Source organism: Acetatifactor muris, from assembly GCF_024623325.1.
Classification (GTDB): Bacteria; Bacillota; Clostridia; order Lachnospirales; family Lachnospiraceae; genus Acetatifactor; species Acetatifactor muris.
This window is the reverse complement of the sequence record NZ_JANJZD010000018.1, coordinates 57,672-115,342: the sequence shown is the minus strand read 5'-3', so window position 1 is coordinate 115,342 and position 57,671 is coordinate 57,672. Positions and strand designations below refer to the sequence as shown.

47 protein-coding genes (2 of these 47 cut by a window edge) are annotated in these 57,671 nt (G+C 48.2%); 41 read left to right on the top strand and 6 right to left on the bottom strand.

Annotated features, from left to right (window positions below):
- From NSB25_RS17215 to NSB25_RS17160, 12 genes are all read left to right on the top strand, one after another.
- Positions 1-1,185, top strand: the 3' end of a protein-coding gene (locus NSB25_RS17215) for a M56 family metallopeptidase (RefSeq protein WP_172455176.1). 1,233 nt of this gene lie to the left of the window's left edge; the window shows 1,185 of its 2,418 coding nt (coding positions 1,234-2,418); the start codon falls outside the window, past its left edge; its stop codon occupies positions 1,183-1,185.
- Between the two features lie 197 nt (positions 1,186-1,382).
- A complete protein-coding gene (locus NSB25_RS17210) occupies positions 1,383-2,225 on the top strand; it encodes an HAD family hydrolase (protein WP_103240725.1) in 843 nt (280 codons plus the stop codon).
- A 144-nt stretch (positions 2,226-2,369) separates the two neighbouring features.
- Positions 2,370-3,785, top strand: coding sequence for a TrpB-like pyridoxal phosphate-dependent enzyme (locus NSB25_RS17205; protein WP_242982502.1), 1,416 nt, complete (start codon positions 2,370-2,372; stop codon positions 3,783-3,785).
- Between the two features lie 117 nt (positions 3,786-3,902).
- A complete protein-coding gene (locus NSB25_RS17200; protein WP_103240724.1) occupies positions 3,903-4,769 on the top strand; it encodes a DegV family protein in 867 nt (288 codons plus the stop codon).
- 104 nt (positions 4,770-4,873) lie between these two features.
- A complete protein-coding gene (locus tag NSB25_RS17195) occupies positions 4,874-5,254 on the top strand; it encodes a helix-turn-helix domain-containing protein (RefSeq protein WP_242982501.1) in 381 nt (126 codons plus the stop codon).
- A 2-nt stretch (positions 5,255-5,256) separates the two neighbouring features.
- Positions 5,257-5,904: a PIN domain-containing protein gene (locus NSB25_RS17190; protein ID WP_103240723.1), complete on the top strand. Its 648-nt coding sequence runs from the start codon at positions 5,257-5,259 to the stop codon at positions 5,902-5,904.
- Between the two features lie 304 nt (positions 5,905-6,208).
- Positions 6,209-6,886 (top strand): aspartate/glutamate racemase family protein, encoded by a 678-nt coding sequence (locus tag NSB25_RS17185; RefSeq protein ID WP_103240722.1) that lies wholly within the window; start codon positions 6,209-6,211, stop codon positions 6,884-6,886.
- Positions 6,887-6,954: 68 nt separating this feature from the next.
- Positions 6,955-8,952, top strand: a complete 1,998-nt coding sequence (locus tag NSB25_RS17180) for a glycoside hydrolase family 127 protein (RefSeq protein WP_103240721.1) — start codon at positions 6,955-6,957, stop codon at positions 8,950-8,952.
- A 147-nt stretch (positions 8,953-9,099) separates the two neighbouring features.
- Positions 9,100-10,620, top strand: coding sequence for a four-carbon acid sugar kinase family protein (locus NSB25_RS17175; protein ID WP_103240720.1), 1,521 nt, complete (start codon positions 9,100-9,102; stop codon positions 10,618-10,620).
- Between the two features lie 49 nt (positions 10,621-10,669).
- A complete protein-coding gene (locus NSB25_RS17170) occupies positions 10,670-11,479 on the top strand; it encodes a beta-keto acid cleavage family enzyme (RefSeq protein ID WP_103240755.1) in 810 nt (269 codons plus the stop codon).
- A gap of 57 nt (positions 11,480-11,536) precedes the next feature.
- On the top strand, positions 11,537-12,970 hold the full coding sequence (locus NSB25_RS17165; protein ID WP_103240719.1) for a sialate O-acetylesterase: 1,434 nt from the start codon (positions 11,537-11,539) through the stop codon (positions 12,968-12,970).
- Positions 12,971-12,993: 23 nt separating this feature from the next.
- Positions 12,994-14,421: an alpha-L-fucosidase gene (locus tag NSB25_RS17160; protein WP_103240718.1), complete on the top strand. Its 1,428-nt coding sequence runs from the start codon at positions 12,994-12,996 to the stop codon at positions 14,419-14,421.
- A gap of 172 nt (positions 14,422-14,593) precedes the next feature.
- Here NSB25_RS17160 and NSB25_RS17155 read toward each other — a convergent pair whose 3' ends face one another.
- From NSB25_RS17155 to NSB25_RS17140, 4 genes are read right to left on the bottom strand one after another with little or no spacing between them, the layout of a single operon-like run.
- Positions 14,594-16,264, bottom strand: coding sequence for a type 2 periplasmic-binding domain-containing protein (locus tag NSB25_RS17155; protein ID WP_146040098.1), 1,671 nt, complete (start codon positions 16,262-16,264; stop codon positions 14,594-14,596).
- Positions 16,245-16,583, bottom strand: coding sequence for a helix-turn-helix transcriptional regulator (locus tag NSB25_RS17150; protein WP_172455175.1), 339 nt, complete (start codon positions 16,581-16,583; stop codon positions 16,245-16,247). Before NSB25_RS17150 ends, NSB25_RS17155 begins: the two co-directional genes overlap by 20 nt.
- A 23-nt stretch (positions 16,584-16,606) precedes the next feature.
- Positions 16,607-17,041, bottom strand: coding sequence for a response regulator (locus NSB25_RS17145; RefSeq protein ID WP_103240715.1), 435 nt, complete (start codon positions 17,039-17,041; stop codon positions 16,607-16,609).
- Between the two features lie 2 nt (positions 17,042-17,043).
- The gene (locus NSB25_RS17140; RefSeq protein ID WP_172455174.1) at positions 17,044-18,870 is read right to left on the bottom strand and encodes a sensor histidine kinase; all 1,827 of its coding nucleotides are present in this window, start codon (positions 18,868-18,870) and stop codon (positions 17,044-17,046) included.
- Positions 18,871-19,122: 252 nt separating this feature from the next.
- On the opposite strand from NSB25_RS17140, the gene NSB25_RS17135 reads away from it, so the two are divergent.
- The 25 genes from NSB25_RS17135 to feoB all read left to right on the top strand — a co-directional run bounded on the left by NSB25_RS17135 (position 19,123) and on the right by feoB (position 51,417).
- Positions 19,123-20,073, top strand: a complete 951-nt coding sequence (locus tag NSB25_RS17135) for an ABC transporter permease (protein WP_103240713.1) — start codon at positions 19,123-19,125, stop codon at positions 20,071-20,073.
- Between the two features lie 13 nt (positions 20,074-20,086).
- Positions 20,087-20,992 (top strand): carbohydrate ABC transporter permease, encoded by a 906-nt coding sequence (locus NSB25_RS17130; RefSeq protein ID WP_103240712.1) that lies wholly within the window; start codon positions 20,087-20,089, stop codon positions 20,990-20,992.
- Positions 20,993-21,070: 78 nt separating this feature from the next.
- Positions 21,071-22,879 carry a type 2 periplasmic-binding domain-containing protein gene (locus tag NSB25_RS17125; protein WP_103240711.1) on the top strand — a complete coding sequence of 603 codons (1,809 nt, stop codon included), beginning with the start codon at positions 21,071-21,073 and terminating at the stop codon, positions 22,877-22,879.
- Positions 22,880-23,061: 182 nt separating this feature from the next.
- A complete protein-coding gene (locus tag NSB25_RS17120; protein WP_103240710.1) occupies positions 23,062-25,683 on the top strand; it encodes a family 78 glycoside hydrolase catalytic domain in 2,622 nt (873 codons plus the stop codon).
- Position 25,684: 1 nt separating this feature from the next.
- The gene (locus NSB25_RS17115) at positions 25,685-26,746 is read left to right on the top strand and encodes a glycoside hydrolase family protein (RefSeq protein ID WP_103240709.1); all 1,062 of its coding nucleotides are present in this window, start codon (positions 25,685-25,687) and stop codon (positions 26,744-26,746) included.
- Between the two features lie 98 nt (positions 26,747-26,844).
- The gene (locus NSB25_RS17110) at positions 26,845-29,646 is read left to right on the top strand and encodes a hypothetical protein (RefSeq protein ID WP_146040097.1); all 2,802 of its coding nucleotides are present in this window, start codon (positions 26,845-26,847) and stop codon (positions 29,644-29,646) included.
- A 114-nt stretch (positions 29,647-29,760) separates the two neighbouring features.
- The gene (locus tag NSB25_RS17105; RefSeq protein ID WP_103240707.1) at positions 29,761-31,848 is read left to right on the top strand and encodes a beta-galactosidase; all 2,088 of its coding nucleotides are present in this window, start codon (positions 29,761-29,763) and stop codon (positions 31,846-31,848) included.
- Positions 31,835-32,500: an SGNH/GDSL hydrolase family protein gene (locus NSB25_RS17100; protein ID WP_103240706.1), complete on the top strand. Its 666-nt coding sequence runs from the start codon at positions 31,835-31,837 to the stop codon at positions 32,498-32,500. Before NSB25_RS17105 ends, NSB25_RS17100 begins: the two co-directional genes overlap by 14 nt.
- Positions 32,501-32,596: 96 nt before the next feature.
- Positions 32,597-34,798: an SF1B family DNA helicase RecD2 gene (gene recD2, locus NSB25_RS17095; protein ID WP_103240705.1), complete on the top strand. Its 2,202-nt coding sequence runs from the start codon at positions 32,597-32,599 to the stop codon at positions 34,796-34,798.
- Positions 34,799-34,858: 60 nt separating this feature from the next.
- Positions 34,859-35,497: an endonuclease III domain-containing protein gene (locus NSB25_RS17090; RefSeq protein WP_103240704.1), complete on the top strand. Its 639-nt coding sequence runs from the start codon at positions 34,859-34,861 to the stop codon at positions 35,495-35,497.
- Positions 35,498-35,572: 75 nt separating this feature from the next.
- Positions 35,573-36,709 (top strand): glycosyl hydrolase family 18 protein, encoded by a 1,137-nt coding sequence (locus tag NSB25_RS17085; RefSeq protein WP_103240703.1) that lies wholly within the window; start codon positions 35,573-35,575, stop codon positions 36,707-36,709.
- 86 nt (positions 36,710-36,795) lie between these two features.
- A complete protein-coding gene (locus NSB25_RS17080; RefSeq protein WP_103240702.1) occupies positions 36,796-38,352 on the top strand; it encodes a hypothetical protein in 1,557 nt (518 codons plus the stop codon).
- Positions 38,353-38,385: 33 nt separating this feature from the next.
- Complete coding sequence (locus NSB25_RS17075; RefSeq protein WP_103240701.1) at positions 38,386-39,690, top strand: pyrimidine-nucleoside phosphorylase; 1,305 nt, start codon at positions 38,386-38,388, stop codon at positions 39,688-39,690.
- A gap of 51 nt (positions 39,691-39,741) precedes the next feature.
- On the top strand, positions 39,742-40,050 hold the full coding sequence (locus NSB25_RS17070; RefSeq protein WP_103240700.1) for a YabP/YqfC family sporulation protein: 309 nt from the start codon (positions 39,742-39,744) through the stop codon (positions 40,048-40,050).
- A 17-nt stretch (positions 40,051-40,067) separates the two neighbouring features.
- Complete coding sequence (locus tag NSB25_RS17065; RefSeq protein ID WP_103240699.1) at positions 40,068-41,285, top strand: sporulation protein YqfD; 1,218 nt, start codon at positions 40,068-40,070, stop codon at positions 41,283-41,285.
- Positions 41,278-42,285 (top strand): PhoH family protein, encoded by a 1,008-nt coding sequence (locus NSB25_RS17060; RefSeq protein ID WP_103240698.1) that lies wholly within the window; start codon positions 41,278-41,280, stop codon positions 42,283-42,285. The genes NSB25_RS17065 and NSB25_RS17060 overlap by 8 nt, the downstream gene beginning before the upstream one ends.
- Positions 42,286-42,287: 2 nt before the next feature.
- Complete coding sequence (ybeY, locus tag NSB25_RS17055) at positions 42,288-42,788, top strand: rRNA maturation RNase YbeY (protein WP_103240697.1); 501 nt, start codon at positions 42,288-42,290, stop codon at positions 42,786-42,788.
- Positions 42,789-42,809: 21 nt separating this feature from the next.
- Positions 42,810-44,414: an MATE family efflux transporter gene (locus NSB25_RS17050; protein ID WP_103240696.1), complete on the top strand. Its 1,605-nt coding sequence runs from the start codon at positions 42,810-42,812 to the stop codon at positions 44,412-44,414.
- Positions 44,415-44,521: 107 nt separating this feature from the next.
- Positions 44,522-45,250 carry a hypothetical protein gene (locus tag NSB25_RS17045; RefSeq protein ID WP_103240695.1) on the top strand — a complete coding sequence of 243 codons (729 nt, stop codon included), beginning with the start codon at positions 44,522-44,524 and terminating at the stop codon, positions 45,248-45,250.
- Between the two features lie 24 nt (positions 45,251-45,274).
- Positions 45,275-46,564 (top strand): aminoacetone oxidase family FAD-binding enzyme, encoded by a 1,290-nt coding sequence (locus tag NSB25_RS17040; RefSeq protein WP_103240694.1) that lies wholly within the window; start codon positions 45,275-45,277, stop codon positions 46,562-46,564.
- Positions 46,543-48,210, top strand: coding sequence for an NAD(P)/FAD-dependent oxidoreductase (locus tag NSB25_RS17035; RefSeq protein ID WP_103240693.1), 1,668 nt, complete (start codon positions 46,543-46,545; stop codon positions 48,208-48,210). The genes NSB25_RS17040 and NSB25_RS17035 overlap by 22 nt, the downstream gene beginning before the upstream one ends.
- A 57-nt stretch (positions 48,211-48,267) precedes the next feature.
- The gene (locus tag NSB25_RS17030; protein WP_103240692.1) at positions 48,268-48,495 is read left to right on the top strand and encodes a DUF896 domain-containing protein; all 228 of its coding nucleotides are present in this window, start codon (positions 48,268-48,270) and stop codon (positions 48,493-48,495) included.
- Positions 48,470-49,054, top strand: coding sequence for a 5-formyltetrahydrofolate cyclo-ligase (locus NSB25_RS17025; RefSeq protein ID WP_172455173.1), 585 nt, complete (start codon positions 48,470-48,472; stop codon positions 49,052-49,054). Before NSB25_RS17030 ends, NSB25_RS17025 begins: the two co-directional genes overlap by 26 nt.
- A gap of 87 nt (positions 49,055-49,141) precedes the next feature.
- On the top strand, positions 49,142-49,399 hold the full coding sequence (locus tag NSB25_RS17020) for a FeoA family protein (protein WP_103240690.1): 258 nt from the start codon (positions 49,142-49,144) through the stop codon (positions 49,397-49,399).
- Positions 49,396-51,417 carry a ferrous iron transport protein B gene (gene feoB, locus NSB25_RS17015; RefSeq protein WP_103240689.1) on the top strand — a complete coding sequence of 674 codons (2,022 nt, stop codon included), beginning with the start codon at positions 49,396-49,398 and terminating at the stop codon, positions 51,415-51,417. Before NSB25_RS17020 ends, feoB begins: the two co-directional genes overlap by 4 nt.
- Here the strand turns inward: feoB and NSB25_RS17010 are convergent.
- A complete protein-coding gene (locus tag NSB25_RS17010; RefSeq protein WP_146040096.1) occupies positions 51,407-52,216 on the bottom strand; it encodes a PBECR4 domain-containing protein in 810 nt (269 codons plus the stop codon). The two genes, feoB and NSB25_RS17010, sit on opposite strands and share 11 nt — an antisense overlap.
- Positions 52,217-52,445: 229 nt before the next feature.
- Here NSB25_RS17010 and NSB25_RS17005 point away from each other — a divergent pair, with 229 nt between their 5' ends.
- Both NSB25_RS17005 and NSB25_RS17000 read left to right on the top strand, forming a co-directional pair.
- Positions 52,446-53,159: a LytR/AlgR family response regulator transcription factor gene (locus tag NSB25_RS17005; RefSeq protein ID WP_103240687.1), complete on the top strand. Its 714-nt coding sequence runs from the start codon at positions 52,446-52,448 to the stop codon at positions 53,157-53,159.
- Between the two features lie 74 nt (positions 53,160-53,233).
- Positions 53,234-53,950 carry a sensor histidine kinase gene (locus NSB25_RS17000; RefSeq protein ID WP_257479284.1) on the top strand — a complete coding sequence of 239 codons (717 nt, stop codon included), beginning with the start codon at positions 53,234-53,236 and terminating at the stop codon, positions 53,948-53,950.
- A 302-nt stretch (positions 53,951-54,252) separates the two neighbouring features.
- Here the strand turns inward: NSB25_RS17000 and NSB25_RS16995 are convergent, their stop codons facing one another.
- Positions 54,253-55,494 (bottom strand): IS110 family RNA-guided transposase, encoded by a 1,242-nt coding sequence (locus NSB25_RS16995; protein WP_242982499.1) that lies wholly within the window; start codon positions 55,492-55,494, stop codon positions 54,253-54,255.
- A 294-nt stretch (positions 55,495-55,788) separates the two neighbouring features.
- Between NSB25_RS16995 and NSB25_RS16990 the strand changes: the two genes are divergently transcribed.
- Together NSB25_RS16990 and NSB25_RS16985 are read left to right on the top strand one after the other, a co-directional pair.
- Positions 55,789-57,636, top strand: coding sequence for an ABC transporter ATP-binding protein (locus tag NSB25_RS16990; RefSeq protein ID WP_172455172.1), 1,848 nt, complete (start codon positions 55,789-55,791; stop codon positions 57,634-57,636).
- A protein-coding gene (locus NSB25_RS16985; protein WP_242982498.1) for an ABC transporter ATP-binding protein crosses the window boundary here: on the top strand, positions 57,626-57,671 show its start. The gene runs 1,838 nt beyond the window's last position; 46 of the gene's 1,884 nt are visible here — the first part of the coding sequence; it begins with the start codon at positions 57,626-57,628; the stop codon falls past the right edge of the window. Before NSB25_RS16990 ends, NSB25_RS16985 begins: the two co-directional genes overlap by 11 nt.

Below are 57,671 nucleotides of genomic sequence, written 5' to 3'. Positions count from 1 at the left end.
ATTGTTTATGTAAATGTGGAAAATGTTACGGTCCGCATTGCAGATGTAAGTGAACCGGAAACCTTTCAGATGGAAGCGGAAATTCTGGAAGTTAACGACGGATATTTCCTTGTGGAACCTGTGGAAGGAAGCCCGGAGCTGAACAGTGCAGATAAAATTGTGGTTCCCATGAAAAATATGGATCCGGCACTGGAGCCGCAGGTCGGAGACATCATTGAAATCTCCTATAATGGAGAAATCCAGGAAACTTACCCGGGACAGCTGAGCGATGTGTATGGTATCAGAGGTATTGCGAAGAACGTCATCATGAAGGAGGATCCTTCTATAGAGGAAAGTTCTTCCACGGAAGAAAGTCTTTCCGTGGAATCCGAAGATTTGCTGACAGAAGCAATTTACAACGCCATCCTTGACCACAATAAGCCTGCCGGACCGGATGATCTGTATCACTGCGCAAGCTTTATCCTGCTGGACCAGGAGATGCTCAGCATCGACAGCGAACCGCCTACACCCATGGAGGTCACTGTTTACGGATTTGCATTGTATCAGGCCTATGAGTACTCCGGTGCTGCATTCCGGGAAGCTTTGGGGAGCCATATCCCTGTGGCCATCACATTTGAAATCAGGGATGGCGAGTATGTCCTCAGAGAATACTGGGAGCCCAGGGATGGCAGCTATTACGTGAAGGACATTCAGGATACATTTCCCGATACGATTGCAGAGAATGCGATAGACACACAAAAGTACATCCTTGCACAGAAACAGGACTGCTATATACAGGCTGTGGAGCACGGCAGTGTGGACACAGATTCTGTCATGGAGCAGTTGTTTGGTGCCATTGAGTCCTCGCCGGCACAGGCATCCGCTCCCGGCGACTATATCAGGGAACACTCTGTGGAGTATCGGGAGCTGAGCTATTATGGTCTGTATACCCTGCGTTATTGCTTTGAGCAATTTCTGCAGGGTGGACAGACAGGCCTGCATGGGCATATTATGGCATCAGCCTGCCGGGATATTATCCTTGCTTGGGGCGAAGCGGATTCCTTCGACCGGGAGCCAGTCACAGGGCAGGATTGGTTCGATGCTTACAAAAGTAACGCTGAATTATTGAAAGCACAGTACAGCGATGAGGATATGGCAAAATATTATTCGGGAGCCTGGCTGCTTCTGCAGATGACTGAAGGATAAATAGCAGCGGATCATAACGCCGCCCCGGGAATCATTTTTCACAATTGTAATCTGTGGCGTGAGTGTGTATAATAGCCTTGGATTATAAGGCTTGCGAAGCGGTTCCACAAGCTTATGCCATGAAACCGGAAGGTGGTACGTAAACACCACAAAACACAGAAAGGGAATGAATAGAATATACAGAATCAGGAGAGATTATGCGAACATTATATGTGACTGACCTGGACGGTACCTTATTAAACACAAAGGACAGAATCAATCCGGAAAGCCTTCGAATGATAAATGAGCTGACTGGCAGAGGAATGCTTTTTACCTATGCCACAGCCAGGTCTCTTGCGTCGGCGTCCGTGGTGGCGGAAGGTTTAAGGCTGACACTGCCCGTAATCGTATATAACGGTGCTTTTATCATGGAACCCTGCACGGGGGAAATCCTGTCCTCCCTGTTTTTCTCGGAGGAGGAAGCCGCATTCGCACGGGAAAATATAGAGAAGGCACAGGCCACCCCGCTGGTATATTCCTTTCTGGAAAATGTGGAAAAGGTATCGTGGAATACCAGACGGGAGAACGGGGGAATAGAGAGGTATCTTTCGCTGCGGAAGGGGGACAGAAGGCTTCGGCCGCTGGACGGTCCCGAAGGATTGTATGATGGGAAAATATTTTATTATACCTGTATCGGAGAAAAAGAGGAATTGATGCCGTTGTATGAAACCATGTCAAGAGACGGCAGATTTCGCTGTACTGTTCAGCAGGAATTATATCGTCCGGAGTACTTTTGTGAGATTATGCCCTGTGGCGCAACAAAAGCGGAAGCGATTAAAAAGCTTAAAAAAATGTGTAATTGTGATAAAGTGGTTTCCTTTGGCGATGCCATTAACGATCTTCCCATGTTTGAGCTTTCCGATGAGTGCTATGCGGTTGAAAATGCGGTGCCGGAGCTTAAGGAGGCGGCCACTGCCGTGCTGGACAGCAATGAAAGGGACGGTGTCGCAAAATGGCTGTGGGAGAATTGTCATCTGAGAAGCGGAGGAAACGAATTCTGATCCGGGTTATGGTGTCTGGGCCATAAAATTGATTGCAGGATTCTGCATTTTATGCTAATATATCATTTGAAATGCATTTTTATACAAATATATGTGAAATTATTACTTTTGTATATGGGAAATAAGGAAGCGATTTGCAATATAATGTTTGCAGATACAGGAAAGGGTATGGTCACTGACATGAAAAAAATTCCTTACAAAATCTATCTGGAAGAAAATGAGATACCGACGCACTGGTATAATCTTCGCGCCGAAATGAAGAATAAACCGGCGCCTCTGCTGAATCCTGAGACACTGCAGCCCATGACTGCAGAGGAACTGAAAGCTGTGTTCTGCGATGAGCTGGTGACGCAGGAACTTGACGATACCAATGCGTATATTCCGATTCCGCAGGAAATTCAGGATTTCTATAAAATGTATCGTCCGTCCCCTCTGGTGAGAGCTTATTGCCTGGAAGAAAAGCTGCAGACGCCGGCCAAAATCTATTATAAATTTGAGGGCAATAATACCAGCGGAAGCCACAAGCTGAATTCTGCCATTGCCCAGGCATATTATGCGAAAAAGCAGGGACTGAAAGGCGTTACCACGGAGACCGGAGCCGGTCAGTGGGGAACGGCTCTTTCCATGGCCTGTGCTTATTTTGGTCTGGACTGTCTGGTTTATATGGTAAAGGTATCCTATGAGCAGAAGCCTTTCCGCAGAGAGGTCATGAGGACATACGGCGCTACAGTGACCCCTTCTCCCAGTGAGACCACGGAAATCGGCAGAAAGATACTCGCCGAGCACCCGGGTACTTCCGGAAGTCTGGGGTGTGCCATTTCGGAGGCCGTGGAGGCGGAGATGGGCAGAGAGGGATACCGCTATGTTCTGGGCAGTGTGCTGAATCAGGTCCTGCTGCATCAGACTGTGATCGGTCTTGAGGCAAAGGCGGCCCTTGATAAATATGAGATTGTTCCTGATATTATCATCGGATGTGCGGGCGGCGGCTCCAATCTGGGAGGACTGATTTCTCCTTTTGCCGGAGAAATGATCCGCGGTGAAAGGAACTACAGAATCATAGGGGTGGAACCGGCCTCCTGCCCCAGCTTTACCAGAGGAGTGTTTGCCTATGATTTCTGCGATACGGGAAAAGTATGTCCGCTGGCGAAAATGTATACTCTTGGAAGCGGGTTTATTCCTTCTGCCAATCATGCCGGCGGTCTCAGGTATCACGGCATGAGTCCGGTTCTGTCCCAGTTGTATCATGACGGAATTATGGAGGCGGTGAGTGTGGAACAGACATCTGTGTTTGACGCGGCAACTCAATTTGCCAGAGTGGAAGGGATTCTTCCCGCACCCGAGAGCAGCCATGCCATCCGGGTGGCCATTGACGAGGCTCTGAAATGTAAGGAGACCGGGGAAGAGAAGACGATAGTATTCGGCCTTACGGGTACAGGTTATTTTGATATGGTGGCCTATGAGAAATATAATAACGGTGAAATGCGGGATTATGTGCCTGCAGATGCGGATTTGAAGCCGGGTCTGGATGGAATTCCGCGATTCCCCGGGAATGAATTCTGAGGAAGCCGGGGATTGACCTGCAGGTGAAGAGAGGCGGATCGTTTCCGGAACGTTCGAAGAACCGGGAGGCCTGACAGGCAGGATGCAGACAGTTTATGGAAAGAGGTGGGCAGGAATATGGGTGAATATGTAATTTGCATGGATGCTTCAGGGGACATTCTCAGAGAAGTGGCCGCGGAAAGCGGGATTGCGTTTGTGCCGATGGAATATTCTCTGGGAGAAGAAATGCGTACTTCTCACGGCTGTGAGGAGGAAGCGGTTCTGAAACTGTTTTATGATGGACAGCGGAAGGGGGATTTGACGAAGACGTCTCAGATTTCTCCTTTTATGTATGAAGATTATTTCAGGAAATTTCTGGAGGACGGAAAATCTGTGCTGTATTTCTGCCTGTCAGGCGGCTTATCGGCTACCTGTGAAAGCGCCATGCTGGCGGCGAAGAATCTGAAGGAAGTATATCCGGATCTGGATATATTACCTGTGGATACACTGGCGGCTACTGGCGGAATCGGAATTCTGGTGGAAAATGCCATTGAAAACAGGAAAAACGGGATGGGGCTTTGGGAGAATTATGATGCCGTAAAGCAGCTGATTCCCCGGCTGCGTCATTTCTTTATGGTGCAGGACCTCATGTATCTGAAAAGGGGAGGGCGGGTAGGGGCCGCTACGGCCCTTGTAGGTTCGGCGCTGAATATCAGACCCATGCTGAAGATTGACGAGAAGGGAAAGCTGGTGACAGTAGACAAGAAGCGCGGTAATAAAGCGGCCATGCTGTCTCTGTTTGCATATTTTCAGGAAAATTACAATCCGGAACTGTGCAGAGTAATCTATATCTGCGATGCGGACACACCGGAGCTTGCGGAGAATCTGGCGGAAAAAGTCAGGGCTGCTGCTCCTGATGCGGTAATAAGGCGGACAATGCTTTCGCCTATTATCGGTGCACATACAGGGCCGGGGATGCTGTCCATGATATTGATTGGAAAGTAAGCAGCAGCTCGTTCAGCTGTCTGAACTGCTGTGAAAGTATTTGCATGGGACTAAACGGCCAATGACGAAAGAGGAAGCATCTGCTATAATATGATGAAAGGATTGTGAAGCTTCAGACAGGAATTCGGGAAAACCATGAGAAAGGAAACAGGTGTATGCTGTCAGAATACAGGTATCAGAGCATTGACCCGCTGGAAACGGGCTGGCGGCTGGCGCAGCTGATCAGGCAGAAGGGATATTCTGTCAAGGATATTCAGAAGCTGTTGCAGTTGTCCTGTCCACAGCCTGTATACCGATGGATAAAGGGGCAGATATTGCCTTCAGTGAATCATTTATATAATCTGGCGGGAATACTGGATGTACCGATGGGAGAGCTTCTGGTTCCGGCATCGGAGACGGCCTGTATTATTGCATTTGAACGGGAATGTTCACGTCGGAAGAGACTGTATGCGTATTACCTGCATTGGCGGAAGAAAGCGGCATAGACATGTTTCATTTTATGATTGATCTGGAGAACACAAGGAGCAGAGGGCTGCAGGGGGCAGAATACCTGTCTGCTGAAGATTGTGTGACTATATTTTACAGTCAGTCCTGTCTGAAAGTGGAGTGTGGAAAGCTGCAGCAGATTATGGATGCGGGAAGCATTCTGGATATCTGCCGTCTGAAGAATACCGGGAAAAATGCCCTGGATTTTTATATTACTTCCAAAACGGGAGCGTTATTTGGGAGTGGATACCAGGGAACAGTAGCCATAGTGAGCAACGATAAAGGATACCACGCAGTACGCGATTATTGGAAGAATTGTGTCACACCTGCGCAGAAGGTGGTGGTTCAGGCCGATATTGAACAGTGCATCCTGGTATCTGACGAGGCCAGTGAGCGGCGTAAGCTGATTTGTGAGAAATTGCGGGAAGTTAACCTGGAAACTCAATACAAGTGCTATGAGGAGCAGTTGCGGATTCGACATGAACTGGAGGCCTGTTTTGCAGATACAGCCTATAAGGAACTGCTTGGTCAGATTGTCAATATTGTGAAGGGCAGGAAGGGAAACCGCCTGCTGTATCTGGACACAATCAAGCAGTTTGGAAGGAAAAGAGGGCTGGAGATATACACAAGACTTCGACAGGTGGTATAAGTGAAACGATGCAAAAAGGGATGTCCGCTCATGTGGCTGGAGAAAGAGCTGAAATGTGACGAAAGCGATAGACAAATCTGGAATATCTAACAAATTTGCATAAATCTCTGTGTATTTCATATGTTTTTTCCCGGGTTCAGAAATTATAATGAAGACAGGGAAAAGCGAGATTCGAAAGACGGTGTCGGTACTAATGATTAGTTCCCGACGCCGTCTTTTGATATACAGGAAAACTTCAATGGGATCCTGACAGAAGAAATGCGACTGTCTTAAAAAGACCTGGTATGGAAGGAGATACAAAATTATGAAAGCAGCACTTGTGTACACCAGCACCACGCCGGAACTGATCGAGCTTGTAAATCGCGAGGTGAGAAAAAATATCGGGGAGGAAGCGGAGATTCTGAGCCTGCAGAATCCCGGAATTCTGCAGGCCGTCAGGGATGCGGGATATGTGACGCCCAAGGCGGCAGCGGATCTGATTGCCATGTATATGGACGCCGTGTCGCAGGGGGCGGACGCCATATTGAATATCTGTTCCTCTGTGGGGGAGGTGGCGGACTGCATGCAGACTGCCGCGGCATATATCGGGGTGCCCATCGTGAGAATCGACGAGGAAATGTGTCGGGAGGCGGTGCGCCTGGGGAGCCGGATTGCGGTGCTGGCCACTCTGCCCACCACGCTGGCGCCCACGAAGAATACGGTGTTGCGCGTGGCAAGGGAAATGGGACGGCATGTGAAGACGGTGGACGGACTTATCAACGGCGCTTTTGGCCTGGATCAGGAACAGTTCAGGAAGCTCCTGCTGGATAAAGCGGCACAGGTGAGGGAAGCGGCGGATGTGATTCTTCTCGCCCAGGGCTCCATGGCCTATGTGGAGGAGGATATCAGCCGGAAGCTGGGAATTCCCACCCTCTCCAGCCCCAGGTTCGGTGCCATTGAGCTGAGGAAGGCGCTGGAGCGCAGAGGACTCCGGGGACGCTGAGACAGCGCGGCCATGTGACGACAATTTGATACAAAGAAGGAATGGGAAAAAGACAATGGAGGCGGACAATGGTAACGGATACGAGAAAATCAGGCAACGCGAAGCTGTGGGGTCTTCCCTTTGCGGATGTGGAATGGACAGGAGGCTTTTATAAGGAGCGCTTCGACACCTGTGCGGATTTCACGGTACCCCATCTGCAGAGGATGTTTGAGAGCAAAGATATCAGCCATGTGCTGGAAAATTTTAAGATAGCGGCAGGAGAAGCCGAGGGTGAATTCGACGGTACGGTTTTCGGCGACGGAGATTTTTACAAATGGATGGAGGCTGCGGTTTACACCGCCGTGCGCAGGGAGGACAAAGCGCTTCTGGACCGTCTGGAGGAATATATCGCCCTGATTGGGAGAGCGCAGCAGGCAGACGGTTACATCTCTACCAAACAGATCATCGGGGAGAGGAGCGGAAAGGCCGTACGCCTGGGAGATATCAATGATTTTGAGGTATATAATTTCGGACATCTGTTTACCTCGGCCTGTCTGTATTACAGACTCACAGGCCGGAACAGCTTTCTGCGAATTGCCGGGGGAGCCGCGGACTATCTGAAGAATCTGTACGGGGATGCGGAGAAAAACGGGGAAGTGCAGACCGCCGTATGTCCCTCCCACTATATGGGACTGGCGGAGATGTACCGCACCACGGGCGAGAGAAAATATCTGGATCTTCTGAAGAAGGCCATAGCGCTCAGGGATTCCGTGAAGGAGGGCATGGATGATAACCAGGACAGCATTCCTCTCAGGAAGCATGAAAAGATCATTGGCCATGCGGTGAGGGCAAATTATCTCTACGCCGGCGTGGCGGATCTGTGTCTGGAGGAGGCGGACCCGGAGCTCACGGAGGTGCTTCATAAGGTATGGAAGAGTCTGGTGACGCAGAAACTCTATATTACGGGGGGCTGCGGCGCACTGTATAACGGTGCTTCTCCCTATGGATATTTCTTCAAGCACCAGCTGGTGCATCAGGCCTACGGATACGAATATCAGCTTCCCAATGTGACGGCCTATAACGAAACCTGCGCCTCTGTGGGCGGTGTGTACTGGGCCTGGAGAATGCTCTGTCTGGAGAAAAAGGCGGAGTATGCGGATGTGCTGGAACGCATGGTGCTCAATGTGAATATGGCAGGCATCAGTATGGACGGAAAGAAGTTTTTTTACGAAAATATGCTGCGGAGAGCTCATGAGCTGCCTTATGAGCTGATATGGGGACAGGAGAGGGCAGAGTATATCCTGAGTTATTGCTGTCCTCCCAATCTGGCCAGACTTCTCTCTCAGCTGAGCGAGTATTCCTATGCCGTGGATGAATGCGGAATTTATACCGTATTATACGGAAGAAACAGAGCGAAAGCCGCATTTTCCGGGAAATCTGTGACCATTGTACAGGAGACGGATTATCCGTACGATGGAAAGATCCGTTTTACCTTTGAGACACAAAGCGTGGAAGGCGGGGCGGAATTTGACCTTCATCTGAGAATTCCGGCCTGGGTGAGAAAGGGGAAGATTACGATAAAGAAATGGGGGGAAGCTGCGGCGACCGATGCACAGAATCTGAGCCGGGCTCAGGCGGGAACCTGGCAGACCGTCCGCATCCGGCAGCCGGAGGAGACGGAAGTGCTGCTGGACTTCTGCATGGAAGCCAGGCTGACCTGTGCCCACGCCATGGTGGAGGAGGACGTGAATCAGGTGGCCGTGGAGCGTGGCCCCCTTGTGTACTGCGTAGAAGGGATGGATGCGGATATCGAAACCCTGGACGAGCTGCTGATTCCATCGGACATCCGTCTGGAGCCGGAGGAATTTGGCATCGGTGGCAGGACGGTACTTTCCATGAAGGGCGATTTCCTGAAGCGCAGGAGTCTGCCCGGAGAGGAGGAGCCCGGGGAAGCGCTGTACAGGGATTATGTAAACAGCGGATATGACAAAATACCGGTGAGACTCATTCCCTATTTTGCCTGGGATAACAGAGGGCTGGACGAGATGCGGATCTGGATTCCCGTAACGGATGTGCAGAGCGTGTGATACTGCTGGCGCGCCGTCCGGACAGTCGGATAGGGAGATGAAAAGTCAGAAAAATCGCTCGGGCGGCATAACGGAAAACGGGAAGATGCCGGCGGAAAAGAATCGGAAAAATGAGAGGCACGAAAACGGTGCAGAAATGAGGAGCGTGTGGAACAATTCAAAAAGCTTCCGCTTTCGGCGCTGGAGGAATATCCGGCGTCGGACGCGGCAGCCGTACATAAAAAATATCTGGAGGAATATCGGGATTTCCGGTCAAAGATTGTGGTGCTGGATGACGATCCCACGGGAGTGCAGACGGTCCACGGAGTCCATGTCTATACCGATTGGAGTCTGGAAAGCCTGAGACAGGGACTGGAGGAGGAGAACAGCATGTTCTTCATTCTGACCAATTCCAGAAGCTTTACCGCCGGGAAGACAGAGGAAGAACATAAAAATCTGGCCCGCCGACTTGTAAAGGCGGCCGGGGAGACGGGAAAGGAGTTCCTGCTGGTTTCCAGAGGGGATTCCACCCTGCGGGGGCATTATCCCCTGGAGCTGGAGACACTGAAGAATGTGCTGGAGGAAGAGACCGGAAAAGAAATCCATGGACAGATTCTCTGCCCCTTTTTTCGAGAGGGCGGAAGATTTACCATAGAGGGAGTGCATTATGTGAGAGAAGGAGACAGCCTGGTTCCCGCCGGCCAGACAGAATTTGCCGGGGATAAGACTTTTGGCTATTCTTCCTCCCATCTGGCCGCCTATGCGGAGGAAAAAAGCGGGGGAAAATACCGGCAGGAGGATACTATTCTGATTTCCCTTGCCCTGCTGCGCACCGGAGCATATGACAGAATCACCCAACTGCTCATGGAGACGCAGGGGTTCCGGCCGGTGGTGGTGGATGCCATTGTGGAGAGCGATGTGGAGGTGTTCGCTACCTGCCTTTTGAGGGCCATGAAGGCCGGAAAGCGCTTCCTGATCCGCTGTGCCGCCGCGGTGCCAAAAGTGCTGGGAAACGTGAGTACGATTCCGCTGCTGACAGCGAAAGATCTGTGGAGGGATGAGGTTTCTCATGCCGGAAATGGACAGGTGGAGGATGGGCTGAGTAACTGTGGGCAGGAAACGGAGCATAATGCCCATTACGGCGGCATTGTACTGGTGGGGTCTCATGTGAAGAAAACCACCATGCAGCTGGAAGCTCTGAAAAGGGCGGGAGAGGAAGGAGGAATCCGAACAGGGCTGGAATTTCTGGAATTTCGAGTGAAAGCCTGCTTTGAGAAAGGCGGCCTGGAAGCAGAGACCAAACGTATGATTGTAAAAGCCGAAAAAGTCATGTCCCAGGGGAAAACTGCAGTGGTGTATACCAGCCGGACACTGCTTGCGCCGGAGGGAATGTCCAGGGAAGCGCTTCTGCGCCTGTCGGTCAATATTTCCGATGCGGTGACGGCTGTAATCGAGGGGCTTCATCGGAAACCAAGATTTCTGATTGCGAAAGGAGGAATTACATCCAGCGATGTGGGGACAAAGGCTCTGAAAGTGAAAAAAGCATTGGTATCAGGGCAGGTACAGCCTGGCATTCCGGTGTGGAGAACCGGGCCGGAGAGCCGTTTTCCGGGACTTTCTTATATTATCTTTCCCGGGAATGTGGGGGATGAGGATACTCTGAGAAAAATAGTTGAGATGCTGGCGTAGCAAAAAGGCGGCAGACAGAATCAGGATAAGGAAGAGAGGCAGGCTTAAGATGAGAAAAGTGATTATATCCCTGGCACCGGTGGAAGCCGGGAAACCTGTGAATAAGGAAGCTCTGGTGGAAGATGTGGTAAAATCGGCTGAAGCAGGCGCCGCCATGTGCCATTTGCATTGCAGGCGTCCGGACGGCACGCTGACGCCGGATACTGCTGAGCTGGTGGATACTTTTGAGAGAATTGCCGAAAGGACTGATCTGGTAATTCAGGCTTCCACCGGGGGTGTGTCGGATATGAATATTGAGCAGCGTTGCAGACCTCTGGACTATTGGAGGGTGGAGAGCGCTTCCTTAAACGGGGGTACTACCAACCTGGGGGAAGCGGTCTATATCAACAGCTTTGAGGATATCCGCTACTGTGCCGGAGCCGTGTATGAAAGGGGGATTATTCCGGAGATTGAGGTTTTTGATATCGGTATGATTTATAATATCCGGATGACGAAAGAACAGGTGCCCTACAGGAATCCCGTGCTTTATAATCTGGTATTTGGACATAAAGGGGGGATGCAGCCCAATATGGAATGTCTCACTGCTTTTCGTGCTGCAGTGCCTCCCGATGCGATTTGGGGAGTCACCCATTATGGGAGGGATAACTGGGAATTTCTTGCCGCGGCCATTGCCATGGGGGCCGCGGTGGTCCGCATAGGCTTTGAGGACAGCAGGTATCTGGCACCGAAAAAGGAAGCTGCCTATAATTATCAGGAAGTGGAAAAGCTGGTATCCTTGATCCGCGCCATGGATCTGGAGGAGGCGACGCCGGAGGAAGCAAGGAAGATCATGCGTACGCTTCCCAGGAAGAAGGGATAATTCGAAATTCATAAATGACGCAGATTGAAATTATAAGAAAAAAGAAAGGCAGAAATTATGCATGGAGTAAATTTGATATCAGCTCCGGAAGACTGGGAGATTCTACAGCAGGAAAAGGGAAGTGCACAGGTGAAGCTGAAAGGGACTTATCAGGTACATCCGGCTGCCATCAATGTGGGGGTGGCCCAGGCAGTCCCGATGGTGAGAGTAATGCGGGAGAGCGATAATATGACCGTAATTCCCTGGACCATGGCTGATGTAATTGATGCTGGAGAGAACTTTACGGGCAGCTTTGAGACTGTGCTCAGGATTCCGGAAGGAGGGCTCTACAGGATAGAGACCAGCCTTGAGACCAGGAGTACCGTTCCCAATCTTACCTGGCTTTACCGTGGGGACTGTGTGCTGCATCTGGGAGTGGGAGATCTCTTTATAATAGCGGGACAATCCAATTCCGCCGGATACGGCAGGGATTTCTGTGAAGATCCTTCCCATATATGTGTACATTTATTCAGGAACAGAGGCAAATGGGATCTTGCCAGTCATCCCATGAATGAGAGTACATTCGGCGGAGCCCTGCCCAATGAGGAAATGGGAATTCCAGGGGTATCGCCGTATCTGACCTTCGGCAGGACCTATTACGAACTCACAGGAAGACCCGTGGGGCTGGTCCAGACTTCCATGGGAGGCTCTCCCATAAGCCGCTGGATGCCGGAGACAGGTGACTTGTATCAGAATATGTTGAACCGTATATATATGACAGGGGGAAAATATGCCGGAGTTCTCTGGTACCAGGGGTGTTCCGATACAGAGCCGGAGCAGGCGGCACAGTATCTGAAGCATTTCAGAGATTATGCGGAAGCGCTCCGTCGGGATCTGGGCTATGAGATTCCCATATTTACCATGCAATTGAATCGTCAGATTAACGGAATCAATGACGTGTGCTGGGGAATGGTTCGGGATGCTCAGCGGCGGGCGGCTTTGGAGATTCCGAATGTTCATGTGCTGTCTACCACGAATTTAGGGTTGTGTGACGGTATTCACAACAATGCGCCTTCCAGTGTGGCTCTTGGGAAAAAGCTGGCGAAGCAGTGTGTCCATGTACTGGCGGGAGGGGAGGAATATGAGGCTCCTTCTTTGAGTACGGTACAGAGAGTTATGGAGGAAGAGAAGAAGGCAATGAAACTGACCGGTATCTGGCTGAAGCTTTGCTTTGACCATGTGAAAAACTGCCTGCAGATTGCCTCCGGTCTGGGGAAGGACAGTGGATTCACCCTGGAGGACAGCGAAGGAGAAGTGGAGATTTTAAGCATAAGAGCTAACAGAGAGGATCGGAATTATGTTTATCTGGAGCTGGCAAGGGAAGCGGGCAGGGAAACGTTCCTGTCATTTGCATGGCAGGCAGATCCGGTGAAAATACCTGTAATCGATGAAGTGACATTTCTCCCGCCGCTGTCCTTTTACAGGTACCCGATTTTGAGGAAAGAACAATAGAAGAAGGAAAAAGGAGAGAAGATATGGGTCAGATAAATTGGGACGAACTGAAAAAAGAAGTACCGGAATGGTTTCGGGATGCGAAGTTTGGGCTGTTTTTTCACTGGGGGCCTTACAGTGTGCCTGCTTATCAGAATGAATGGTATTCCAGGAATATGTACTGTGGCGGTCTGGAACAGAATAAATATCATGTGGAAACCTATGGAGAACTGCACGATTTTGGATACAAAGATTTCTATCCTATGATGAAGGGAGAGAAGTTTGATCCCGGGGAATGGGCAAGGCTGGCAAAGCGTGCCGGAGCCAGGTATGCAGGGCCTGTGACGGAGCACTGTGACAATTTCTCCATGTGGGACAGCAGTGTGAATCCCATAAACAGCGTAAATTACGGGCCGAAGCGGGATGTAGTGGGAGAATGCATGGAAGCATTTCGAAAAGAGGGAATCCGTACCCTTGCCACTTTCCATCATCAGTGGCTCTGGGGCTGGTTTATGTCCACGGATAATGAGGCCGATGTGTATAATCCGGCCAATGAGGTGTATTACGGGCCTGCGCTGCCCCTGGAGACAAACCGCTATATTCCATACCGGTATCCCGATGAGGCCTTCTGCAGAACCTGGCGGGATAAGGTGTATGAGGTAATTGATAAATATGAGCCGGATGCGATTTATTTTGACAGCCGCACCTGCATTATCAGGGAAGACTATCGCTATGCCATGGCGGATTATTATTACCGGGTGAGAGGGATGAAAGAGGGAATTATTACCTATAAGCAGGAGGATTTTCCCGGAGATATCGGCGTGTATGATATTGAATGCGGAAAATTCTCCCGTCCAAGATCTTTTCCATGGCAGTCTGACGATCGCCTGGAGGACAATATTACCTGGTGTATGGTTCAGAATCCGAAGTATAAATCTGCCGGGAGAATCATTCATCAGCTCTGTGATATTGTGTCCAAAAACGGTAATCTGCTGCTGAATGTGGGGCCATATGCGGACGGCAGCTTCCATCCGGATGCGGTGGCGATACTGGAGAAAGTGGGAGACTGGCTTTCTTTAAACGGCGAGGCAGTTTATGCCACCAGGCCTTATACGATAGCAGCGGAAGGTCCCACTATTGTGGAGGATGAGAACTATGATAAAACAAAGATTGAGGAACAGATTAAGAAGGGTGGAGCGGCGGATGTACACAGTGAGACTCTGACAGCTGAAGATTTCCGCTTTACCACCCATGGAGATACAATATACGCTATCGCAATGGGCTGGCCGGAGAAAGGAGAATTCCAGATTCGTACTCTGAGAGAGGGCGGTCCCTGCCAGAGAGAGATTAAAGGCGTATCTATGCTGGGGAGCAGTAGGCCGCTTGAATTCAAACGCAACAGTGATTCGCTGAAAGTGAAAGCACCTGCGAACAGGCCTTGCACATATGCGTATGTGTTAAAAATTGTTTAAAGATTAAAGTCCGGACAAGGAGTTTCCACAGTTTGAAATTCTGGAAATGCAGCATGGCTAACCGTTACGGTCAATGACGGTCCTCCAAACGCGTCGCCGTTGACCGCTATGGTCAGTCGCAAATTGTTATACATTCAAGTCAAAGAATCTGCTTTGATTCAAAGAAGTGCTTTCACTCCAGATACTCACGGTACAGCTGGTTTTGTCGGTTAATATATTCTTCCAGACCGTTTCCCCTCATTTCCTCCAGAACATCTTCCCACATGGCCACGGCATCCTGATCGCCAATGACACAGTCAACGAAAGCCTCGAAAGCGCGGTTTGTACTGAAGAGATCTGTGGCTTCCTTTGGAAAGTTCAGGAAGGCATAGGGACGTTCCAGCTGTGTGGTATTATCCCGGAACCAGATGGCTGATTTGTTGCTCAGCGTCATACAATGTTCCCCATACAGCAGAGAGTTCATCTCATTCAGTTCCAGGGAATTCCAGTCGCAGATATCCCATGTGGCCAGATTGACGAATAAACTGCTGGAAGGATATTTTTCCGCCAGGGCGGTGGAAAGGCTTACAGGATTTCCCTCCGCCGAGGTAAGATCCAGAAGACAGTGATATTCTCCTGATTCCAATCGGATATAGTCCTCACCCTCAATTCCGTAATGGCAGAAAGCCTGTCCTTCCTCTGACATGAGAAATTCAAAAAGGGCCAGGATCCTTTCCAGCTTTGCATCATCTACGGAGGAGGAAATGTAGGTCTCCGACCAGAAGAGATTGCTGGAATTGCTGTATCTCACCCCGTCAGGTGCGGGAAAGACAGGCAGTATATCCACACATTCCTCAAATGGTCTGTCGTTTAAAATATCCCACTCTTCCTTGAGATCCATCAAGCTCATGGGGAAGGACTTATACTCCATTGCCCCCAGTCTTCCGGACGCGAAATCATTCAGGATGGTTGTTGGAGATTTACTGTAAAATGCAGGATCCAGTCCACCGGTTTCGTAGAGGTAACGATAGGCAGATACCACATCCTTAAAAGCATCCGTGGTCCAGGAAGGAACGAAACGTCCGTCCTCCTCCACCCAGGAATAAACATTGCATTCCGGAGCAATTCCAAGAATGACCCATTTTCCCAGGGCATTTCGATTGTTGACATTATAACCGATAGTATCATCCAAACCGTTACCGTCCGGATCATTATTGGCAAAAGCGGCTGTCAGCTCTGCAAACTCTTCAAAATTCTGCGGATCGTCATATCCCAGATTGTTCATCCAGTCTCTCCGTACCAATACGGCAGCATCCATGGCTCCCAGAATCGGATCCATATAGGAAATTCGGGGGATGGCATAGTACCGGCCGTCGGTATACCGGATACTGGGTGCGGCCTCCAGCATTCCGCTCAGGATGGGATAGGCGGACATATCTTCAGGCAGAGAGCGAATGGATCCGGAGCTAACCAAATCAGAATAGGTGGCGGAATCATTATTGTCTGTGGAGGACAGCGTGATCGTTGCAAACATGTCCGGCAGACTGTTGGTGAAGCTCAGAAACTGATATCTTTCCTTGTAATTGGTCCAGGTCACAGACATGGGATGTAGTGTGATGTTAAAGAGTTCTTCAATGTATTGGGTCATTCCATCCGGCTGAGTTGTCTTCGTCATGGCATCAATATCCCAATAGCCCACGCTGATATCCATATGCTCCTCAAAGGAGAGAGCCTGCAGGGAAGAAGGCAGGACAGAGCGGTCCGGCATGGTATCTGCTTCTTCGGAAGAACAGCCGCAGACAGAGAGGCACATGGCAAAGCAAAGAAAAAAAGAGCATATTCTGTTATGACGGTTTCGATTCATGATAAGCCTCCCTGTCGCTGTTATTTTTCTTCCGATAGGCGGTAGGGGTACAGCCCATGGTTTTCTTGAATACCTTTGCAAAATAAAAATAATCACTGTATCCTACCTGGGCTGCGATGGCAAAAACGGTCTGGTCTGTGTGGGACAGAAGCCACAGCGCATGATCAATACGCAGTCCGGTGAGAAAACTGATAAAGGTAATTCCCATCTCATGTTTGAAAAGCTGACTGGCATAATTGGCATTGATGGAACAATGTTTTGCCAGATCACTGATGGAGATATCTTCCTGATAGTGCCGTTCCGTATAATCAATGATCATTTGGACAGATTTGTGGGAGGAAGTCATATGCTTGCATATGTAGGAATCCGGGGGGGTAATTCCGGAGCAGAGAGAATGGATGTCTGCTCCTGCAATATATTATAGGCCTTCTGCATGGAGTCAATGAGCTCGCTTCGCGAGAAAGGCTTGAGACAGTATCCCACAGCATTATGCAGCATGGCTTTCTGGGCATAGGCGAACTCCGCGTAACTGCTGATGACGATAAACAGGGTTCTCAGACTTTCTGCGTTGGCTGCCTGCAGAATGTCCAGGCCGCTCATGCCGGGCAGACGTACATCCACAAAGGCCAGCGCAGGCTGATGTGTGCGGATGTATTCAAGGCCGGACAGACCGTCATAGAACTCTTCTGTAATCTCAAAAAATTCCTGGTTTTTAATCGTCGCAATCAGACTTTTTACCACCCATTTCTCATCGTCAATTACGATTGCCTGAAACATAATCAGATTTCTTCCTTTCTGGTGCGATAAGGCACTCTGATCTGGATATTGGTGCCCACCCCTTCTTCAGAATCAATTATCAAAGTATAATCCGAACCGTAATACAGTACCATTCGGCTGTTCACGTTCAATATACCGATGCCATTGTGACCGGAAAGCTTTTCTACATCCTCAAAATTCATCTCACCGTATTTCAGGTTTTGCCCGGGAGGATGGGAGACCGCAATCCGCAATTTACTCAACTGTTCTTCCGACATACCCACTCCGGTATCGAAGATCCAGATGGCGAGGTAGCCATGCTGTGGGTTCCTTCCGGCGCCAATGCGCAGAGAACCGGGCTGTAGACTTTTCTCCAGACCATGAACGATGGCATTCTCCACCAGCGGCTGAATAATCATCTTTGGTATGAGACAATTCAGTGAATCATCCCAGAAATCATAACGGAACGTAAATTTTCCGCCGAAGCGTTCCTTTTGAATCATCAGGTAGGCACGAACGATGTCCATTTCTTCCTGCAATGTCACCATATCGCTTCCCTTGATGCTGTAACGGAATATTTGCGACAAAGCGTTGGTTACGGAGATAATTTTATCATTCATCCCTTCAGCAGCCATTCCGCATATCATGGTCAGGGTATTGTAGAGGAAATGCGGATTGACCTGACTGCGAAGCAGTGCAATTTCGGTCATACGGTTATTTTTTTCCAATTCATACATTCTCAGATATGTATCAAAAATGGTGTGATTCAGCGTATCCGTCTGCTGGAGCATTTCATTGAAAGCAGCGCAGATATCATTGATTTCCGTAATTTCAATTGGCCCCTGACGGATGCTTATGCCATCCTTATAGCTGCGCCTGTCTCCGGTAGAAAGTGTTTTCATAAATCCGGTGATCTGCCGCAGAGAACGAATCAGGGGACGATAGAGCATAAACAGCAGCAGTAATATTAATGTTGTCAGAGCTCCTGCGCTCACCAGAAGCCGGATAAAAATCTGCAGCATCTGTCTTCTGGTCTGACTTTTGTCTATAAGGACGTACAGAGTATGATCGATACCGGGGATGTTGTAGCTTTTTGCCGCATAGGTTACAGAATTTTCAATATGATTGACTCTAAAGATGTTTTCCTCTTTTTGGGTATCGATCAGAGCTTCATATAATTCAGGATTTCCATATATAAACCTGTCCTCTTCGTCCAGAAAGATGATTTCCGGATCATAACTTCTGTCCGTGCTGTCATAGGCAGTATTAAACAAACTGTCCACATCGATGGCCAGAAACAGAATTCCCAGATACCGGCTCACCCCTGTGCCAAGTGAATAGATGGGCATAGCCAGAATATGGCAGACAGTGCTGTTAATCGTGGTAATTCCTGCACAGCGGTACGAAAAGCGGGATTCCGACAGAGAACGCATGAATGCCTCATAGTTGTCTGACGAGCCGTTCAGGGCGGCAAAACGGTTGTCTGAACTATAGACAGCGATATCCGTGATATTGGAGTTCAACAGGGCTGCACTGTTTAACTGACTTTCCAGCTGCAGATAACTTTCATAGGTTTTCAGAGAGTCCGGTGCCATGAGATAATTCTGAACCTGTTGGTTATAAGCTATACTGTAACAGATCTGTTCATAATTTTCATAAGCTTCCATAGTGTTTTTTGCCAGCTGGGAGGAATATGATTCCAGGCTGCCGTTCCAGAAAGTATCCTGAAGTCTTGAGAAATCATAGGAGCTGTACAGGATAAGGGTAACCGTGCAGAGGAAAAACAAAATCAGAATAAGGACGAACTGCTTTGACAGAGGCAGCTGTATTCTGTTTCTCTTTTCATTCATGAAATCTTCCTCCCGTTTTGGTTTCATCCTTTTCCATTATAATACATTATACGCTGATACAAATATGTAAAAAAATCAGAATATGTAAGAAAAACACATAATATATGAACAAAGCATGGAAAATATGTAAAATTTGCATAACGCCTCATGATTTTATCCATTCAAATCATGCGAAATTCACATTAGAATAAAAAAAGGTCAAAGACATTTGTCTGTGTCTTTTATAAAATTAAGTCTAAAGGGAGGAAGAATATGGCAAGGACATCAAAAAAAGCTGTTGCGGTGATCCCGAAGAAAAGCTTCTGGACGCGGGCTTATCGGCAGAAGGGACTGCTTTTAATGGCGTTGATACCGGTAATCTTTATTTTTGTTTTTCAGTACATACCTATCTATGGAATCCTGATCGCTTTTAAAAACTATAAGGGTTCCAAAGGGGTCTGGGGAAGTGCCTGGCTTCAGCCATTCTATCAGAATTTTGTGACATTTTTTAAGAATGTGGAGTGTGGTCAGATTATCTGGAATACGCTGAAGATTGGTACATTGACTTTGCTATTTACATTTCCTCTGCCAATTATCTACGCGCTTCTTATCAATGAGATGCGGGGAAAGACCTATAAGAAGGTGGTGCAGACTATTTCTTATATTCCTCACTTTATTTCGGTGGTGGTGGTCTGTTCCATGCTTCATGGCTTCTGCTCTCTGAATGGTTTCTTTAATGATATTCGGGCATTTTTCAGTCTGGAAAGGGTGAACCTGAACGCCGGAGGTACAAATTTCCTGATTATGTATATCCTGTCTGCTGTCTGGCAGGGGGTAGGCTGGGGCTCTATTCTGTATTTATCGGCATTAACCAATGTGGATACATCTCTTTATGACGTGGCGAATATAGACGGTGCCAATCGCTGGCAGAAAATGAAAAACATTGCGATTCCCGCCATTATGCCGACAATTACAATTCTGCTGATCATGAATACGGGCAATGTGCTGAGCAGCGACTATACTAAAATTCTGCTGATGCAGAACGCCACCAACAGGGACGCTACGGAAACCATTGCCACCTTTGTGTATCAGGTAGGTATCCAGGAAGGGCGATTCTCTTACTCGACGGCGATTAATCTTTTCCAGTCGGTGATCTGTTTCATTCTGGTTTACGGTGCCAATGCCATTACGCGCAGGCTGAGCCCGGAAAACAGTATGTGGTAAAGGAGGCAAATTCATGGCCAGAAAAAAAGAATTGGAAGTTAAAAGTAATATTTATATAGGAAGCAGAACTTTCGATGTGATATTGATTATTGTGATGGGGCTTTTGTCCATAATCTTTATTTATCCGTTTTTAAACGTACTTGCAATATCCTTTTCCAGCAACAGCGCCATTGTCACAGGGCAGGTGACCTTTTTCCCGAAGGATTTTATTCTGGACGGCTATAAGATGTTATTTAAAGATGAGAATATTTTCCAGTCCTACTTTAATACCATCATTATTGCAGCAGGGAGTGTGGTGTTCTCTCTGACGCTGACGTCTCTGATGGCTTATGTCATGATGGTGCCCGATTTTGTGCTGAGAAAGCCTCTTTCCATTTACCTGCTGATCACCATGTTCTTCAGCGGGGGGACGATTCCCAGTTATCTGCTGATTCGCAATCTTGGGCTTTACAATACCATATGGGCGCTGATCCTGCCCGGAGCTGTATCAGCCTATAATGTGTTCGTTTACAGGGCATTTTTCAAGGGGATTTCTCTGGAGCTGCGAGAGGCGGCCAAGATTGACGGCGCCGGCGAATTCTGTATTCTGGTGAAGATTTATGTGCCTCTGTCCAAGGCTTTATATGCCACCTTTGGTATGATGTGTGCAGTGGGTGTATGGAACAGTTATTTCAGCGCTTTGCTTTATATACAGGACAAGGATCGACAGCCCATCCAGATGGTACTGCGCAGGATTGTGTTTGCCAACGGTATCGGTGCCATGCAGAATGCCAATGATATGATCAGCAGCGGTAAACTGAATCAGCTGAATGTGCAGTATGCCTGTATTATCATGACCATGGGGCCCATTCTGCTGGCCTACCCCTTCGTGCAGAAGTACTTTGTAAAAGGAATGCAGGTGGGTGCGGTCAAGGGATAATTTGATTCCCGTAATACTCTAAAGGTATAAGGAAGCAGAAATGCTTCTTTATATAGAAAACAAGATTGGAGGAAAATTATGAAGAAAAAAAGTGCAACAAAAGCAACGGCACTTACACTGGCAGCAGTGATGTCCATGGGACTTCTGGCAGGCTGCGGCAATGACGTGGCAGATGAGTCCGGAGCCAGTGAACAGGGTTCATCCACCCAACAGTCATCAGAACCGTCTCAGGAGGGAGACCAGGGCGGAGAGGACAACACACCCGGCGTGGATAAGAATGATCCGGCGGCTACCGCTGCCAGCAATGGGATCAATCTTCCCGAGCTGGATACCCTGTCCATAACGGTAAGGACGGCAAACTTTGGAACGGATTCTACGGGAACCAGGTTCCAGCAGCTTTGGCAGGAGAAAATGGAAGCCTACCTGGGCTGTAAGCTGGACATTACCTGGGATATCAAGCCTTCGTTGAAGGATATGCAGGATAATGAGCAGCAATTGCTGGGAGCGCAGGATTTCTGCGATGTGAATACCACAACCGTTGGCACTTCTCTGGCGGAGTATGGTGAAGAAGGCGTTGTTCTGAACATTGCGGACTACATGAATTATATGGTATATTATCCCGATTATATGGCGGGAAGCCCCGGGGGAGAGGATTTGGCAAAGAACCAGGACGGTTCCATGTATTATTTCATTGACGGTTTTTATAATCCCAATAATATCACCGGAGCGCAGAGCTTTGCATCGGTGGCATACCGTTTTGATGTCCTGAAGGACAATAACTGGAAGCCTGCCACCAATCTCGAGGAATTCAGCCAGCTCTGTGCCGATATCAAGGCGAAAATTGATGACGGTTCTCTTGATGCGGACTATGTTATCATGGATGGAGCGAATGATTTTATCCGTGGATTTGCCGGTATCTTCCATACCTGGGAGAGTGAGTATTACAATGGCAGCGAGTGGGTGTATGGCCCTGTTGAGGATAATTTCCGTGAGATGCTTCGTTACCTGAACGGATTATGGGATGCGGGCTATATCGATCCCGAGTATGCTACCACCGACTGGAATATGCATCTTGAGAAGGCTACCACCGGCAAGGCTGTTATCTGTACTTCTCTCTGGTCAGGGAGTGTGGCGTCCTTTAACACGGCTCTGAAGGAGATAGAGGGAAACACTATAGAGTGGGGACTTGCATATCTGCCTGACGGTCCTGACGGAACCGCCTGGAAGTGGGGTTCCAGACTTCCTGGAAAGTCTCTGAATGTAAGTAACCTCAGAATGGGGATCTTTATTGATGCTGAGACCGAGCATCCGGAGCACATTGTAGCCATGATAGATTACCAGTATTCCGATCAGATGGTAGAATTGATGAACTGGGGTATTGAAGGCGAGACCTATAATGTGGTTGACGGCGTGAAGACCTATGTGGACGATATTATGAATGATGAATCTCCCGCTAAAAAATCCGCCGAGTATGGACTGATGGCATCCAGCTTATGTCGCAGCGGTATTCCCTTTATTCCGTTGGACAATGAGGCCATGACGGCTGTGACTTCTCTGCCTGAACCCTGGTGGAGTGAGGAAAAAGGATACTATGAGGGAAAGTACTGGACCGAGACCGGTGTGATCGGAGGACTTGAATCAGTGTCTCCTGCCAGTCAGCCTCCTGTGGTTTATCTGACTCCTGATCAGCAGTCCATGAGAAAGCAGCTCAATCAGGGTGGTACCTGCTACAACGAGGTGCTTACCTGGGCAGCTGACTTCATCGAAGGCAGGAAAGATATTGACAACGATGCAGACTGGGATGCATATATTAACGCTGTAAAAAGCAAAACAGAGCAGGATTTCGACAGCATCCTTACAATGCTGAACGAGAACACAGTGAAATAATCTGATTCCGGGTGTATGTAAGTATAAGAAAACGGTGTGGTTGAAAGACTACACCGTTTTTTGAGAGATGTATCGGCAGGATATGTAATCACTTTTTGCTTATTAATTCAGATTTTTGCTGATATCAGAAAAGTACGTAAGCTGTGTGTAAATTTTACATTTCCAGCGGAAAGGTGGCAACAATGAAAATATCTCTTCAGACAACCGATTATCAGAAGTATCCGCTGAATATAGGACATGAAAGGCCGGTATTTGGATGGAACGTGGAGGGAGAAGAACGGGAAATTCGTCAGGAAAGCTATCGGATATCTGTATGGCGGGGCGAATGCGGATTGGGAGAAATGGTGTGGGACAGCGGTCGAACAGAGTCTTCGCGGATGACAGGTATATGTTATGGAGGAAAAGCCCTTGTGTCTGACTGTCGCTATGGATGGCGGGTGGAAATAAGCTGCCGCCATGGAGCAGGAGAAAGCTTGACGTTGACGGAGGAAAGCTGGTTTGAAACAGGGTATTTTGACAGAGAAGAATGGAAAGGCAGCTTTATTGGGGAGACTTCAGACCATATTTATCATCTCTATCGAAAGACTTTTGCCCTGGATGGTGAAATAAGGCGTGCCAAACTCTACATCTGCGGCCTGGGACATTTTGAATGCTGGCTGAACGGCAAACGTGTGTCAGATCATGTGTTGGAACCTGGCTGGAGTGATTACAACAAGACCTGCTTTTATACCGCTTATGATGTAACGGATCTTGCGGAAGAGAGCGGAAATTGTCTGCTTGTAAAGCTGGGGGACGGTATGTTCAATGTACCCGGGGGCAGATATGTCTATTATGAGAGAAGTTATGGAAAATGTAAGCTTCTGGTACAGCTTGTACTGGAATACAGTGACGGAAGAAAACAACTGATTGTAACAGATTCTTCCTGGAAGATGGCACCGGGTCCCATAAAGTTCTGCTGTATCTATGGAGGCGAAGATTATGATGCAAGGCTCTGGAAGAAGGAGTATCTGTATGCGGACTACAGAGAAGAAGCTGTCTGGGAACCGGCAGTCTGTGTGGCGCCGCCTGAAGGAAAGCTTTCTGCCATGCCCATGGAGCCCATGAAGGTGATGGAAACTTACAGGCCTGTCAGTATAAAAGAAACCCGTCCGGGCGTATGGCTTTATGATTTTGGTACGAATTTCTCCGGGTGGGTCAGAATCAGAGTACAGGCAGAAAAAAATATGGCTGGCAGTAAAATTGTAATGAAGACAGGGGAAATCATCAATGAGGACGGTACCTTGAATCAGCGGGTGACAGGAGAGGGATACGCCTGGAACTACATTCTGGATGAGAATCGGGAACAGGAGTTTGCACCTGATTTTACTTATACCGGCTTTCGGTACCTGGAGATGACAGGAGCGATTCCGGAAGAGGAAAGGAAATTTCTTTCAGAACAAAATACAGAGACGGGGGAAGAGAATTCTCTTCCTGTCATAACGGAGATGGTGGGAGAATTTATCTATCCTGATGTGGAACAGACAGGAGACTTTAAATGCTCCAATCAGCTGTTCCAGGATATCCACGAAATTGTACTGCAGGCCATAAAGAGCAATACCAAGAGCTATTTTACGGATTGTCCCCACAGAGAGAAACTGGGATGGCTGGAGCAGACGCATCTGATCGGCCCCTCCATTATGTACAATCTGGATGTACATAATCTCTATGTAAAAACAGAGGGGGATATGGCGGATTCCCAGTGGGAAAACGGTCTGGTGCCGAATATCTGTCCGGAGTACGTGACAGGATTTGAGAAGTGGCATCGGGGATTTCTGGATTCTCCGGAATGGGGGAGTGCCTGTATCCTAAGTCCCTGGTATGTCTACCGACGATACGGAGACTCCGGGATCCTGGAAAAGTATTATGATGTGATGAAAAAGTATATAAACTATCTGGGAGGGAAAACTCACCACGAAATTCTGCATCATGGTCTGGGAGACTGGCTGGATATCGGCCCCTGTACACCGCATTCCCAGAATACGCCTGTTCCGGTGGTGGCAACCTGCATTTATTATTATGACCTGGATATCATGAAACATATAGCGGAACTTCTGAATAAGGCACAGGATGCGGCGGAATTTGCAGAACGCATGGAGTGTGTGAAGAAGGAGTATAATCTGCAGTTTCTGGATAATCAGACCGGACGGTATGCCAATGGCAGCCAGGCGGCTCAGGCCATGAGCCTGATGACCGGTCTGGTTCCGGAGGCTTTTGAGGAAAAGGTGGTGGATGAGCTGAAAAAAGATGTGGTAAAACGGGAGTATGCCATTACCGCAGGTGATGTGGGGCATCCCTTCCTGGTGGCGGCGCTGATGAAATTCGGTATGTCGGATCTGCTGAACGAGATGACGAATATCACAGAGAAACCCGGTTACGGCTATCAGGTGGTGAACGGAGCTACTACCCTGACAGAGGAATGGGACGGGCCGGAACCAGGGCATCCGCATGGCTCTCAGAATCATCTGATGCTGGGCAGCATCGAGGAGTGGTTCTATGGTTCCCTTGGAGGAATAGAGCTGATTCGCGGGGAACTTCCCTTTGATGAGATCTGCATTGCTCCCCGGCCACAGGCGGGTGTGGACTGGGTGGAAGTCCGGGTTATGCATCCCTATGGGAAGATTACGGTGAGCTGGAGGCGTGTGAACGGAGAAATCGAAGTAACATGTCAGGTGCCTCCTAACTTAACGGCACATCTGGAAGCTCCGGGGGAGGGCGTTCTGCGCACTGTGGGAAGCGGAAATTATACATATCGATTTGGAGGTTAAAATGATCGAATTGACGGACAAAAAAATACAGAAATATCTGACACCCTGCCGTTTTCCACAGCCGGTGCTGCATGGCTCCGGTCGGACAGGGGCCTTTGACGAGAAGGCGGTGGATATTCCCTTTGTGTTCTGGCATGGCGGGAAATTTCATATGCTTTACACCGGGTTTGACGGGAAAGGATATCAGTCGGCTCTGGCGGTCAGCGATGATTTGCTTCACTGGAAGCACAAGGGCATTATCCTGAAGCGAAATATGGAGTCGGATCGATGGGACCGCCTAGGCGGGGCTGCCACCTGGATACTGAAGGAGAGCAATCATCTGGAAGCTCTCCCCACACTGAAAAAAGTGAATGGAAAATACTGGCTGGTTTATCATTCCTATCCGGATACCGGGTATGAGAGCGGTCCGGCGGAGATCGGCATGGCCTGGACAGAGGATGAGGAATTGCTGGACTGGCATTTTCCGGATAAACCCTGCTTTTCCTGGAGAGATGGGGAAGGCTGGGAGTCCGGTGGATTGTATAAGGCATGTATTATTGAGCATGAGGGAAAGTGGCTGCTTTTCTACAATGCGAAGGACAGAAAAGCACGCTGGACTGAACAGACTGGCATGGCGGTATCCGATGATCTGCAGCATTGGACCAGGTGCAGAGAGAATCCTGTTCTGCGTGTGGACAGAAGCTCCTGGGACGAAAGATTTGTGTCGGATCCCTGTATTGTCAGGGATGGAAATATCTGGCTGAACTTTTACTTCGGATATGGGAAAATGTATGAGGATGGACATACCCATGCGCAGGAAGGACTTGCCCTGTCTTCCGATCTGGTTCACTGGGAGAAAGTGCGGGAACCTGTCCTTGCTTACGGCAGCCCCGGCAGCTATGACTGCGGGCATGCTCATAAGGCATCCGTAGTGTACTATCGTGGGGTACTTTATCATTTTTACTGTGCTGCCTGTCCCTGGCAGGAGGGCTATCCCACCAATGCGAACGGGGAGTATCGAACAATCTGCCTGGCCACGAGCATGCCGCTGGATGAAGTGCGGACAGAGGAAGGAAATTTATAAGTCAAATACATTTATGCTCCGTGTTCGGGCGCTGCCGGATACAGAGCTCTGTAACATTGTTTGATTTTCGAAAAAACAGCGTAGAAATGGAGGTGCATATGGAACGATTACAAATGCTGCTTCGTGGAGAGAGCACAAGCCATATCCTTCCTTTCCTGTGGATGAGGGGGGAGGACAACGAAACAATTGGCAGAGAGCTTGACAGAATAGAGGAGTGCGGAATCCGGGAGGTATGTCTGGAATCCAGACCACATCCGGATTTCTGCGGTCCGGGCTGGTGGGAGAACCTGGACTACATCTGTGCCGAAGCAAAGAAGAGAGAGATGAGGCTGTGGATTCTGGATGATGACAAATTTCCCACCGGACATGCCAACGGCGGCTATGCCAGACAGCCGGAGAAAAAGAAGCTGTATCTGGCGGAGCGCCATATGGATGTTCACGGTCCCTGCCGCAGCGGTGCCGTCCTGGTGAAAAACTTTACAGGTTCGGATGGAAATTTGTTGGGAATCCTTGCTGTGCCGAAGCCTGACGGTGAGACACTGGCTGTCAGCGGAGAGGGAATCTTGAATCTCACAGATCAATATGAGAACGGTTTTGTCTATTTTGATCTGCCTGAAGGTGCGTATCGTCTTTTTGTACTCTTTACTACCAGGAAAGGCGGAGGCAGAGACGAATATATCAATCTGATTGATTCGGATTCCGTGCGGGTGCTGCTGGATGAGGTGTATGAAAAACATTATGAGCGTTATCATGAGTATTTCGGGAATGTTATAGCAGGCTTTTTTTCCGATGAGCCTGAACTTGGCAATGTGCCGGGTTATCCTTTTGACGATACTCTGGGAAAAAAGGATCAGAGATTGCCCTGGAGCGGGGAGCTGGAGGCGATGCTGCGGATGAAATGGGGAAAGGACTTCCTGACGGCTCTGCCTGCCCTGTGGTATGACTCCGGAGAAAAAACCTCCAAAATACGCTCGGAATATATGGATGTAATGACGGGACTGGTGAGAAAATGCTTTTCCTCGCAGCTGGGAAAATGGTGCCGGGACCGGGGGGTGGAATACATCGGACATGTTATCGAGGACGATAATGCACATACCCGGATGGGATGCAGCACAGGGCACTACTTCCGGGAAATGGAAGGACAGCATATGGCAGGCATCGACGTGGTGCATCACCAGATTGTACCGGGATTCACAGAGCCGGTGCATCAATGGATTGCCGGGGACAGGGACGGAGAATTCTTTCACTTTGGCCTGGCAAAGCTTGCCAGCTCTGCCGCTCATATTCAGGAGAACAAAAAAGGCAGGGCTCTCTGTGAGATTTTCGGCAATTATGGCTGGGCAGAGGGAAATTCCTTCATGAAATGGCTGACCAATCATATGCTGGTGCGGGGAATCAATGAATTTACGCCTCATGCATTTTCCATGCGTTATCCTGACCCGGACTGCCCGCCCCATTTTTATGCCTGTGGAAATAATCCGGGATTTGCCTGTTTTACACAGCTGATGAAATATATGAACCGCAGTGCGCATCTGCTCAGCGGCGGGGTTCACCTGGCAGATGCCGCCATTCTCTATCATGCGGAGAGCGAATGGAGTGGCAAAGAGGCCATGTTCTTTCAGAAGCCGGCCAGGAAGCTGATGGAAGCCCAGCTGGACTACGATGTGATTCCGACAGATGTGCTTGCGCCTGACGGCTGGGATAAAGGCAGGAAGGACATGCCTGGCAGGAAGGACATGCCTGGCAGAAAAGAAATACCCGGCGGAAAGGAACTGGCTTGCAGAAGCGGGGATGTTTCAACGTCTGAGGAGGAGACTTTGGCACTGAATTATGCCTGGGTGGAAGAAGGATGGCTGTGCATTCACAGGGAGCGATATTCCTGTCTGATTCTTCCTTATGCCAGATATCTGGACAGACGGGTGGTGCGTTTTGTGAGCGAACATGCGCACAGGGGATTGAAGGTATTAGTAATTGATGAACTTCCGGAGAGAGATACTCACGGAAATCTTCTGCCAGAGGATTGGAAAAACCAGGTAACGGTAGTGCCTCTTGGGCAGATTGCTGAAAAAGTGGAAATGCTTGAAAATGCCATGGGCGGCAGAGAACTTATGGTGCTAAATACAGATGGTACCACCGCTTCAGGGCGATTTCCCAATCTGCGCAGCCTTGTGATGCGCCAGCCGGAGGGACTGGTGGTTATGTATTTTAATGAAAGCATATCGGAAAAGGTGTGCGCTCAGGTAAGGGTGAAAAACCCGGACTTTGAGAGGCTGACGATATATGACCCCTGGCGGAATCGGGCGGAAAGCTATCCTTTAGAGGATAGTTATATTCCTCTGAGTCTGGAGCCTGGAGAGGCTGTATTCTATTGCCTGGAAAAGGGCAGGAAAGAAGGGGCGGAATCAGTCTGTGAAAAATTGTTTCCTGTTCTGGCAGGACGAAGGAAGCTGGAGGTGGATTGGAAGGTATCCAAATGGGAGCAGCCAGAAGGGATAGATTCAGAGGAAACGATGACGCCGATATTTGAAGAAGGCATTCTGCTCGAAGCCGGTCAGGAGCTTCCGAATCTGAACGGTCCCGGTTATTGGCCATCTTTTGCGGGAACTTATCGTTACGAGACAATTTTCCAACAGCCGAAAGAGAATGGGCGAATATACTGTCTGGTGCTGCCGGAAGCCTCCGACAGTGTCCGGGTGGAATTAAATGGGGTGGAACTGGGATTTCTGGCAGGATTCCCGGCCAGAGTGGATATCACGGACGCGCTGAAGGAAGGAGCAAATGCCCTGATTCTGGATGTGACGAACACTCTGGTCTGGCGGGTTAAGGACGGGGCCTCCACTCATCTGCAGATTCCGGCTACGGGAATCACTGCAGTACCTGTGATAGAGTGGTTTGACTGATACCGGGAATGCGGCTACAGTCACCTGTATTACCGCAGGAAAATAGTTAAATTCATTGGTTCGTTATTATTTTGTCATAAATTATCATTATAAGACAGGAAGGTCAGGTGTCAGATGAAAAAAGCACAGAAAATTTACTATGGCGGCGATTATAATCCAGATCAGTGGGATACGGAGACTATCGATGAGGATATGCGGCTTTTCAACAGGGCAGGGATTAACCTGCTGACGTTGCCGGTGTTCTCCTGGGCAAAGCTGGAGCCGGACGAGGGAGTATACAATTTCGAATGGCTGGATGAGATTATTGACCGAATATGGGAGCATGGTATTCATGTCTGTCTTGCCACGCCCACCACAGCCCAGCCGGCCTGGCTGTCCACCAGATATCCGGAAGTGCTTCCGGTGGACATCGCGGGAAGAAAGCGGACACATGGTATGAGAGTGTTCTTCTGTATCAACAGTTTAAAATACAGAGAACGCGCCGCCGCCATCGCAGAGGAAATGGCAAAGCGTTATGCACATCATCCGGCTCTTGCCATGTGGCATGTCTCAAACGAGTACGGTACTTATTGCTATTGTCCTGGCTGCCAGGCCAAATTCCGGCTGTGGCTCCGCAGACGATATAAAACGGTGGAGAGATTGAATGAGAAGTGGCATACCACATTCTGGGGAAGAATCGTCACCGGCTTTGAGGAAGTTACTCTTCCCACGGAGCTGAATGACGACTATCGTTTTAACCCTGCCATTCAGCTGGATTATATGCGCTTTGTCACGGATTCCACGGCAGAATGCTTCCTGAACGAATATCAGGTGCTCAAAAAATACAATCCGGAGATTCCCATCCAGACCAATATGTCCGGCTATATCAAAAAGCTGGATCAGTTTACCTTAACACAAAATCTGGATGTGGTGGGCTGGGACAATTATCCCTGGCCGGATGATCCACCCTGTTTCGTGGCTATGAAACATGATATTATGCGGGGGCTGAAGGGCGGACAGTCTTTTGTACTTACGGAACAGTCTCCCAATCAGCAGAACTGGCAGCCCTATAACCTGTTGAAGAGACCGGGGGAGGTGCGCAGACTTTCTTATCAGGCCATGGCTCATGGGGCGGACACCTGCCTTTTTTTCCAGATGCGCCAGTCCATAGCCGGCCAGGAGAAATTTCATGGCGCCGTTATCAGCCACTCCGGAAGAGAGGACACCAGGGTATTTCAGGAGGCTGCTCAACTGGGCCAGGAGCTTGCACGGATAGGGGATGCGTTTCTGGAGGGAAGAACGCCTGCAAAGGCCGGTATCCTTTTTGACTGGAACAACTGGTGGGCTCTGGAGCTTTCCAGCGGTCCCAGCAAAGACATGGATTATCTGAAGACAGTATCTTTGTATTATGAGACGCTTTTTCATAAAAATATCTCCGTGGATATTCTGTCTTATGATGCAGATCTGACAGAATATGACCTGATTCTGGCACCCATGCTGTATATGGTAAAAAAGGGGGTGGCGGAGAAGCTGGAGAACTTCGTGCGGGAGGGTGGTACGCTGGTGACCACAGTAATGTCAGGACTTGTGGATGAGAACGACCGCTGTGTATTCGGAGCCTACCCCGGAAAATTGAAGGATATGCTGGGAATATGGGTGGAGGAGACGGATGCCCTGCGTCCCTATGAGAAAAATTCCATGAAAGTGGAGAACAGTGATTATTTACCAAAAGAAGAATATGAATGTGGATTCTTATGTGATGTCATTCATCCTGAAGGAGGCGCGGAGGTACTGGCCCGTTATGGGACAGATTTCTATGCAGGTGTTCCCTGCGTGACAGTAAATCATTTCGGAGAAGGGAAAGCATATTATATTGGTACTCAGCCGGAACAGTCCTTCCTGGAAGGATTGATGGACAGAATCTGCGGAGACTGCGGCCTGAAGCCTCCGTATGCATCTGCGGAGGGAGTAGAAATAACCCTTCGCATATCTGACAGAGCACAGGTAGTATTTGTCATAAATCATAATAAGGAAGTGGCCTGGGTTGATTTCGGAGAGGAAGAACTTCTTAACCTGCTGAGTGGAGAGAAGATGACAGCAAACACAACGGTTGCGCCGGGAGATGTGATAGTGGCGAGACGGATGGCAAAGTTTGGTTTAAGCTGTATTCCTGAGAAAATATTTTCGGGCGGAGAAAAGAGGAAAGAAAATGGTAAATATTGAGAAAATAATTTTATTTCAGGGAGACTCCATAACGGACGGAGGACGTATGCGAGGTAAGGAAAATGAATGGGATTTAAACCATCAGATGGGACATGGCTATGCTTTTCTTATTAATGCCATTCTTGGAACAAAATATCCAGGAGAAAATCTGAGGTTCTATAACCGGGGACTGTCCGGCAACCGGATATCGGATTTATACGGAAGATGGGTGGAGGACTGTCTGTCTCTCAGGCCGGATGTGCTCAGCATCATGGTGGGAATCAATGACTGCGGATTTCATCTGAAAGATGGCACGGGTTCTTCTTCCGAGAGATTTGAGAAGATATATCAGCTTATGCTGGATGAGGCTAAAGCGGTCAATCCCCGTCTGAAGCTGGTACTTTGCGAGCCGTTCACCTTACCTGCCGGCGCGAGAAAGGCAGATTACGAGGATTGGAGAAGAGAGGTGGAACCCCTGCAGGAGAAGACCAGGATTCTGGCGCAGCACAACGGTGCTGTATTTGTTCCTTTACAGGCTATGTTTTTTGAGCTGCTTAAGGAGAGGGAAGCAGAATATTGGATTTGGGATGGCGTGCATCCCACTGTATGCGGACATCAGATGATTGCAAATCAATGGTTGAAATATGCGGGAGAGCTTTGGCGGGATATCTGAAAAGGAGAGAAGCCCCTATTGCCATACCATCAAATTCGGAGTACAATAGACAGGAAGTCAACGTTTCAGGATAAAAGAGGATGGAGAACAGAACGAATGATGAAAATCCGCTGTGTTGTGGAGAGGATTACATATCAGAATCCGGAAAACGGATATTCCGTTCTGAAAGTCCATGTAAAGGGATATGATGATTTGGTGACAGTGGTGGGAAACCTTCTGGATGCCAATGTGGGAGCTGTTCTGCTGATAGACGGCGACTGGAAGGTAGATTCCCGATACGGACGGCAGTTTATAGCGGAAAAGTGGGAGGAAACTCTTCCGGCAACTGTTTACGGTATGGAGAAATATTTGGGCAGCGGACTGATCAAAGGTGTGGGGCCGCAATATGCGAAACGAATTGTGCAGAAATTCGGCATCGATACTTTTAACGTTATTGAGGAAAATATTCAGATTCTTATTGAAGTGCCTGGAATTGGGAACAAGCGTATCCGGATGATTGCGGAAAGCTGGGAGAGGCAGAAGGAGGTAAAAAACATCATGCTTTTTTTACAGGAGCATGGTGTCACTACTGCTTTTGCCGCTAAAATATACAGACAGTACGGAAATGAAAGCATAGCAAAAATGAAGGAAAATCCCTTTCGGCTGGCAGACGATATCTGGGGAATCGGCTTTAAAACAGCTGACAGTATCGGGAAGAAGCTGGGATTCGGAAAGGAATCCTATGTCAGACTTCGAAGCGGAATTATGTATGCGCTGAGTGAACTGGCGGACGACGGACATGTCTATGCGGAAAAGGAGCAGCTGACCCGGAAGGCATCCGGGCTTTTGGAGGCAGAGGACTGCTGTGTCATCATGACCATGGATCAGATGCTGAAGGAAAGGGACCTGATCCAGGAAGAAGATGCCATATACCTCCCACCTTTTTACTATGCGGAAATCGGTGTGGCAGGTAAGCTGAAAAAGCTGGCTGCAGAACCTGCGGAAGACAGATTGTGGACACTGCTTGCCAGAGCCCGCAGAGAGACGGGGAACATGGAACTTTCCGTGGACGTGGGCAGAATTGAGGAAGCAGTTGGCATGAAGTATGATGACATTCAGGCAGATGCCATCCGGAAGGCGGCCATGGCAAAGGTGATGGTTCTGACAGGAGGTCCGGGTACAGGAAAAACCACCACCACCCAGGGAATCATTGCAGCTTATCGGGCCTATGGACTGAAGATTTTACTTGCGGCACCGACAGGCAGAGCGGCAAAGCGGATGACGGAAGCCACAGGTCTGGAAGCGAAGACACTTCACAGGCTTTTGGAATGTAAGCCCCCGGAAGGATACGCAAGAAATGAAGAAAAGCCGCTGGAAGGGGATGTGCTGATTGTCGACGAATGTTCCATGATCGACATTATTCTCATGAATTCTCTGATGAAAGCAATCCCCGGGAATATGCGTCTGATTTTGGTGGGAGATATCGACCAGCTGCCTTCTGTGGGAGCCGGAAATGTACTGAGGGATGTGATTGACTCAAAACGATTTCCTGTGATTCGTCTGACCAGAATTTTCCGGCAGGCACAGGAGAGCAGAATCATTATGAATGCACACAGAATCAATGCCGGCTGTATGCCCGATATTTCCAACGGCAGGAATACGGATTTTTTCTTTCTGGAAAAGGAAGAACCGGAGGAGGCTGTGCATGAGATTGTGGAACTGGTAAAAAATAAGCTTCCGCGATATTATAATATGCCTTCTTCTGTGATACAGGTGCTGACACCCATGCAGAAAGGAACAGTGGGGGCAACCAACTTAAATCTGGCGCTGCAGGAAGCCGTAAATCCCGGAGGAGAAGGACTCAGAAGGAGTGGTTTTGTCTTTCGGCCCGGAGATAAGGTCATGCAGATTAAAAATAATTATGACAGGGAAATATTTAACGGAGATATCGGAATCATAGAGCGTGTGGATATGACAGACCGCATCCTGACTGTGGACTTTGACGGCCGGAAGATCTGCTATGAGGCTGCAGAGCTGGACGAGCTGGTTCATGCCTATGCCACTACCATACACAAGGCCCAGGGTTCGGAGTATCCGATTGTGGTTATGCCGGTGCTGATGAATCACTTTGTGATGCTGCAGAGGAATCTGATTTACACCGGAATTACCAGAGCGAAGAAAATTCTGGTTATGGTGGGGACGAAAAAAGCACTTGCTTACGCCGTAAGAAATGTGACAGTGACGAAGCGGAATACAATGCTCAGAGATCGACTGACTGACCAGGACAAAAAGAGTACGAATGGAGCAGATATAAGATAATCTCTGTCATATGATATATTTCAGATGTGCCGGGCAGAGGGGATGAGAGGAGTAATACAAATGACGAAGAAACAACGTGCGCTGGAAATCATTGACAGGCTGAAGAAAGAATATCCTGAGGCCGGATGCAGCCTGGATTATGATCAGGCCTGGAAGCTGCTTGTGAGCGTGCGTCTGGCAGCGCAATGTACGGATGCAAGGGTAAATGTGGTGGTAGAGAAATTATATGATAAATTTCCTGATGTAAATGCCCTGGCACAGGCACCTGTGGAAGAAATTGAAAGTATTGTTCATCCCTGCGGTCTGGGCAACAGTAAGGCCAGAGACATCAGCGCCTGTATGAAAATGCTCCGGGATGTATATGACGGGAAAGTGCCGGAAGATTTTGATAAACTGCTGGCTCTGCCGGGAGTGGGACGAAAAAGCGCCAATCTCATTATGGGAGATGTCTTCGGAAAGCCGGCCATTGTCACGGACACACACTGTATTCGGCTGGTGAACAGAATGGGTCTGGTAGATGGAATAAAGGAACCGGCAAAGGTGGAAAAGGCACTCTGGAAAATCATTCCGCCACAGGAGGGAAATGATTTCTGTCATCGTCTGGTACATCACGGCAGAGCGGTCTGCACGGCGCGGACAAAGCCATATTGTGACAAATGCTGTCTGCTGGATATCTGTAAAAAGGCAGGTGTGGAATAACACAAGTTGCGAATTCTATCTGCATTACTGTGGGAATATAGATTATTATAAACTCTTTGCTTTGGGAGAGGATTTATGGAAATCTATATAGTGAGGCCGGGAGACAGTGTGGACGGTATTGCACAGGAACTGGGAGAAAATGTGGAGCAGATCATATACGATAATCAGCTGGTGTATCCGTACGAGCTTGCCGTTGGGCAGGCTCTTTATATTGACAGAGGTACCAGAAATGCGGTGAGAGCGATTTCGGTGAGCGGTTATGCGTATCCTTTTATTGACGGGCAGGTGTTGGAACAGACATTGCCTTTTTTGTCCGAGCTGCCGGTTTTCTCCTATGGATTTACAAAGGAAGGAGAATTGCTGCCTCCGACTTACGGAGATGTGGAATGGATGATTGCCTCCGCCTACAGATTTGGTACAAAGCCCATATTGACACTGACTCCTTTCGGACCGGACGGAAATTTTAACAATCAGCTGATTCATTCTGTTGTAAACAGTCCAGAATATACAGACAGGCTCCTTGAAAACCTGTTGGAAACCATGGATGAGAAAGGTTATCAGGGGGTTGACATTGATTTTGAATACATTCTGGCTGAGGACAGGGATGCTTTTACAGCCTTTGTGTGGAAGGTGGCGGATACCATGCGTGATGCGGGGTATCACACTTCCGTGGCGCTGGCTCCCAAAACAAGTGCCAGTCAGCCGGGTCTTCTGTATGAAGGAAAGGATTACAGGGCATTGGGAGAGGCCGCAGATCATGTGCTGCTGATGACTTATGAATGGGGCTATACCTATGGACCGCCCATGGCGGTGGCGCCTGTCAATCAGGTGCGGAGAGTGGTGGAATATGCGCTGACAGAAATACCGGCGGCCAAAATTGATCTGGGAATTCCCAATTACGGATACGACTGGCCTCTCCCCTATGTAAGAGGATTGACCAAAGCAGTCACTCTGGGCAATGTGGAGGCTGTGCGCCTTGCGGTGAAACAGGGCGCGGAAATCCGATTTGACAGTGTGGCTGAAAGCCCGTATTTTACTTATGTCAGTGAAGGTGTTTCTCATGAGGTATGGTTTGAGGATGTACGGAGCCTCCAGGCAAAGTTCCGGCTGATTCAGGAGTATCAGCTGCGCGGCTGCGGGTACTGGCAGATTATGAAATGGTTTCGAGCCAACTGGCTGCTCCTGCAGAATCAGTTCTACATTTCCAAATAAGTGAATATGCACAGGGGATTCGTTGACGCGGGCAGTTTTTTGTATTACAATATCTGTAAATAACATTAAGAATTCCGGAGAGTGTTATGAAAAATGTTAAAATTGACTATAAAAGATGGATGCTGTATCTGTTTATTTTAATAGCGGCAGTAATTCCGCTTATGGTCTGCAGTAAATGTTCTCCCTTGTATCCGTTTAACGACTGGCCGGATATCAATATTTTTTTTACAATGGGAAAAGGATTGATGAACGGGTATGTACCCTATTTGGATTTGGTAGATCATAAGGGGCCGTATCTGTATCTGGCAGCCGGAATAGGGTATTTATTTTCTCACACTGGATTTGGAGGATATTTTCTGCTTGAACTGCTCAGCATGTTTTTCTTTCTGCTCTATACTCGCAAGATTGTCCGCCTATATACAAAGGGGCCGGTCTTGTGGCTGTTGCCGATTCTGTGTACAGGGATTACAGCTTCCAAAAGCTTTGTACATGGAGGAAGTCTGGAAGAACTCTGCCTGGGAATTTTCGCTTATGCAGTGTATTCGCTGCTCTCCTGGCTCAGAAGCGATGAAAAAAGGCCCATGTCCCGGGTGACACTGGTGATGAATGGTTTTTGGGCCGGTGTTTTTCTCTGGTCCAAATTCACGCTTCTGGGATTTTATATGGCGTGGATTGCTGTGGCGGCATTGAGAGAGCTGGGGAAGAAACAGCTGCGGGAATTGTTTCGAAGTGTGGGATTGTTTCTGGCCGGGATGCTTGCGGCGACAATTCCCTGGCTGATTTATTTCAGTATAAACGGTGCATTAAAAGAATGGTTTGAGATATATCTGTGGGATAATATTTTCGGATATACGTCGTGGGGAGAAATTTCTCTGATCAGGAAAATTCAGGAGGCAGGCCTCAGTATATTGCGTTTTCTCAAGGACAGAGAAAATCGTTATTATTCTGTCTGGATTATAACAGGAGCTTTGTTTTATGCTGTATTTCCTGTCAGAATCATTTCCTGGAAGGAAAAGTTCTCCCTATTGTTGCTGGGAATGGCAATGGGGCTGGGGCTTTTTATCGGCGGAAATCTGCAGGACTATTATGGACTTCCTCTGGCTGTATTCTGTGCGTTTGGGATTCTGGGACCTGCAGTTGTCCTGGACAGACCTGCCAAATGGCTGCAGGAACATTTGAAAAAGGGAGCTCAGTATTTATATGTGCTGATTTTTCCGGGGATGTTAATTCTGGCCGCGTGGACAGGCTGTCGATTAAGTTCCAATGCGTATCTCCTCTCAGTGGACAAGTCAGCGATGCCACAGTTTCGTTTTGCGGAAAGGATACAGCGGGCCGGGGACAAATCCGTGCTGAATTACGGATTTCTGGACGGCGGTTTTTATACGGTTCTGGATGAAACACCGAAGGTAAGATATTTTTGCGTCACAAATCTGAATCCGGACAGAATGCTTTTGGAACAGAATAACTATGTGGCGGATCGGAAAACACATTTTGTCGTATGCTGGAAAGCATATCCGGCGGAGGAAGAGGAGCTGAAAAATCTGCCGATTGTAACGGAGTTTTACGAGCTGGTGGATTATGTTTATTTTTATCTGGAAGCGGATATAAGGACATATGCGCTGTACGAGCTTCGGGAGGAATAATACAACATTTGTTTTAAGACGGAGGTGAACAGTATGAGAATGTATGACATAATCATGAAAAAACGAAACGGAGGCGAGCTTTCCACGGAGGAAATCAATTTCTTTGTGGAGGGGTATACGAAAGGGGAGATCCCCGATTATCAGGTATCCGCTTTGATGATGGCTGTGTATTTTCAGAAGATGACTGAACAGGAGACACTGGCCCTTACCATGGCCATGGCCGACAGCGGAGATACGCTGGACTTGTCGGAGATTCAGGGGATTAAAGTGGATAAGCACAGTACGGGAGGTGTGGGTGACAAGACTTCTCTGGCATTGGCGCCTATGGCGGCGGCCTGCGGCATACCTGTGGCGAAGATGAGCGGCCGGGGCCTTGGGCATACGGGAGGAACCATTGACAAACTGGAAAGCTTTCCCGGATTTACCACCGCACTTACCAGAAGGCAGTTTGTTGAGAATGTAAATCGCATTGGCGTTGCCATCATGGGTCAGACTGCAGACCTGGCGCCTGCGGATAAAAAGCTTTATGCCCTTCGGGATGTGACGGCCACAGTGGATAATATGTCGCTGATTGCCAGTTCCATTATGAGCAAAAAGCTGGCAGCCGGGGCGGATGCCATTGTGCTGGATGTGAAGACCGGAAGCGGTGCATTCATGAAGAAGGAGCAGGATGCCAGAGCTCTGGCACAGGAGATGGTGAAAATCGGAAAGAATGCCAGGCGCAGAACCATTGCCGTGATTTCGGACATGGACCAGCCTCTGGGGTATGCCGTGGGAAATGCGCTGGAGGTGAAGGAGGCCATTGAGACTCTCCAGGGAAAGGGACCTGCGGATTTTGTGGAACTGTGTCTGACATTGGGCAGCAGGATGCTCATGGCAGGCGGAAAAGCGGACACTGTACAGGAGGCGAAAGAGCGTCTCAGGAAGGTGATTGCAGACGGCAGTGCTTTGAAGAAGCTGGCGGAATTTGTGGAAGCGCAGGGAGGCAATGCGGACGCCGTATACAATATGGGACTGTTGCCGGCGGCCAGGATTGTCCGCCCTATTCCGGCGCCGGTAAGTGGTTACATAAATCATATTACCTGTGATGAAGTGGGAATTTGTTCCCTGATTTTGGGAGGCGGACGGGAGACAAAAGAAAGTGCGATTGATCTGTCCGTCGGGCTGGTCCTGTGTAAAAAGTCTGGGGACTATGTGGAGGCCGGCGAGCCTCTGGCAATGCTCCATGCCAATGATGAAACCAGAGCGGAGGAGGCTGCAAATCGCTATCTGAAGGCCTGTTCTATTGCGGATACACCTCGGGAACGGACGGATTTTATCAGGGGAATTTTGGAATAGATGCATGAATGCAGGGGCATAGTTTCCCGTCTGTGATAATATAATGGGAACATGAAGAAAAACAATAACCGCATTCAAAAAAACGAATCCAGAAAAAGTGAGACAAGGAAAGAGACAATTATTGAATCTCTCAAATTCCCGAAAGATATCTGTATGGGAGCCATAAAGGTAACTATGACAGGTAATCGGGAAGCATGGATTGAGAATTACCGGGGGATTCTGGAGTATACGGAATGCCTGATACTGCTTCAGGGCAAGACATGTCAGGTCTGCTTTGAGGGTACCGGGCTTACCGTTGACTATTATACCAATGAGGACATGAAGATCAGCGGCTGTATCAGCTGCATAAAGTATATTTGAGTTAGGGGTATCAGACCATGATCAAATTTCTGAAATATATCAGGGGATATCTGCGTGTCCGTATATGGGGATTTTCTCCGGAGCGTTTTATGAATCTGTGCAGTAATAAAGGAATTCTGCTGTGGGATATTGTCCGGGAAGGCGATGTCTACTATATGAATATCAGCCTGAAAGGATTCTGGGAACTTCGGCCGGTTTTAAGGAAAACGGGGACAAGGGTAGCCGTATTGGAAAGATATGGACTGCCTTTTTTTCTGCCCCGGCTGCTGAAACGAAAAGTATTTGTACTTGGATTTCTGCTGGCAATTGCCTTTTGGACGCTCTCTTCTCTTTACATATGGGACATAGAGCTGAGCGGCAATTACCAGATAACGGAGGACATATTTGAAAGCTTTCTGAAGGCAAACGCGGTGACTGTGGGAATGCGCAGGGACTCCCTGAATATAGAGGAGCTGGAAAAAGAAATCCGCAGAACCTTTCCGCAGATTACCTGGGCTTCCGCAAAGTTAAGCGGTACAAAGCTGCTGATAGAGATTAAGGAGAACGATGCACCCATTGTGGTGGAAAGACCGGAATCCACATCGGGAACAGATCTGGTCGCCGGGTATGACGGGATAATTGCGTCAATGATTGTCAGAAGCGGTGTACCCAAAGTGGCCATAGGAGATACTGTGGAAAAGGGGACGATTCTGGTAGAAGGCAAGGTACCGGTTTACAATGAAGACCAGACAGTCCGGGAATATTATTATGTGGATGCAGATGCGGATATTTTGCTGGAGCATGTGGTCACTTTTACAGAAAGTCTCCCTATGGAGTATATAAAAAAGGAATACACGGGCCGGGAGAAGAAAAGTCATTATCTGAAAATAGGGGAGAAGACATATAAGCTGCCGGAAACTCCTCCCTTTCTGGTATATGACAGCCTGATGAAAGAAAGCAGACCGCTGGCCCTTGAGAAACTGTCTATCCCCATATTCTGGGGGGAGGTAACCAACAGAGAATACCAGAATGTGGAATACAATTATTCGCTTGAGGAGGCGAAAATACTTCTTAATCAAAAATTAATAGATTTTCTTACAGATTTAGAAGAAAAAGGGGTACAAATTATTGAAAAAGATGTTAAAATAGAGAAGAGTGACAATGCATGGGTGGTCACCGGGAATTTCCTGGTGAGGGAACCTGTGAGTGAAAGTATGGAAACGCTGAAAGCAGAGCAAGAGGAAACAGATGAGTGATTTTTCATTAAAACTGCATATGCCTGTGGAACATATGCAGAAAATATTCGGGATGCAGGATGCATATCTGAAAAAGCTGGAGAGAGATTTTGACGTATCCATTGTGGACCGCAACGGCGGCATTGTAATCAGTGGAGACGAGGATAGGGTGAAAAAGGCGGAAGGCGTTTTAAGACAGCTTTCCATTATCTCCCAGAGAGGAAATGAAATAGAGGAGCAGAGTGTGGATTACGCGATTACATTGGGAATGGAAGAAAAGGAAAAAGCATTGACAGAGATTGACTCCGACTGTATCTGTCATACGGTAAACGGCAAGCCGGTGAAGCCGAAGACACTGGGACAGAAGGCCTATGTGGATGCCATCCGGAAGAACATGCTGGTATTCAGCCTGGGACCGGCGGGAACAGGGAAAACGTATCTTGCCATGGCTATGGCGATTACCGCATTTAAGAACAACGAGGTGGGAAGGATTATTCTGACCAGACCTGCCATTGAAGCAGGTGAAAAGCTGGGCTTTCTGCCGGGAGACCTGCAGAGTAAGGTGGACCCCTATCTGCGGCCGCTCTATGATGCCCTGTATCAGATTATGGGAGCTGAGAGCTTTGCCAAAAATATGGAAAAGGGATTGATTGAGGTGGCCCCCCTTGCTTATATGCGCGGGCGGACATTGGACAATGCCTATATCATTCTGGATGAGGCACAGAATACGACACCGGCTCAGATGAAAATGTTTCTGACCAGAATCGGATTTGGATCCAAAGTGGTGGTCACAGGCGATAATTCCCAGAAGGATCTGCCTGCCGGCACGAAATCAGGATTGGACATTGCAGTCAGGGTATTGAAGGGAATCGACGATATTGCTTTCTGCACATTGACCAGCAAGGATGTGGTACGTCACCCTCTGGTACAGAAGATTGTCCAGGCATACGAGAAGTTCGAGACAAAGGAAGCCGCCGGAAGCAGACAGAAAACCGGGGAGAGGCAGAGGAGCAGAAGGTAGGTATGCATTTATACGTAGAGAAAGAGACGGAACAAAGTCTTCCGTTTTCGGCAGAGGAAACGGCAAACCTTGTCTGCAGCGCGGTGCTGGAAGAGGAAAGCTGCCCTTATGAAGTACAGATCAATGTCATTCTGACAGATAATGAGGGAATACATGCGCTGAACAGGGAGTACAGGGGCGTGGACAGGGAGACGGATGTGCTTTCTTTTCCGAATGTGGACTTTCAGAAGAGCGGTGTTTTCGACATTGACGAGGACGCGGAGGCGGATTACTTTGACCCGGAGAGCGGAGAGCTGGTGCTGGGAGATATTATGATTTCCGTGGACAAGGTGTATGAACAGGCGGAAAGCTATGGCCACAGTGTCAGAAGAGAGTTTGCTTTTCTGCTGGCACATAGTATGCTGCATTTATGCGGCTATGATCATATGGAAGAGACAGAGCGGATGGTCATGGAACGAAAGCAGGAAGAAATACTGACAGGCCTGGATATTACGCGGGATTAAGATGAAACTGAGGAACAGCAGATGAACCATGGAGAGGTAAAGCGACGGCAGGCGGAAGAAGTTACCAATATACTGACGCTGATTACGATATTAATCGCAGGACAGCTGACTGGAAATAAAGGAATTGCCTATGTGGCGGTGGCGGTGGAAGTTTATGCACTGGTGTGGACTGCAGTGAGCGGAAATCTGTCCGATACGCTGGGACGGCTGCTGCGGGGCAGAAAGAACAGGGGACAGTACGGCAATATCGGAACACTGCGCAGAAACACTATGTTTTTTCAGATTGCTCTGGGGCTGACAGGAAGTCTGATTCTGCTTTTTTTTGCGGGAAATATTGCGGAGGGAATATTTGACATCCGTTACAGTACATTTATTCTCAGAGTGCTCTCGCCCATTATATTGCTGAGAACCGTCAGCGCCGTGCTTCTGGGATACTTTCAGGGGGACGGTTCGGAACTTCCCAGGGCAATTTCCGGAATTCTGCGGCAGATTTTTATTCTGGGTTTTGGACTGATGTTTTCCGGAATGATGAAAAATCATGGTGAAAAGGTGAGCAATCTGCTGATGCAGGAGAATTTTACTTTTATGTACAGCGGCGCGGGAATCGCCATTGCCGTCTGTCTTGCCGAGATTTTTATCATTATCTTTCTGACGGTTATTTTCAGAGGCAGTCAGCGTGCGGAAAGGAGAAACCGGCAGGAAGAAAGATATTCTGCAGAGTCTTTTTTTGACAGTGTCAGATATCTGTATGTAAGCAGATGGCCGATGCTTGTGACGGGAGTACTGGAGGCTGTTCCCCTTGCGGCAGGGCTGATTTTCTTTGTCAGAGCAGCGGAAGATGAAAATGCGGCGGCTCTGGAATACGGATTGTATGCGGGAAAATATCTGGCAATCTGCGGAATCATAGTATGTCTGATATCTGCTGTGTCTCTTCCGGTTACGGCAAGAATCTTTACCTGTCTCAGAAGCGGAGAAAACCGGTTCGCGAAGAAGGTTTTTCAGAGCGGGGTACACATCTGTCTGATACATGGAATTTTCAGTTCCGTGTTCCTGGCTTTTATGGGAGAACAGCTGGCAGGGCTTCTGTGTCCTGAAAATGAAGGACTTGTGCAGAAGATGTTTGCAGGCGGGTCGACGCTGGTGCTGTTCACGGCACTGGCCTGCTATTTTGGCCGTTTTCTGCAGATTACGGGGAAGAAGTATCTGGTGCTGGGAGCCGTGGGAACGGGAGATATCATCTTTATCATTTTTTCGCTGGTTTTGATTCGAGTGAGCAAAGTGGGTATCCTGGCTCTTGTATATGGGGGAATGGCCGGAATGGCAGTGCTCTGTGTTGTGCTGGGGCTGTTTGCCTACAGGCAGCTGCGGACACAGGCCGACTGGCTCGGCATCCTGATTGTTCCCCTGGGAGCAGGAGGTGCATCAGGACTGGTCAGCATGCTTCTGGGCAGAACTCTGTCCCCCTACCTGGGCAGTCTCGGGACGCTGCTGACAGGTTTTGCGGTCAGCACAGTTATATACTGGATACTTTTGCTGGTACTTCGCAACTTTAAGGAACATGAACTGGAAGCAATTCCGGGGGGACGCCTGATTGAAAAGGCAGGACAATTGTTCCATATTTTTTGATATTTACCTGTATAAACGAATATAAAAAAGCTGATACTACGATGGAAGGAAACTCCAAAGTATAAGGAAAGATACAATTCCTGTCGGAAATTGTTGTGGGGGTTGGCATGAAAATCCTGAAAGGTATCAGCTTATTTGTTTTATGTCCCTTATTGTTACTGGGGCTTGGGTTCTATGCGGGTGTGGAATCCTCTCATTTTTTTAATCCCGGAGAACAGGGCGGGGAAAGCAGCTCTGCGGGAGAACCGGTTTCGGAGCAGACAGTTCCGACGGAGCAGGAGGAGCAGGAATCCGGGGAACCGGAATCCATGATGGATGACAGTTTTGATTATGGAATTGTGTCGGAAGAAAGCGGGGAAGAAGCGGAGGCAGAAGAAGTTCTGCTTTTTCCTGAGACACTCTGCGTGGACACGGAGTACGTTCTGGAGGAAACGGATATCCTCAACCATACGGTGGTGGAAACGATCTGGCGGCTGCCGGATAAATATGTGGGGATGAACAGAGAACAGTTTCTTCAGGCCATGGAAGTATATGAGGCGTTTCCGCCACTGACCGAAATGGAGCGCGGATTTGTAAGTCTGGAGGTCCTTGCTTTTTCCAGAGAGCGTGTTGTAGTACAGATGAATTATAAATTTGTACAGCCAAGCAGCAGCTTTTATCTGGCGGTTTATGACAATAATGTGATTGTCTATCTGGAGGATATGAAGACTGTATATATTGAGACGGATATCCGGCTGGACACGCTGCCGGAAAAGCTTCAGCAGGATATCATGGAAATGATGTGGATAGAGAACGAAGAAAAATTGTACAGCTTTCTGGAGAATTACTCCAGCTGAAGACATTTACCTGAGGAGACGGATATGGGATATTCGGTTGGAATTATCGGCGGAGGGGCCGCCGGATTGACGGCGGCCATTGCGGCGGCAGGCAGGGGTGCGCAGGTTACACTGATAGAGAGAAACGACAGACCGGGAAAGAAGCTTTTGGCTACCGGAAACGGAAAGTGTAATCTGGGGAATGAGAATCTGAGTCTGGACAAGTATTACACAGGGCATCCGGATTTCCTGGAGGGCTGTCTGAAACGTTTCGGCACAGCGGAGACAAAGGCTTTTTTCACAGGAATCGGCCTGATGCTGAAAAGCAAAAACGGATATTTGTATCCCGTAAGTGAGCAGGCTTCCGCGGTGCTGGATGTGCTGCGCTATGAGGCAAAGGCTCTGGAAGTCACATTTGTCACTGGATGTAAAGCGGAAGAAATTGAGATATCTCCCGGAGACAGAAAATGTGTGCGGGGAGGCGGAGAAATTTTTTCCTTTGACCGTGTCATTCTTGCCTGCGGAGGAAGCGCTGCGCCTAAGACTGGGTCTGACGGCAGCGGTTATCTGCTGGCGCAACGGCTGGGGCACAGCATCATTCCCACGGTTCCGGCACTTGTGCAGCTGAAATGCAGAGAAAACTATCTGAAATCGGTGTCCGGAGTCAGGACAGATGCTTTGGTGACTGTGTTACGGCGGGGAAAAGTACAGGCACGGGAAAGAGGAGAACTGCAGCTGACGGATTACGGCGTTTCCGGAATTCCTGTGTTTCAGCTCAGCCGGGTGGTAAATTACATATTAAAGGAAGAACGGGAAGTGGAGCTGGTCATTGATTTCCTGCCGGACGAAACCCGGGAATCTTTTGAGACTGTCTGCGGGGACAGAGCTTTCTTACAGAAGAATCGAACAGTGGAAGAATTTTTCACGGGAATGCTTCACAAGAAACTGATGATGCTTTTTATCCGGCTGGCAGGGCTGAAGGCCACGGAACCTGTGGCGGCCGCAGACAGGAAAAAAGTGCGCCGGGTCTATGAGCTTTGCAGACACTGGAAGCTTCAGGTGACGGGGAGCAATTCTTATGACAACGCGCAGGTATGTGCCGGGGGAGTGCCGCTGGACGAGTTGACGGAGCAGCTGGAATCGAAAAAGGCATCCGGGATTTATCTGGCCGGAGAGATGCTGGATGTGGACGGAAAATGCGGGGGATATAATCTGCAGTGGGCCTGGTGCAGCGGATATCTGGCGGGAAGCGCCGCCGCAGGTGATGACAGGCGCATGGAAAAGGATATGCGGGAAAACGAGGGGACAGATTCATGCTCAGAGTCAATCAGATAAAGATACGGCCAGGACATTCGGAGACAGCCCTGCGAAAAAAAGCGGCGGGGATATTACGGATTCCCGAGTCGGATATTGTGGGAATGGAGATTGTCCGAAGGTCGATAGATGCCAGGAAAAAGCCGGAAATCTTTTATACTTATACACTGGATGTGGCGGTCAGAAGCGAAGATAAAGTATTGCGCGGATTCCGGGGAAAAGAAAATCAGGTGTGCAGAGCGCCGAAATTCATTTACAGGTTTCCCGGGAAAGCCTGTGCGCCGATGCGTTTTCCTGAGACAGAGACCTGCCCTCCTGTGATTGTAGGGACAGGTCCCGCCGGACTGTTCTGCGGTTATTTTCTCGCGCTGCACGGTTACCGTCCCGTTCTTCTGGAACGGGGCAAATGTGTGGAGGAGCGGCAGCGGGATGTGGAGGCCTTCTGGGCTGGCGGGAAATTAAATCCGGATTCCAATGTGCAGTTTGGGGAAGGCGGGGCAGGCGCTTTTTCTGACGGAAAGCTGAATACCCTGGTAAAGGACAGAGAAGGCAGAATCCGGATTGTACTGGAGACACTTGTGAAGTTCGGCGCCGAAAAAAAGATTCTCTATGAAGCAAAACCACATGTGGGGACGGATGTGCTCTGCAATGTGGTCAGGGCTATGCGGGAAGAAATCGTCCGCCTGGGCGGACAGGTACATTTTGAAAGCCCAATGACAGATATCTGTGTGGAACAGGGGCGTGTGACAGGCGTCATTCTGGAAAACGGGGAGAAGTTGACCTGTGGGCCGCTGGTTCTGGCCATCGGTCACAGTGCGAGAGATACCTTTTTCATGCTTTATGACAAAAATGTTCCCATGGAGGCGAAAGCCTTTGCCGTTGGACTCAGAGCGGAACACCCTCAGGCTGTGATTAATCTGAGTCAGTATGCTGTGGCAGCGCCGGGGGAACTGGGAGCGGCGCCTTATAAGGTGGCAGCAAAAGCCGGGAACGGCAGAGGCGTGTATTCTTTCTGCATGTGTCCCGGCGGCTATGTGGTGAATGCCTCCTCCGAAGAGGGCCGGCTGGCGGTGAATGGAATGAGCTATAGCGGACGTGACGGTGAAAATGCCAACAGCGCCATTATCGTGACGGTGACGCCGGAGGATTTCGGCGCCGAAGGACCGCTGGCGGGAATCGCATTTCAGAGAGAGCTGGAGGAAAAGGCGTATGCCCTGGGACAGGGGAAAATTCCGGTACAGCGATATTCAGATTTTAAGCGTCAGGTAGAGGGAAGAAATGAAAAAGCGGATGTTACACGCCCCAATTGCACGGAAAAAAACGAAAAGCACAGAACAGGGGAAGTGATACCTCAGAGCAGGGGACTGTACCAATGGGCAGATGTAAGCCGCATTCTCCCGGAATTCTGTAATCAGGCAATCATAGATGGTATGGAAGCTTTCGGCAGACAGATTACAGGATTCAACAGGCCGGATGTCTGTCTGTCAGGAGTGGAAAGCAGGACGTCTTCCCCGGTGAGAATCCTGCGGGACGATACCCTGCAGTCAGAGATCAGAGGTCTATATCCCTGTGGGGAGGGTGCCGGATATGCAGGAGGAATTGTCTCTGCCGCCGCGGACGGTATACGGGTGGCGGAGGCTGTTGCGGGAGAATTGTCCGGAAGCTGAAGTTTACCCTGCCAAAAGGACAGCGGCTTTTTTATAAAAAGAAACGGGGACAATATTATGAATATGGATGAAAGAATTGCGCGGATTAACGAGTTGTATCATAAATCTCAGGAAGAGGGATTGAATGAAGCGGAAAAAGAGGAGCAGGCGATTCTGCGGAAGGAATATGTGGCCAGTATCCGGGCAAACCTGCGGGGGCAGCTGAATAACCTTACCATTGAACGGCCTGATGGATCCAGAGAAAATCTTGGTGAAAAATATGGAAGACGGAATAAAGAGGAATAAAAGGGAAATCCGAAAAGCGGTTTTAAACAGCAGAGATAATCTGAGCAAACAGGAGCGTGAGAAAGCTTCTCTTTTGCTGACGGAGAGAATTCTGGGACATCAGTGGTTTTACCGGGCGGAACAGATTCTGTGCTTTGTCAGTTATGGAAGTGAGATCAGCACCCGGGGAATTCTGGAGGAGGCGCTGAAGGCAGGTAAAAAAGTGTATGTGCCGAAGGTACTTTCCGGGAAGAAGCATCCGGAAATGTGCTTTTACCGGATTACCGGTCTGACAGAGCTTGAAACAGGCTATCGGGGAATTCCGGAGCCCGCGGGAGACTCCGAAGAATATGTGTATTCGCAGGAAGAGGCAGAACGGACGCTGCTGCTTATGCCCGGTGTGGCCTTTGACAGGTATCGAAACAGAATTGGATATGGCAAAGGGTTTTATGACAGATTTCTGGAGGATAAGCCCGGGCTGCAGCAGCGCGCGATAGCGGTTGGATATCGCTGTCAGATGACAGATACATTGCCGGCAGAGAAGACAGATATAAGACCGTATCAGGTGATTTGTGTGTAAGTGACAGTCAGGTGAGATAATTGACTACAGTAACAGATTGGATTATAATAGGTCTGTTTATAAGAGGAAAAAGGAAGGCTGATAAGAATGACGCTTTATGAGGCACAAAAAGGCCGAAGTTATTGCATTGAAGGATTGTATGTGGAGCCGGCCATCACCAGACGGCTCCAGGCGCTGGGCCTGAATGACGGAACAATTGTGAATATACTGAACAGGAAAAAGCACGGTGCGCTGATTGTACAGGTACGGGGTACCCGGCTTGCTCTGGGAAAGCATATCTCGTCCAGTATCGAAATCAGCGATGCCGGCGGGAATAAGGAAGCAGAAGGAGGCCGGAATTCGTGAACCGCAATACAAATGATAAAGTAAAGAGACAGATTAATGTTGCCTGTATCGGTAATCCTAATTGCGGCAAGACCACATTGTTCAACGCATTGACCGGCTCCCGGCTCAAGGTGGCGAACTGGCCGGGCGTCACTGTGGAACGTGTGGAAGGAACCACCAGCTATGAGGATGCGGAAATCACACTGATAGATACTCCGGGGATTTATTCGCTGACCTGCTACACCATTGAGGAAAAAGTTACGAGACAGTGTGCCATGGATGACGATATCGATGCCATTATCAACGTGGTGGATGCCTCCTCCCTGGAGCGCAACCTTTACCTGACACTGCAGCTTCTGGAGCTTGGAAAGCCCATTGTGCTGGCATTGAACATGATGGATGTGGTGGAAGAGCGGGGAATGGAGCTTGACATGCATCGTCTGCCTGAAATGCTGGGAGATATTCCTGTGGTTCCTGTATCTGCGGCCAGACGCACAGGACTTGACATTTTACTCCATGCGGTGATTCACCACTGTGAGGAAGGGATGGAGGATTATATACTGGATTATCCTCCGGAGATAGAAGAGAAAATTACCACGCTGGAAACCATGATGCAGGAGAATTATCCCAGTCATTCTTCCGCCCGCTGGCATGCCATCAAACTTCTGGAAGATGATGAGGAGGTAAAAAAGGAACACCCCATTTCTGTGGTTCATGTGGTGGACAGAAGTTACGAGAAGGAAATTATTCAGTGCAAATATACATATATTGAGAAAGTGGTAAAGGAAATTCTGTTTTATAAGAATAAAAAAGCTGCTTCCACGGACAGGATTGACAGACTGCTGACCCATCCGGTATGGGGGATTCCAATCTTTCTGCTGATTATGTGTTTTGTCTTTTTCCTTACCTTTACAGTGGGAGATATCCTGAAGGGCGCTTTTGAAATCGGTCTTGACTCTGTGTCCGGCGGCGCTGCCGTTCTGCTGGAAAGTCTGAAAGTGACCGATTGGCTGAAGTCGCTGATGGTGGATGGCATTATAACAGGTGTGGGCGGAATTCTCACTTTTATCCCCAACATTTTCATTCTGTTCCTGGCGCTGGCGATTCTGGAGGACAGCGGTTATATGGCAAGGGTCGCCTATGTGATGGATTCTGTTATGGGGAAAGTAGGTCTCTCAGGAAAAGCCTTTCTGCCTATGATACTGGGGTTTGGCTGTACGGTGCCTGCCATTATGGCCGCAAGGGCACTGGAGACAGAGCATGACCGCCGCAGGACCATGCTGGTGACGCCGTTTATGTCCTGTTCTGCCAGACTGCCGGTGTATGTGCTGCTTTCCGACATGTTTTTTCCGAATACAGCGGCGCTGACAGCGTTTTCCATGTATGTGGCGGGAATGGTGACTGCCATTCTTGCAGCGCTTGTGGCGAACCGCCTGGAAAAGGGGAAAATCAACGATTCTCTTCTGATAGAGCTGCCGGAGTATAAGAGACCCAATGCCAGAACCATTCGAATCTATGTCTGGAATAAGCTGAAGGATTATCTCACGAAAGCCGGGACAACGATTTTTATCGCATCCATAGTGATCTGGTTTGTACTGAATTTCGGCATAACAGGCATTGTGGAGAATCCGGCGGACAGCTTCGGCGCAATGCTGGGACGGGTGCTGGTGCCTGTGCTTGCTCCGGCGGGACTTGGCATGTGGCAGATTGCCGTGGCGCTGCTTTCGGGAATCTCGGCTAAGGAAGTGGTAGTATCCAGCTTTTCCGTATTGTTCGGGGTGGCAAATGCCAATTCCGACACAGGTGTGGCAGCTATTGTGGAGAATATTCACAAAATCAATCCGGCATTCGGTCCTTTGAATGCCTACTGTCTGATGCTGTTCTGCCTGCTGTATGTACCCTGTGTGGCAACGGTAGCCACGATTAAGAAAGAAAGCGGTTCCTGGAAATTTACCGGGAAGATGATTGTATTTCAGATTGTTCTGGCATGGGCAGTTTCTACAGTTGTGTTCCAGGCAGGGAGCTTACTTACTGGCTGACCAAATGTTCTGACAGCGTTGAAATGCTGGGTATATCAAGGATGGATTTGAGCGTGTGCGGTAAGAAAAGTCTGTCAGGACAGATATTTTTTGCCATATATTTGATTTCTTTATACAGCGGGGCAGTTCCGGAAGCCGGTTTTGACAGAATAGCAAGAATTTGAAAGGGATCGCTGCTCAGATTTCGGATATCTTCTAATAGAGAAGAACTTGGGACATAATATCCGCGACTGTCATATGTAAAGCCCAGAGAATAGTTTGTCGTTCCTATAAGTCTGTCTATGGAAAGTCTGGGTCTGCAGCTATTATACAGGGCAGTCATTCTGGAGGAATTCAGAAAATGAATAATTTGAGGCAGTGCATATAGCTTTAATGCCGTTGTGCCGTCAGATTTAAAATGAATTTCCGATTCAGAGAGTCTGTTATGAATACATTTATGATAAAATTGAATGCGGTTTGTGATTATATGGCCAGAGGTATCTGTAAAGCGAATGCCTGCAAGATGTTGAAAATTTCTTGCATTGAAAAGAGCTTCAAAGTATTCAATTCTGTTCAGTGTCCGATTTTTGTAGATGAAGACAAAGTTTTTATTATTCAGTAATTTTTCATAGTCCTTTGCAGCACAAATAATTATAGATATGGCTTCCTTTTTGCTAATTGCTTTCATAGGAATTCCTTTCAGAGAATGAACAATAGGATGAAAAACAGTTGATAGGAGAGAAGAAGGATAAAAAGAGAGCCATGGTACCGCAGTATCATCAACTCTCTTTTTGCGACTAATTTTTCTGTTGTCCGCCAACGTCCGGCACATTCGTCCGGCAGGAAATTCGGATTTTTCTGTTGTCCGCCAACGTCCGGCACATTCGTCCGGCAGGAAATTCGGATTAAGGTGTTAGTCCACCTGAAACAACTTGTTGTTTCTGTTTTAAATTATATAGGTATGTCAGGTTAATGTCAATAGGATTATCTGTCCAAAATTGATGAAAGCCCGGAGACAGGCTATTATTTTACAATGAGAGGAGCAGATTATGCTATATATAGCAGTTGTGGATGACGAACAGACGCACAGGGATATTCTGGTCAGGTATATCGAAGAGTGGAAGAGAGAGAAGTATCCGGAGATAAAGGTGGAAAGCTATGACAGCGGAGAGGCTTTCTACTTTACATGGTGTGAAGATCAACGGTGTGATGTATTGTTTCTGGATATTATGATGAAGGCGACGGACGGAATCAGGCTGGCCAGAAAGCTGAGAGAAATGGGCAAGGATATTGTCATTATATTTACCACGGGAATTGCCGATTATATGCAGGAGGGATATGAGGTGGAAGCAATGCATTACCTGCTGAAACCGTTGAGCCGGGAGAAGGTTCGGGAATGTCTGGAGAAGTGTGTCCGGCGGAAGGAAGCAGTAAAAAGCGAAGTCCTTCTGCAGACGGAAGAAGGGCTTGCGAAAGTGGATGTTGAGAAGGTTCTGTATGCGGAGGCTGTAGGGCATTACAGTATACTGGTATGTATGGACAAGCGTATGCAGGCGAAGACGGGAATCCGGGAGCTGGAAGAAAAGCTGAGAGAATATGGAGTTTTTGCATTTTGCCATCGTTCCTATCTGGTAAATATACGCAGGATATCCAGGATGGGCAGACAGGAGATTATCATGGACAACGGTGCCGCGGTACCTGTGAGCCGCAGACTGTACCATGCGGTAAATGAGAGATTTATTCAGACATTTATAGGGCTTTAACCTGAAATATTGCATGGCTTGTCAGGCAGTGTTTTACCCCTGGCAGATAAAAGAGGAAAGGCAGGACAAAATACTTGAATCTTCTTCTGATAATTATAATTCTTATCATGGCTGTGATTTTATTGGGAGTTCCATTCTATATCCGATATGCGATAGAACGGGAAACAGCCAGATTTCAGAATGATCTGACCAGGAGACATTGCGAGGAAGTGAATCAACTGTATCATCAGACCAGAGGCTGGCGGCATGATTTCAGGAATCACCTTCAGACGATGCAGGCCTACCTGGAGATGGGACAGACGAAGCGGCTGGAAGGGTATCTTCGGGAGTTGAACGATGATTATCAGCAGATAGACATTGCACTGAAAACCGGTAACAATATGGTGGATGCGATTCTGAACAGCAAGCTCTCCGTGGTGAAGGCAAAGGACATCCATATCAACGCGTCGGCTTCTGTTCCTGCGAAGCTTTCCATTTCTGATGTGGACTTAAGCGTCATGATTGGGAATCTGCTGGACAATGCACTGGAGGCCTGTCTGAAGCTGCCGCCGGAAGATCGTTTTATTCGCTTCTATATGACCAAGGCGAAAGAAAATCTCTATATCTATATTATGAATTCAGCAGATGGCACATATCGCAGGGGGATGGGAATTTATCTGTCTACCAAGGCCCTGTCCGGACATGGCTATGGCTTGCAGAGAATAGATAAAATAGTCAGAAAGTATAATGGCTACCAGAGCAGAGAGGATGAGGGAAATGTCTTTGCCACGGAAATTTTACTTCCTCTGTGAGGTCTGCTCTGGCTTTTTAAGAAATGAAACGGTAACAGTTCAGTATTGAGCATAACTGTTACATTGCTTTTGGTGCAAAAAGAGAACCGTTCGTGCAGAAACCGGTTCTCTTTTTTGGATTTTATGTAAAATGAAAGAAAAGGACAGCTGTATTTTAAAATAGACAGCTGTGTGGAAAGGAAGAAGAGTGAAAAATAAAGTAGATTTTGGGCGCACTTAAATAAGGAGGTGCAGCCCCCCATTTTTTTACAAGTATTTAACAGAATAAAGGTTAGCTATCGTTGCGTTTCACTAACTTAGAACTATCGTAACCCAAGGCTTTCGAGGTAAGCAAAAACATTGTTTTCATTCAGGACAACATGTGTTACAGGATTTTGAGGGGCCATCAATTCCTCATAATCCGCAGGGCAAAACGGTTTCTTTTCAGAAACCATATGGTAAATGCAGACGACCATCATTCTCGCTATGGCAATAATTGCTTTCTTGTGTCCGCGACGTTTTTTAATTCGCCCATACTTGACTGCAAAATAAGGCTGTTTTTTGCTTTTGATTGCGGCAAGAGCACATTGTACCATCATTGGCTTTAAGTAATCACCTGCTTTTGCGATTCGGACAGATTTCTTTTTTCCTGCTGATTCGTTGTTTGCAGGAGAAAGCCCACACCAGGAGCAAAGGTGCTTGGCATCATCAAAGATATCCATGTTGACTCCTGTTTCCGCAAGGATGATGGTAGAACTCAGTTCTGTCATGCCAGGCATAGTGCTTACAAATTCGACAAACGCAGAATAAGGTTTCATGCGGACATAAAGTTCCACTTCGGTCTGGGTAATCATATCATCAAGGTAATCCAGGTGTCCACGGGCAAGTTCAAGCTTTTTCGCCTGGTCTGAAGCAATATTGTATCCTTTGATCGCTTCAATGATTTCATTCGATTTGGCTTTGACCCCCTTTTTTATCAGTTTGCGGACAGCTTTTTCGTCAATGGAATCTGCAGTGTGTTCCAGCAGGTAAGACATGATTTCGGTTGCCGTCTTACCAAACGGGTCAGACAAAACATTTGCAATCCCCACATTGGAAACGGTCATGCAGTTCTGGATGCGATTTTTCTCTGAAGATTTCATGCAGACCAGTTTGAAACGGTATCTTGCAAGTTCCCGAAGTTGGCGGAAATCTTTTGGAGGGATAAAGGAGCATCGGACAAGATCAAACTTGTAAAGGTCAGCAATCCATTTGGAATCCTTTTTGTCGGTTTTTTTGCCCTTGATGGCTTTGACATATTTAGGGTGTGTAAGGCACACGTCTATGTCATTTTCGAGATAACTAAAAATAGGAATCCAGTATTTCCCAGTGGATTCCATACAAACATGATAACAATCATTCTCGATGAGCCAGTTGTGAAACCTTTGAATATCCGAATTGATGGTTGAAAAAGATTTTTGCTTATATTCAGATATTCCATCTTTGTTCGTAGTTACGATGGTTGCAACGATAACCTTTTTGTGGACGTCAAGCCCACAACAGATGGAGTATTTTAACTTCATCATAAGTATCACCACCTTAATCAAAAGGAATAGCAACATTGACTGTCATCCTGCGACTGAATAAACATGGTTTATTACCAATGATAAGAGTCCGGGTTCAAAGTCCCACTTGTTTGTGCTTGAAAGGATGACGGCACATATAAATATACGGGGTCGAAATAAGTTCGCCACTCCTCCTTCCGTGCTCTGTAGTGTATTGCTATTCCATACAAGAATTATAAATCAAAAATTAGAGAGGCACAACCTTTTTCATAACTTGTTTGTGCCTTGAGCGAAGCGAAAGGAATGGTTAAAAATATGAAAAGAAAGGAAAAGAAAACAGGATATTCCGTTTTTTCTAATGTCTGCTATTTTTATCAGCAATGCTATCGGGAAATCCCAAAGCTGCCTGCTTACCATATCATTGTTGTACTGGGCAAAAGCTTTCGGCCTTTTCTGGGAATCCTGCTGCCCGGTATCGTGCTGTATATGGTAGAGAAAGGAGAATTGTTTGCAGGCCTGATGGTGATAGCGCTGGCCGGCATTCTGTTTTTGATCTGCAATACCATGATCTGGCAGACAGAAACAAAAGCCTATTTCTGGGAAAATCATTTTCGTTCGGTTTTGGTTGGGGAAGCCGTTCTGAAAGAGACGAAATATCTGTATAAATATGTGGAATATGACAAACAAAAAGAGATTACAAAACGTGCCTATCAAAGTATGCAATGGGGTGATAATTCCGTAAGTTACAAAATGCTGAATTGTCCCCGGGAGCTGGTTATCAATATTATGTGCTTTCTTCTCTATTCCACAGTGCTGGGAAGCCTGAAGCTGTGGCTTGTAGCCTTTTTGCTGTTTCTGTCTCTCATCAATTATGGAATTCTGCGGATGAGAAATCGCTGGCTGCTGGCCCTCAGAAAAGAATTTGCACAGTCTGACCGGGAAATTCAATATCTGAATCAGGCATTCAGAGATAAAAGCATGGCAAAGGATGTCCGCATTTTTGCCATGAACAATTGGCTGATGGCTTTTCGGAAAAAGATTTTTGCAAAAAGGATAGCACTGGAGAAAAGAAATAACAGAAAAGTAATCGCGGCAGAATGCCTGCAGCTTCTGTTGAGTCTGTTTCGAAACGGTTTTGCCTATGTTTACTTAATACATGCCTGTCTGCAGGGAGAAATATCTGCCGCAGGTTTTCTGGTATGTTTTGGTGCCATCACCGGTTTCTCAGATTTTGTCACAGGAATTGTGAACATTTATTCTGAGCTGAAGCTTGCAAATGAGGATGCATCCTGTTTTCGGGCACATATGGAATGTCAGGAGAACGGCAAAGAAGGGGAAGTGCCGGATCAGCTGTACGCTCAGCCTGCCCAAATAGAATTCCGGGATGTCAGTTTTTCCTATGGGGATCAGAAAATATATGAACATTTTAACCTTCTGATCCGGCCAGGCGAGAAGGTGGCGCTGCTTGGAATCAATGGAGCCGGTAAAACCACGCTGGTAAAGCTGCTCTGTGGATTATATGAACCGGATGAGGGCAATATTTTCATCAACGGAGTGGACATAGCCACGCTGCCCAAACAGGCGCTGTATCACCTTTTTTCAGTAGTGTTTCAGGAAGCCACAATTTTTCCCTATCCGGTGGGATGTAATATTTCGCTCAGATGTCTGGAAGAAACAGATGAGGAAAGAGCATGGAATGCCCTGAGAGAAGCAGGGCTCGAAGAGACATTCCGGAAAAAGGGAATCCGCATGGATTCTTTTATGACGAATACCTTCTTCGAGGATGGAGTGGAGTTGTCCGGGGGACAGACACAGAGACTCCTTCTGGCGAGAGCGCTGTACAAAAACGGGGAGATTCTGATTCTGGACGAGCCGACTTCCGCACTGGATCCTGTTGCAGAGAGCGAGATTTATCAGGAATATGTGAAAATCAGTCAGGGACGGACCTCTTTGTTCATTTCTCATCGTCTGGCCAGTACCAGGTTCTCTGACAGAATCTTATTCCTGGAAAACGGAAAAATCAGTGAGGAGGGCACCCATGAAGAATTGATGGCAGCCGGAGGAAGTTATGCTCATATGTTTGAAGTACAGTCTCACTATTATAATAAAAATGAAGATTCTCCAATGGAAGAGAATTCGGAGGAGGTAAGATATGCGGAATGATTTGACGGATAAAATGTCTCTGAAAGAAAAATTCG

Coding starts and splice junctions, on each gene's coding strand:
- NSB25_RS17200 (WP_103240724.1), top strand. CDS start 3,903: ATGGGTGAATATGTAATTTGCATGGATGCTTCAGGGGACATTCTCAGA.
- NSB25_RS17130 (WP_103240712.1), top strand. CDS start 20,087: ATGGCCAGAAAAAAAGAATTGGAAGTTAAAAGTAATATTTATATAGGA.
- NSB25_RS17135 (WP_103240713.1), top strand. CDS start 19,123: ATGGCAAGGACATCAAAAAAAGCTGTTGCGGTGATCCCGAAGAAAAGC.
- NSB25_RS17190 (WP_103240723.1), top strand. CDS start 5,257: ATGTTTCATTTTATGATTGATCTGGAGAACACAAGGAGCAGAGGGCTG.
- NSB25_RS17080 (WP_103240702.1), top strand. CDS start 36,796: ATGAAAAATGTTAAAATTGACTATAAAAGATGGATGCTGTATCTGTTT.
- NSB25_RS17060 (WP_103240698.1), top strand. CDS start 41,278: ATGAGTGATTTTTCATTAAAACTGCATATGCCTGTGGAACATATGCAG.
- NSB25_RS17185 (WP_103240722.1), top strand. CDS start 6,209: ATGAAAGCAGCACTTGTGTACACCAGCACCACGCCGGAACTGATCGAG.
- NSB25_RS17155 (WP_146040098.1), bottom strand. CDS start 16,264: ATGAATCGAAACCGTCATAACAGAATATGCTCTTTTTTTCTTTGCTTT.
- NSB25_RS17050 (WP_103240696.1), top strand. CDS start 42,810: ATGAACCATGGAGAGGTAAAGCGACGGCAGGCGGAAGAAGTTACCAAT.
- NSB25_RS17020 (WP_103240690.1), top strand. CDS start 49,142: ATGACGCTTTATGAGGCACAAAAAGGCCGAAGTTATTGCATTGAAGGA.
- NSB25_RS17110 (WP_146040097.1), top strand. CDS start 26,845: ATGGAACGATTACAAATGCTGCTTCGTGGAGAGAGCACAAGCCATATC.
- NSB25_RS17160 (WP_103240718.1), top strand. CDS start 12,994: ATGGGTCAGATAAATTGGGACGAACTGAAAAAAGAAGTACCGGAATGG.
- NSB25_RS17205 (WP_242982502.1), top strand. CDS start 2,370: ATGTTTGCAGATACAGGAAAGGGTATGGTCACTGACATGAAAAAAATT.
- NSB25_RS17085 (WP_103240703.1), top strand. CDS start 35,573: ATGGAAATCTATATAGTGAGGCCGGGAGACAGTGTGGACGGTATTGCA.
- NSB25_RS17140 (WP_172455174.1), bottom strand. CDS start 18,870: ATGAATGAAAAGAGAAACAGAATACAGCTGCCTCTGTCAAAGCAGTTC.
- NSB25_RS17070 (WP_103240700.1), top strand. CDS start 39,742: ATGAAGAAAAACAATAACCGCATTCAAAAAAACGAATCCAGAAAAAGT.
- recD2 (WP_103240705.1), top strand. CDS start 32,597: ATGATGAAAATCCGCTGTGTTGTGGAGAGGATTACATATCAGAATCCG.
- NSB25_RS17045 (WP_103240695.1), top strand. CDS start 44,522: ATGAAAATCCTGAAAGGTATCAGCTTATTTGTTTTATGTCCCTTATTG.
- NSB25_RS17100 (WP_103240706.1), top strand. CDS start 31,835: ATGGTAAATATTGAGAAAATAATTTTATTTCAGGGAGACTCCATAACG.
- NSB25_RS17115 (WP_103240709.1), top strand. CDS start 25,685: ATGATCGAATTGACGGACAAAAAAATACAGAAATATCTGACACCCTGC.
- NSB25_RS16995 (WP_242982499.1), bottom strand. CDS start 55,494: ATGATGAAGTTAAAATACTCCATCTGTTGTGGGCTTGACGTCCACAAA.
- NSB25_RS17120 (WP_103240710.1), top strand. CDS start 23,062: ATGAAAATATCTCTTCAGACAACCGATTATCAGAAGTATCCGCTGAAT.
- NSB25_RS17125 (WP_103240711.1), top strand. CDS start 21,071: ATGAAGAAAAAAAGTGCAACAAAAGCAACGGCACTTACACTGGCAGCA.
- NSB25_RS17075 (WP_103240701.1), top strand. CDS start 38,386: ATGAGAATGTATGACATAATCATGAAAAAACGAAACGGAGGCGAGCTT.
- NSB25_RS17145 (WP_103240715.1), bottom strand. CDS start 17,041: ATGTTTCAGGCAATCGTAATTGACGATGAGAAATGGGTGGTAAAAAGT.
- NSB25_RS17005 (WP_103240687.1), top strand. CDS start 52,446: ATGCTATATATAGCAGTTGTGGATGACGAACAGACGCACAGGGATATT.
- ybeY (WP_103240697.1), top strand. CDS start 42,288: ATGCATTTATACGTAGAGAAAGAGACGGAACAAAGTCTTCCGTTTTCG.
- NSB25_RS17090 (WP_103240704.1), top strand. CDS start 34,859: ATGACGAAGAAACAACGTGCGCTGGAAATCATTGACAGGCTGAAGAAA.
- NSB25_RS17210 (WP_103240725.1), top strand. CDS start 1,383: ATGCGAACATTATATGTGACTGACCTGGACGGTACCTTATTAAACACA.
- NSB25_RS17035 (WP_103240693.1), top strand. CDS start 46,543: ATGCTCAGAGTCAATCAGATAAAGATACGGCCAGGACATTCGGAGACA.
- NSB25_RS17065 (WP_103240699.1), top strand. CDS start 40,068: ATGATCAAATTTCTGAAATATATCAGGGGATATCTGCGTGTCCGTATA.
- NSB25_RS17180 (WP_103240721.1), top strand. CDS start 6,955: ATGGTAACGGATACGAGAAAATCAGGCAACGCGAAGCTGTGGGGTCTT.
- NSB25_RS17150 (WP_172455175.1), bottom strand. CDS start 16,583: ATGATCATTGATTATACGGAACGGCACTATCAGGAAGATATCTCCATC.
- NSB25_RS16990 (WP_172455172.1), top strand. CDS start 55,789: ATGAAAAGAAAGGAAAAGAAAACAGGATATTCCGTTTTTTCTAATGTC.
- NSB25_RS17170 (WP_103240755.1), top strand. CDS start 10,670: ATGAGAAAAGTGATTATATCCCTGGCACCGGTGGAAGCCGGGAAACCT.
- NSB25_RS17105 (WP_103240707.1), top strand. CDS start 29,761: ATGAAAAAAGCACAGAAAATTTACTATGGCGGCGATTATAATCCAGAT.
- NSB25_RS17025 (WP_172455173.1), top strand. CDS start 48,470: ATGGAAGACGGAATAAAGAGGAATAAAAGGGAAATCCGAAAAGCGGTT.
- NSB25_RS17165 (WP_103240719.1), top strand. CDS start 11,537: ATGCATGGAGTAAATTTGATATCAGCTCCGGAAGACTGGGAGATTCTA.
- NSB25_RS17040 (WP_103240694.1), top strand. CDS start 45,275: ATGGGATATTCGGTTGGAATTATCGGCGGAGGGGCCGCCGGATTGACG.
- NSB25_RS17030 (WP_103240692.1), top strand. CDS start 48,268: ATGAATATGGATGAAAGAATTGCGCGGATTAACGAGTTGTATCATAAA.